41 protein-coding genes, 1 other RNA gene and 1 pseudogene are annotated in these 45542 nt (G+C 42.7%); 18 read left to right on the top strand and 25 right to left on the bottom strand.

Annotated elements, in window-relative coordinates:
* A partial coding sequence (locus MF4642_RS17380) for an IS3 family transposase (protein ID WP_413772799.1) occupies nucleotides 1–115 on the top strand: 115 nt, incomplete at its 5' end.
* A gap of 478 nt (nucleotides 116–593) precedes the next feature.
* Here the strand turns inward: MF4642_RS17380 and MF4642_RS12305 are convergent.
* The gene (locus MF4642_RS12305; protein ID WP_078426400.1) at nucleotides 594–1730 is read right to left on the bottom strand and encodes a tyrosine-type recombinase/integrase; all 1137 of its coding nucleotides are present in this window, start codon (nucleotides 1728–1730) and stop codon (nucleotides 594–596) included.
* A 182-nt stretch (nucleotides 1731–1912) separates the two neighbouring features.
* Nucleotides 1913–2271, bottom strand: a transfer-messenger RNA (tmRNA) gene (gene ssrA, locus MF4642_RS12300).
* A 130-nt stretch (nucleotides 2272–2401) separates the two neighbouring features.
* On the opposite strand from ssrA, the gene glpK reads away from it, so the two are divergent.
* Entirely contained in the window at nucleotides 2402–3886 is a 1485-nt protein-coding gene (glpK, locus tag MF4642_RS12295) for a glycerol kinase GlpK (RefSeq protein ID WP_078426398.1), read from the top strand.
* A 96-nt stretch (nucleotides 3887–3982) separates the two neighbouring features.
* Here glpK and MF4642_RS12290 read toward each other — a convergent pair whose 3' ends face one another.
* The 3 genes from MF4642_RS12290 to MF4642_RS12280 all read right to left on the bottom strand — a co-directional run bounded on the left by MF4642_RS12290 (nucleotide 3983) and on the right by MF4642_RS12280 (nucleotide 7415).
* On the bottom strand, nucleotides 3983–5512 hold the full coding sequence (locus MF4642_RS12290; protein WP_004984332.1) for a DHA2 family efflux MFS transporter permease subunit: 1530 nt from the start codon (nucleotides 5510–5512) through the stop codon (nucleotides 3983–3985).
* 6 nt (nucleotides 5513–5518) lie between these two features.
* Nucleotides 5519–6670: an efflux RND transporter periplasmic adaptor subunit gene (locus MF4642_RS12285; RefSeq protein ID WP_078426397.1), complete on the bottom strand. Its 1152-nt coding sequence runs from the start codon at nucleotides 6668–6670 to the stop codon at nucleotides 5519–5521.
* A gap of 247 nt (nucleotides 6671–6917) precedes the next feature.
* On the bottom strand, nucleotides 6918–7415 hold the full coding sequence (locus tag MF4642_RS12280) for a thioesterase family protein (protein WP_078426396.1): 498 nt from the start codon (nucleotides 7413–7415) through the stop codon (nucleotides 6918–6920).
* Between the two features lie 108 nt (nucleotides 7416–7523).
* Between MF4642_RS12280 and hemB the strand changes: the two genes are divergently transcribed.
* Nucleotides 7524–8537, top strand: a complete 1014-nt coding sequence (hemB, locus tag MF4642_RS12275; RefSeq protein WP_078426395.1) for a porphobilinogen synthase — start codon at nucleotides 7524–7526, stop codon at nucleotides 8535–8537.
* 27 nt (nucleotides 8538–8564) lie between these two features.
* A complete protein-coding gene (thiO, locus tag MF4642_RS12270; RefSeq protein WP_078426394.1) occupies nucleotides 8565–9674 on the top strand; it encodes a glycine oxidase ThiO in 1110 nt (369 codons plus the stop codon).
* A 7-nt stretch (nucleotides 9675–9681) separates the two neighbouring features.
* Here the strand turns inward: thiO and MF4642_RS12265 are convergent, their stop codons facing one another.
* From MF4642_RS12265 to MF4642_RS12255, 3 genes are all read right to left on the bottom strand, one after another.
* A complete protein-coding gene (locus MF4642_RS12265) occupies nucleotides 9682–10602 on the bottom strand; it encodes a TIGR01777 family oxidoreductase (RefSeq protein ID WP_078426393.1) in 921 nt (306 codons plus the stop codon).
* A 59-nt stretch (nucleotides 10603–10661) separates the two neighbouring features.
* Nucleotides 10662–11108 (bottom strand): ABZJ_00895 family protein, encoded by a 447-nt coding sequence (locus MF4642_RS12260; protein WP_078426392.1) that lies wholly within the window; start codon nucleotides 11106–11108, stop codon nucleotides 10662–10664.
* 334 nt (nucleotides 11109–11442) lie between these two features.
* Entirely contained in the window at nucleotides 11443–12420 is a 978-nt protein-coding gene (locus MF4642_RS12255; protein ID WP_078426391.1) for a GGDEF domain-containing protein, read from the bottom strand.
* Between the two features lie 397 nt (nucleotides 12421–12817).
* Here MF4642_RS12255 and MF4642_RS12250 point away from each other — a divergent pair, with 397 nt between their 5' ends.
* Nucleotides 12818–14071, top strand: coding sequence for an exonuclease SbcCD subunit D (locus MF4642_RS12250; protein WP_078426390.1), 1254 nt, complete (start codon nucleotides 12818–12820; stop codon nucleotides 14069–14071).
* A gap of 9 nt (nucleotides 14072–14080) precedes the next feature.
* Complete coding sequence (locus MF4642_RS12245; protein ID WP_078426389.1) at nucleotides 14081–17677, top strand: AAA family ATPase; 3597 nt, start codon at nucleotides 14081–14083, stop codon at nucleotides 17675–17677.
* Nucleotides 17678–17792: 115 nt separating this feature from the next.
* On the opposite strand, the gene MF4642_RS12240 is transcribed toward MF4642_RS12245, so the two are convergent.
* Both MF4642_RS12240 and MF4642_RS12235 read right to left on the bottom strand, forming a co-directional pair.
* On the bottom strand, nucleotides 17793–18527 hold the full coding sequence (locus tag MF4642_RS12240; protein ID WP_078426388.1) for a hypothetical protein: 735 nt from the start codon (nucleotides 18525–18527) through the stop codon (nucleotides 17793–17795).
* A 190-nt stretch (nucleotides 18528–18717) separates the two neighbouring features.
* Nucleotides 18718–19407: a YggS family pyridoxal phosphate-dependent enzyme gene (locus tag MF4642_RS12235; protein WP_078426387.1), complete on the bottom strand. Its 690-nt coding sequence runs from the start codon at nucleotides 19405–19407 to the stop codon at nucleotides 18718–18720.
* 122 nt (nucleotides 19408–19529) lie between these two features.
* On the opposite strand from MF4642_RS12235, the gene MF4642_RS12230 reads away from it, so the two are divergent.
* Both MF4642_RS12230 and MF4642_RS12225 read left to right on the top strand, forming a co-directional pair.
* A complete protein-coding gene (locus tag MF4642_RS12230) occupies nucleotides 19530–20567 on the top strand; it encodes a type IV pilus twitching motility protein PilT (RefSeq protein WP_004694862.1) in 1038 nt (345 codons plus the stop codon).
* Nucleotides 20568–20593: 26 nt separating this feature from the next.
* Entirely contained in the window at nucleotides 20594–21715 is a 1122-nt protein-coding gene (locus MF4642_RS12225) for a PilT/PilU family type 4a pilus ATPase (RefSeq protein WP_010326019.1), read from the top strand.
* 59 nt (nucleotides 21716–21774) lie between these two features.
* Here MF4642_RS12225 and fur read toward each other — a convergent pair whose 3' ends face one another.
* Nucleotides 21775–22212, bottom strand: a complete 438-nt coding sequence (gene fur, locus MF4642_RS12220; protein WP_004694866.1) for a ferric iron uptake transcriptional regulator — start codon at nucleotides 22210–22212, stop codon at nucleotides 21775–21777.
* A gap of 112 nt (nucleotides 22213–22324) precedes the next feature.
* Here fur and MF4642_RS12215 point away from each other — a divergent pair, with 112 nt between their 5' ends.
* Nucleotides 22325–22723 carry an outer membrane protein assembly factor BamE gene (locus MF4642_RS12215; RefSeq protein WP_004694868.1) on the top strand — a complete coding sequence of 133 codons (399 nt, stop codon included), beginning with the start codon at nucleotides 22325–22327 and terminating at the stop codon, nucleotides 22721–22723.
* 46 nt (nucleotides 22724–22769) lie between these two features.
* Here MF4642_RS12215 and MF4642_RS12210 read toward each other — a convergent pair whose 3' ends face one another.
* The 9 genes from MF4642_RS12210 to MF4642_RS12170 form a co-directional block, all read right to left on the bottom strand.
* Nucleotides 22770–23093, bottom strand: a complete 324-nt coding sequence (locus MF4642_RS12210) for an RnfH family protein (RefSeq protein ID WP_010326018.1) — start codon at nucleotides 23091–23093, stop codon at nucleotides 22770–22772.
* Nucleotides 23093–24175, bottom strand: coding sequence for a hypothetical protein (locus tag MF4642_RS12205; protein WP_078426399.1), 1083 nt, complete (start codon nucleotides 24173–24175; stop codon nucleotides 23093–23095). Before MF4642_RS12205 ends, MF4642_RS12210 begins: the two co-directional genes overlap by 1 nt.
* A 142-nt stretch (nucleotides 24176–24317) precedes the next feature.
* A complete protein-coding gene (locus tag MF4642_RS12200) occupies nucleotides 24318–24773 on the bottom strand; it encodes a bacteriohemerythrin (protein WP_005400160.1) in 456 nt (151 codons plus the stop codon).
* 274 nt (nucleotides 24774–25047) lie between these two features.
* Complete coding sequence (locus MF4642_RS12195) at nucleotides 25048–25896, bottom strand: class II glutamine amidotransferase (RefSeq protein WP_004984292.1); 849 nt, start codon at nucleotides 25894–25896, stop codon at nucleotides 25048–25050.
* Between the two features lie 168 nt (nucleotides 25897–26064).
* Nucleotides 26065–26967, bottom strand: a complete 903-nt coding sequence (argB, locus tag MF4642_RS12190) for an acetylglutamate kinase (protein ID WP_004984290.1) — start codon at nucleotides 26965–26967, stop codon at nucleotides 26065–26067.
* A 10-nt stretch (nucleotides 26968–26977) separates the two neighbouring features.
* Nucleotides 26978–28405: a phosphomannomutase/phosphoglucomutase gene (locus MF4642_RS12185; protein ID WP_078426386.1), complete on the bottom strand. Its 1428-nt coding sequence runs from the start codon at nucleotides 28403–28405 to the stop codon at nucleotides 26978–26980.
* A 196-nt stretch (nucleotides 28406–28601) separates the two neighbouring features.
* Nucleotides 28602–29054: a dUTP diphosphatase gene (gene dut / locus MF4642_RS12180; protein ID WP_004694889.1), complete on the bottom strand. Its 453-nt coding sequence runs from the start codon at nucleotides 29052–29054 to the stop codon at nucleotides 28602–28604.
* Between the two features lie 42 nt (nucleotides 29055–29096).
* Nucleotides 29097–31136 carry a UvrD-helicase domain-containing protein gene (locus MF4642_RS12175; protein WP_004694892.1) on the bottom strand — a complete coding sequence of 680 codons (2040 nt, stop codon included), beginning with the start codon at nucleotides 31134–31136 and terminating at the stop codon, nucleotides 29097–29099.
* A gap of 126 nt (nucleotides 31137–31262) precedes the next feature.
* Nucleotides 31263–31913, bottom strand: coding sequence for an OmpA family protein (locus MF4642_RS12170; RefSeq protein ID WP_078389445.1), 651 nt, complete (start codon nucleotides 31911–31913; stop codon nucleotides 31263–31265).
* Between the two features lie 256 nt (nucleotides 31914–32169).
* Here MF4642_RS12170 and MF4642_RS12165 point away from each other — a divergent pair, with 256 nt between their 5' ends.
* From MF4642_RS12165 to MF4642_RS12140, 6 genes are all read left to right on the top strand, one after another.
* The gene (locus tag MF4642_RS12165) at nucleotides 32170–33102 is read left to right on the top strand and encodes an acyltransferase (RefSeq protein WP_078426385.1); all 933 of its coding nucleotides are present in this window, start codon (nucleotides 32170–32172) and stop codon (nucleotides 33100–33102) included.
* 10 nt (nucleotides 33103–33112) lie between these two features.
* Nucleotides 33113–34162 (top strand): hypothetical protein, encoded by a 1050-nt coding sequence (locus MF4642_RS12160; protein ID WP_078426384.1) that lies wholly within the window; start codon nucleotides 33113–33115, stop codon nucleotides 34160–34162.
* Nucleotides 34163–34285: 123 nt separating this feature from the next.
* On the top strand, nucleotides 34286–35017 hold the full coding sequence (gene minC / locus MF4642_RS12155) for a septum site-determining protein MinC (RefSeq protein ID WP_078426383.1): 732 nt from the start codon (nucleotides 34286–34288) through the stop codon (nucleotides 35015–35017).
* A 69-nt stretch (nucleotides 35018–35086) separates the two neighbouring features.
* Complete coding sequence (minD, locus tag MF4642_RS12150) at nucleotides 35087–35899, top strand: septum site-determining protein MinD (protein ID WP_010326008.1); 813 nt, start codon at nucleotides 35087–35089, stop codon at nucleotides 35897–35899.
* 2 nt (nucleotides 35900–35901) lie between these two features.
* Nucleotides 35902–36174, top strand: coding sequence for a cell division topological specificity factor MinE (gene minE / locus MF4642_RS12145; protein WP_004694905.1), 273 nt, complete (start codon nucleotides 35902–35904; stop codon nucleotides 36172–36174).
* Nucleotides 36175–36295: 121 nt separating this feature from the next.
* Nucleotides 36296–36583 carry a PA4642 family protein gene (locus MF4642_RS12140; protein WP_078389442.1) on the top strand — a complete coding sequence of 96 codons (288 nt, stop codon included), beginning with the start codon at nucleotides 36296–36298 and terminating at the stop codon, nucleotides 36581–36583.
* A gap of 64 nt (nucleotides 36584–36647) precedes the next feature.
* On the opposite strand, the gene MF4642_RS12135 is transcribed toward MF4642_RS12140, so the two are convergent.
* Together MF4642_RS12135 and MF4642_RS12130 are read right to left on the bottom strand one after the other, a co-directional pair.
* A complete protein-coding gene (locus tag MF4642_RS12135) occupies nucleotides 36648–37553 on the bottom strand; it encodes an AEC family transporter (RefSeq protein WP_078426382.1) in 906 nt (301 codons plus the stop codon).
* A gap of 57 nt (nucleotides 37554–37610) precedes the next feature.
* The gene (locus tag MF4642_RS12130) at nucleotides 37611–40703 is read right to left on the bottom strand and encodes a DNA translocase FtsK (RefSeq protein WP_078426381.1); all 3093 of its coding nucleotides are present in this window, start codon (nucleotides 40701–40703) and stop codon (nucleotides 37611–37613) included.
* 295 nt (nucleotides 40704–40998) lie between these two features.
* Here MF4642_RS12130 and trxB point away from each other — a divergent pair, with 295 nt between their 5' ends.
* The 3 genes from trxB to MF4642_RS12115 all read left to right on the top strand — a co-directional run bounded on the left by trxB (nucleotide 40999) and on the right by MF4642_RS12115 (nucleotide 43607).
* Entirely contained in the window at nucleotides 40999–41952 is a 954-nt protein-coding gene (gene trxB / locus MF4642_RS12125; protein WP_004694912.1) for a thioredoxin-disulfide reductase, read from the top strand.
* Nucleotides 41953–42038: 86 nt separating this feature from the next.
* On the top strand, nucleotides 42039–42770 hold the full coding sequence (gene aat / locus MF4642_RS12120) for a leucyl/phenylalanyl-tRNA--protein transferase (RefSeq protein ID WP_078426380.1): 732 nt from the start codon (nucleotides 42039–42041) through the stop codon (nucleotides 42768–42770).
* Between the two features lie 21 nt (nucleotides 42771–42791).
* Nucleotides 42792–43607 (top strand): arginyltransferase, encoded by an 816-nt coding sequence (locus tag MF4642_RS12115; RefSeq protein ID WP_078426379.1) that lies wholly within the window; start codon nucleotides 42792–42794, stop codon nucleotides 43605–43607.
* Between the two features lie 27 nt (nucleotides 43608–43634).
* Here the strand turns inward: MF4642_RS12115 and rimI are convergent, their stop codons facing one another.
* The 3 genes and pseudogenes from rimI to MF4642_RS12100 form a co-directional block, all read right to left on the bottom strand.
* Nucleotides 43635–44093, bottom strand: coding sequence for a ribosomal protein S18-alanine N-acetyltransferase (rimI, locus tag MF4642_RS12110; RefSeq protein WP_078426378.1), 459 nt, complete (start codon nucleotides 44091–44093; stop codon nucleotides 43635–43637).
* 104 nt (nucleotides 44094–44197) lie between these two features.
* The gene (locus MF4642_RS12105) at nucleotides 44198–45079 is read right to left on the bottom strand and encodes a metal-dependent hydrolase (RefSeq protein WP_078426377.1); all 882 of its coding nucleotides are present in this window, start codon (nucleotides 45077–45079) and stop codon (nucleotides 44198–44200) included.
* Between the two features lie 293 nt (nucleotides 45080–45372).
* A pseudogene (locus MF4642_RS12100) lies at nucleotides 45373–45542 on the bottom strand (elongation factor Tu); the annotation flags it as partial.

The following is a 45542-nucleotide window of genomic DNA, read 5'->3' as shown; positions in this document are numbered from 1 at the left end:
CTGGGTATATTGGTTCAATAAAAAGCGTGTACACAGTGCACTGGGTTATGTATCGCCTTTTGAGTTTGAAGCAATGTACTATGATAAGATTAACCCGTTAGGTCAGGTGGCCTAACTTAAATAAAAAAGCCTCCGACAAACCCGGTACGGTTCACATACTTATATTTAAAAAGAGTTGATTGTTTTTTTAAATATATAAATTACATACCGACAAATAAAAACCATTACCAACTGTTAATAACAACATATCTTGATTATTTATGCTTCTATGATTATATCCTCCATGAAAATACAATCAATAAACTTAATAAGGCATGGAGTCAAAAAAAATTTAGAGACAGAGATAAAGTAAGAAAACCTCACCATCTACCTCTAACAAAGAAGGCCAAGGCAGAACTTGAAGAACTATCAGCTTTCAAAAAACTGTCAGAATCTGAGATGTTAGAGCAACTCATCCACCAAATGTTTCTTAAGGAAATGTGTGACGAGAAAGAGAATAGTAAATATTAAGTGTATATTTAATTTGGTAAAATTTTCAAAATATGTAGAGACTTTTATGTTCAAAGAGAGTCTCTACATGCATTTCATCCTTATTAAAAACACCACTTTCTTACTTGTTCCCCATACCACTCCATAATTTTTATACGTTCATCCCAATATTGTGCACGGTTATAGGCTGATCGAATTCTATTTTGAGGGACATGGGCAAGCTGACGCTCAATCGCGTCAGGATTAAACAAATTAGACTCATTTACGACTGTACTAAATAGCGATCTAAATCCATGTGTAGTCATTCGTCCTGCATAACCTGAACGCTTAATCACAGCTAAGATCGATTCACTACGCATAGGTTCTTTATTATTTAAACGATGTGGAAATAGCAGTTCCTGATTATGAGTAAGTCTTAAAGCTTTCAGTTCCTCAATCATCATGTCCGTCAATGGCACACGATGTGGCAATCGGTTCTTCATGCGGTCTTCAGGAATATCCCACTTACGCCCTTCCAAATCAAATTCATCCCAACGTGCTTGTAGTAACTCACTGACTCTAACACCAGTCAGCATAATTAAAATGATGGCATGATGTGTCTGAGCATCACTTGGATAAGCTCTAACTTTTCTTAGAAATTCAGGCATATCTGAAGCAGGTAATGATGCTAAATTTTTCACACGCTTATTTTTTAGTGCATAGACCAAATCACCTGCAGGATTATCGTAGCGATAGCCGTGTGCAATAGCGTACTTCATGACCATGCCACAGCGAGATAAGGTACGTTTGGCTACTTCAAGTGAGCCTCTTGCCTCAATCTTTTTTATGATCTGTAAAATTTCTGGTGCTTGAATCTGATTAATACGCTTATTTTCTAATGAAAGATACAATTCATCTAGAGATGCTCTGACATTGCTAATGTGCTTCGGGGACCACGTTTCTTTCTGATTCTCAAACCAATCTTCAGCTACTTCTTTAAAGAAAGGCTTTATGTCCTCATGAAGTACTGATTTTGAATGTTTATACTTAAGTTCATAAGCCATTTCTCTAGCTTTTTTCAAACTAAGTTCTGGGTATGGTCCTAGTGACTCAGATTGACGCTGCCCATGAACGGTATAGCGGACATTCCAATACTTCTGACCTTTAGTCGTAATAATCAGCGATAAACCATGTGAATCTGATAGACGATATTGCTTATCTTTCGGTTGAGCTTTTCTACATTCTGCATCTGTGAGTGACATATCTTTAACCAGAATTTGTTGTGTTAATTTCTGGGTAAATTTTGCCAATTTTTACCCACACAAAGCAAAAATAGGGTCAAATCGCTTAAGACAGCATCGGACAATACAGCCAATAAAAAAGCCCTTAAACATTGAGTTTAAAGGCTTTTTTATACTCCGACGGATTACTTCGGAAAGAATTTTGGTGGAGGTGGCGGGAGTTGAACCCGCGTCCGCCAGCACTACGCTCGAGAATACTACATGCTTAGATATCGTCTATTGTTTTAACTCTTTGTGACCCGACGAACAGGGTACAAATCGCGATCCTCTTAATTTAGTACAAAACCCCGAGGCTTGGTTTTATACGGACTTGTGTGCGTGCGCTTCAGTCGGACTCTCTAACCACAAGTATTCGGAGAGGCGGACAAGCTGCCCTTAGGCAGCTAGAGCGTATGATTCGTCGTTTGCGACTAAAAAATGCAAATTTGATTTACGAGAGAAAATGCGCTCTCGACATGCATCTATGAGTTTCATCACCAGCGTCGAAGCCAGAAACACCCCCAAAGTAGCGGCAATCATAGCATAGTTGCTAGAAAATACGATCTATTTTCTAAACAAACACACATATTGATGCGCTTAATTACATAATTGCGCTAATATTTTGCTTTTCAAGTCCAACAATAAAATAATTTATGAGCTACTTACTTGCACTCGACCAAGGAACCACTTCGAGTCGTGCCATTATTTTCAATGAACAAGGTCAAGTTCAGGCAACGGCGCAACGCGAAACACGTATACATACCCCCCAATCAGGCTGGGTAGAACAAGATGCCCAAGAGATTTGGAGCTCACAAATTGCTGTTGTACAGCAGGCTCTGGCTTCTGCTCGTATTTTAGCCAAAGACATCAAAGCAATTGGTCTTACTAACCAAAGAGAAACGACTGTCGTATGGGATAAACGTACAGGACAGCCGCTTGCACCAGCCATTATCTGGCAAGACCGTCGCGCATTTGAATGGTGTAATCAGCTCCTACAGCAAAACTTAAAAGATAAGATTCAATCCAAAACTGGACTCCGAATTGACCCTTACTTTAGTGCAGGAAAACTGGTCTGGTTACTTGAGCATGTCAATGGTCTACGCAGATTGGCTGAACAGGGGCATGTGGCCTTTGGCACGATTGATAGTTGGCTGATTTGGAATCTTACCCAAGGTGCTCAACATGTCATCGAAGTCAGCAATGCTTCTCGCACCATGCTCATGAACTTAAGTACCCAGCAGTGGGATGAAGAGCTATTAGATTTATTTAATATTCCGTCTGCATTACTGCCGAAAATCATCAACTCAGATACCTACGTCGCAGATACCGCGGCAGGCTTGCTCGGTGCCAATATTCCGATCACAGGCATATTAGGCGACCAGCAGTCTGCACTATTTGGACAGTCCTGTTTTGACATTGGGACTGCAAAAAACACCTATGGCACAGGTTGTTTTATGCTGTTCAATACAGGCGAGACCGTTCAATACAGTAAAAACAAACTGCTTTCGACACTGGGTTGGAAAACGCAACATCAAACCACTTATGCCCTAGAAGGCAGTGTATTTATGGCAGGTGCGATTGTTCAGTGGTTACGGGATAATTTAGGCATTATTCAAAAAAGTAGCGATGTTGAAAAATTAGCTTGTACAGTTCAAGATACCGATGGCGTCATGCTGGTTCCGGCATTTACTGGACTCGGTGCACCACATTGGGACAGTGAAGCGCGTGCCCTCTTATGTGGAATGTCACGTGGAACCAACAAAGCCCATATTGCTCGTGCAGCCTTAGAATCCATTGCCTTTCAGGTCTCTGATGTACTGACCGCCATGCAAGCCGATATTCAGCAGCCGCTGAAAGAGCTCCGCGTCGATGGTGGCGCCAGTCAAAATGATATGCTGATGCAGTTTCAAGCCGATATTTTGAATGTGCCTGTACTACGCCCTAAGATGCAGGAGTCGACTGCATGGGGTGCGGCGGCCATGGCAGGCTTAAGGTGTGGCGTATTTTCAAGTTTGGATGAAATTGCACAGTCTTGGCAGCTTGAACGTGCTTTTGAACCCAAAATGAACACAGATCAACGTGAATTTCACTTACAACAATGGCAATCCGCTTTAAGACGCGCAAAGTCAGAACTTTGATTATTTAATTCTATTGTTTTGAGATATCAAAAACATCATAAAACTACATAACATCCATAATAAAAAACCGCTTCAAGAAAGCGGTTTTTTATTACCCTAATGCGCATGTCCGCCACCGCCTGCCCCTATTTTAGGTTTAGGACAGAGCCAAATAATGGATGCTGCAAATAGAAACACCAAGGCCAAGATCAGGAAAATATAGTTTGCCGACAAGGTCAACGCTTCTTTATCCACCAAACTAGAAATATAGCCTAATGCACCTTCCGCGCTCATTCCCTGCTGCATCAGCACCGACTGAGTTTGATCTGTATGCAAACTGCCGACCATTTCACTACGTGCAACTTTAGTATGGTCGTCCCAAATAGTGACAGCAATAGATGCGCCTATCGCCCCTGCCATGGTTCTTAAGAAGTTCATTAAACCTGCGGCAGATGCCATTTCATGTGGTAATACCGATGACAGTGCCATGTTTGATAATGGGATAAAGAAAAATGGTACAGCAAAGCCCTGCAAGATTTGCGGAAGTGCTAATGCAAAAAAGTCAGCATCTGTGGTCCAGAACGAACGCATCAAAGTCACCCCGCCCAAGATGCTCAAACCAAAACTGGCCAGTGCACGTTGGTCATATTTGGTTGCCAATTTCGCCACAATGGGTGACATGGCTAAACTACCAAAACCCATGGTTGCGGTTAAATAACCAGCCCAAGTTGCGGTATAACCCAAATTGATCTGTAACCACTGCGGAATCAGTACAATACTGCCAAAAAATGCGCCAAAGCCAAAGGCCAGTGCCAAGACAGAAATCGTGAAACTACGGTATCTAAAGATTTGGATATTCACCACTGGATGCCGTTCGGTCAGCTCCCAAATGGTAAAAATCACCAAGCCAATCACAGCCGTTAAAGCCAGTACCACGATCGCAGGGCTATTAAACCAATCACGTTCATGCCCCAGATCGAGCATGAGCTGTAATGCCCCAATCCATAAAATCAGGAGGATCAATCCACCGCGATCAATTTTGAGTTTGGCCGTTGCGGTTTCCGCAGGTTTAAGCAGACGCATCGCTGCAAAAGCACATGCGATCCCAACAGGAATATTAATAAAGAAAATCCAATGCCAAGACATGTTGTCACTGATGGTTCCCCCTAAAATTGGACCAAGAATCGGGCCAACCACTGTCGTCATTGCCCACATGCCCATCGCTTGGGATTGCTTTTCTGGAGGGAAAATCCGCATCAGTAACATCTGACTGAGCGGCATGATCGGGCCACCAAATAAACCTTGACCAATTCGGCAGAAAACCAGCATTTCTAAGCTGGTCGATAAACCACACAGTACCGAAAATATGGTGAAGCCAATCAGACTTAAGGTAAAAACCCTCACGCCACCAAAACGACCTGCGAGCCAGCCTGTTAAAGGGACACAAATCGCTTCAGCCACGGCATAAGAGGTAATCACCCATGTCCCTTGCGAACTCGATACTGCAAGGCTTCCCGTAATATGAGGCACAGAAACATTGGCAATGGTCATGTCCAGCACGACCATAAAGTTGGCCAATGCAAGGACGAAGGCCGCCAACATCAGGCGACCACCCTTTAAGTCACCATAGGGAACATAGCTATTCATGTGCAACTACTTCGATTTCAAATCGATTTGAGCTTCCATCGACAAGCCAACACGTAAAGGATGTTCAGCCAACTCTTTCGGGTCGAGTTGAATACGCACAGGTAAACGCTGTACCACTTTAATCCAGTTACCGGTAGCATTTTGTGCAGGAATCAGCGCGAAGGCAGAACCTGTTCCACCGGAAAAGCCCAAGACCGTGCCATGGAACTCAACTGAGTCGCCATAGAGGTCTGAGGTTAAAACGGCCTTTTGACCGGGGCGTACATTTTCAAGCTGGCTTTCTTTAAAGTTCGCGTCGACATATAACTGTGAAATTGGCACCACCACCATGAGCACCGAACCCGGTGCGACACGCTGTCCAACTTGAATTTTTCGGCTCGTCACCACCCCATCAAATGGTGCTTTAATTTCAGTACGCTCTAAATCAAGTAAAGCTTGTTTTAGTTTTGCTTGAGCAACCAAAACATCGGGGGTCGAATTTTCATTGCTGCCTTGAATTAAGGCTTCATTTGCAGCCAAATTGCTTTGTGCAGCTTTCTGACTGGATTTAGCCTGCGCCAAACCCGCTTGCGCCAAGTTATAGCCTGCTTGCGCATTATTTAAAGCAGCTTGTGCCGTGCTTAATTCTTCTTTAGAAATCGCGCCTGTCGCACTCAACTGCTGACGACGATTCAAGTCATCTTGCGCTTTATCCAACTCTGCTTTGGCTTTAGCCACTTGTGCTTCAGCACTGTGAATAGCCTCATCACTTACAAAGACTTGCGAGTTTAAAGAACTGCTGTTGGCCGCGCTTTGTTTATACTGGCGCTGTGCTTTAAGTAGTTCGGCTTGAGCTTGGGCTACAGCAATTTCGGCATCACGATGATCGACCAAAACCAACACATCGCCTTGCTTTACAGTTTGCGTGTCACTGACCAACACTTTTTCAACTTGGCCTGTCACCATAGAGGTAATCGAGGCCGTTTCTGCGCCCACATAAGCATTATCCGTTGAAACCGAATGGTTAAAGAACAGTTTCCAAATCAAGAATAAGATGGCAGCAATGATCAGGATCACAGCCACGAAACCTAAGCTTTTCTTACGTTTAGCTTTCAGTGCTTGATCATTGATTTGATCGGCTGGATCAGTATCTGGCAGTGTATTTGAGGCATCTGTCATTGATTTTTCCTAAATCTAACAGACTTGGTCAGCCGGCATCATCCCTGCGAAAGGGACATCAGACAAGTATTGTCTGCATTGGTGTCGATGAGAAAGTCACAATAAAATTTGATGCATTCTAAGAGCAAATAATCACATTTTGAGAAAATAAATTGTAACTGCTCAGTCTATTTTAGTTTTTAGCATCCAACTTCCTATTAGATGCTATAAATTTCACTTGAATATTAAATACTTAATTAATTTAAAACTAATAGGCATAAGAAGCAATTGCCGTTGCAATCGATTTACCTTCATCATTGACCATGGTCATGCGCATGGTACAGCCTTTACGCCCTAATCTTAGGGTTTCAGCACGGGCAATAAAGTACTTTCCCCGTCCCGGCGCGAGATAATCGACCCGCATATCCACTGTAGCTAAACGGGATACTTTTTTAATGGTGTCCGCAATCGTGTCAGGTTCCGCTTTTTTATACAGTTCCCCCATCGCTACAATGCCACCAATACTGTCCAAAACCGTTGCAGCCACGCCCCCGTGTAAAATTTGGAACGCAACATTGCCAATTAAGTAATCTTGCATATCGATATAGGCTTCAATTTGCCCGTCAACGACTCGCATAGTCATGGTGTTGTGCTTAAAAAATGGCGACGCATTAAAAGCCTTAACCAACTGCTCAAAAACCACATCAATATCCACTTTTGCTCCTAAGTGTATGCTGCCCGTCCAGCTTCTTTCACCACTACTCATAACACTCTGCTTCACTCTCAAAACAATAAAAACCCGTCAATATGTGCCCAAAGCCATAAGATAGGTCTACAATACTGACCTAGTTTAATACCGATTATCGAGATTTGTATGACCTATACGTTCAATCGTCCCGCCTTCCCCGCTACTCGCATGCGCCGTATTCGTAAAAATGAACATCTGCGCTCTATGGTTCGCGAGACCCATTTAACGACAGATCATCTTATCTATCCAGTCTTTGTCCTGCCAGGACAGAACCAGATGCAAGACATCCCCAGTATGCCGAAGGTGCAGCGTCTATCTGCGGACTTACTCTTAAAAAAAGCAGAACGTTTACTTGAACTTGGCGTATCGAAACTGGCGCTATTTCCTGTAACTCCCCAAGAAGATAAAAGCTTAAGTGCCGAAGCAGCATGGCGTGAAGATGGTGTGGTTCAAAACACGCTACGTCTGCTGAAAAAAGAATTACCTGAAATGGTACTGATTACCGATGGTGCACTTGACCCGTATACCACACATGGGCAAGACGGCATTATTGATGACACGGGTTATGTACTCAATGACGAAACTGTTGAAGCACTCATCAAACAAGGATTAAGCCATGCTGAAGCTGGAGCAGATATTTTTGCGCCAAGTGACATGATGGATGGTCGTATCGGTGCGATTCGTCAAGCCTTTGAAGCCAATGGTCATATCTACACTTCAATCATGGCCTATTCAGCAAAATACGCGTCAAGCTTCTATGGCCCTTTCCGTGATGCAGTCGGTTCATCCAGCAATCTTAAAGGTGGCAACAAATATAACTATCAAATGGATGTCGGCAACCGCGCAGAAGCATTACATGAAATTGCCCTTGATATTCAAGAAGGGGCTGACATGGTGATTGTGAAACCGGGTATGCCATATTTGGACATTGTCCGCGAAGTCAAAGACAACTTCGGTGTGCCGACTTTCGTTTACCAAGTCAGTGGCGAATATGCCATGCTCGCAGCGGCCATCCAAAACGGCTGGTTATCGGACAGCGTGATTATTGAATCACTGATGAGCTGCCGCCGCGCGGGTGCAGATGGCATCTGGACCTATTTTGCAGAAGAAGCGGCACTGAAACTAAAAGACATGAAATAACAGCGCGTTTAAAAGGATTGAATTTCAATGCATATTGCCATCATTGGCGCAGGAATCAGTGGTTTACTGACAGCGCTTGAGCTGATTGAACATGGTTGTTCGGTTGAGATTTTTGACCAACAGCAAGCGGGACAAGCGGCTTCATGGGCAGGCGGAGGAATTCTTTCCCCGATGTACCCATGGCGCTATCCACAAAGTGTCAATGACCTCGCCAAATATGGCAAAAGCATGTATCAAGCATGGAATGAAAAAATTAGTCCAGTTTCGGGGATTGATTTTGAAATCCATGAAACAGGTATGCTGATTTTTGATGAAGCTGATTTTGAGCTTGGCCTAAATTATAAAGATCAACACCAAGAACCGATGCAGCATTGTGAGCTTTTGCAACGTGAGCAACTGGAACAGGTCAATCCGCGCATTTCCTCGCGCTTTCAACAAGCCATCCATTTTCCACAATTGGCCAATGTCCGTAATCCGCGACTGCTCAAGTCAATTGTGGAATACCTCAAACGGCAGCCACAAGTCACCTTTCATGAACAAGCGTGGGTACATACCTTTGACATGCTCAATCAGCAAGTTCAAGGGATAAAAACTGCCGATGGACAAAGCTACCATGCAGATCATGTGGTGATTGCAACAGGCGCATGGTCACAGCACTGGTCCGAACAACTCCAATGCAGCATTCCTGTGAATCCCGTACAAGGGCAAATGTTACTGTTTAAAACCCCTGAAAACTGGCTACCAACCATGTGTATGAATCAGGTTATGTATCTGATTCCACGTTTAGATGGTCATATCGTTTGTGGTTCAAGCATGGCGGATGTCGGTTTTGACCAACGCCCTTCTCTACAAACCCAGCAAAATATTTATAAAGCATGTTTGGATATGGTACCTGAGCTAGCCGATTTCCCAATTGTGAAGCATTGGGCAGGTCTACGCCCAAGTTCACCCACGGGTGTTCCTTATATCGGAGCATTCCCCGAAACAGCCAATCTCTGGGCAAATTTCGGTCACTATAGAAATGGTCTATGTATGGGGCCTGCATCTGCACGACTGCTACGCGAATTGATGTTAGGCCAAAACTTAACGGTTGACGCCAGTGCCTATAGCCCTGAGCGTTTAGTAAGCTTTGCTTGATCAAACGCTATTTGGGTAAATTTTGCGGTTGAATAATGTGGATCAAGGCTTCTTTTAAAGTGGGATATTTAAACTCAAACCCCTGTGCTTTCAATGCTTCGGGGCGAACAAATTGACCATTCAACACCAGTTGAGACTGCTCGCCTAAAAGTAACTTCAGCACAAAAGTTGGTAAAGAAAGTAATGGTCTACGTTTCAGAATTTGCGCTGCGGTTTGTGCAAATGCTGACTGAGTGACTTTTTCTGGACTGACGACATTAAAGACTTGCTCAGTCGTTTCATGCAACATTAAAAACTCAATCGCTCGCAGCACGTCTTGAATATGCACCCACACCACAGGTTGTCGCCCCGAACCAATACGTCCACATAAGTTCATTTTGATCGGAAACAACATTTGCGGCAAAATGCCGGCCCCACGTCCAAAGACCACACCTAAACGGATAATTTTGGTATTTTGCGATGTGTCTTGCCGTGCAGATTGTTCCCATTTTTGACACAACTCTGACATAAAAATAGACTGCGGCGCTGACTGCTCATTACAACACTCTGTCCATTGTTCAGTCGGATCGATACCATAATAGCCCACCGCTGAACCTGAAATAATACATTTCGGTTTAATCTTTCTTTTAGCGAGATATTGATAGAGCATCGTCGTCATTTCAACGCGACTGGCGATCAGCTTTTGTTTGCGGGCATCTGTCCAACGCCCCTGAGCAATACTTTCCCCAGCCAAATTCACCACATAATCAATGCGATCATGCTTGAGTTCTTCTAAAGCTCGAATCCAAGTTAAATGTGGGTGAATTTTAGGCAAATTTTTCTGTCGACTTAAGCCGATCACTTCATAATCTTTTTCTAATAAATAATCGAGCAAGTTTGAACCAATAAAACCACTTGCTCCTGTCACCAATACACGTTCTTTTTGCATAGCGTGATCTCAAATGATGCTTTTGCTCAAACTATAGCATTTAGAAGAAAGCTTTACGATTAATCGATTATTTTTGCTGCCATACGCTCTGCTTGTTTGCCATAAAACCAGTACGTCAGCAGATACAGGGGAATCGCGATCAATAAAATCAGAATCACCACCATACTGATAAATTGCGGTTGTTGGACGTAGAGCATAAAGTTTTGCCAAACTTCAGCATCTCCCTGCGCAAAGATAAATACCCCCAACATCAAAAAGGCAAAGTTATAGCTCCAAAAAATCAGACTAAAACCTAAAGTGAATTTCTTCCGCTCTGCTTGGGTTGGCGCACGGCGCTGCTGCTTAATAAATTTAAGTAAAACCCAAATCATGGCCACCAAATAAGGTACAGCCGTTAATACTGCTCCCATCCCTGTCGGAAGTAGAGCAGCGAGTACACCACAGACACAACTAAAGACAAAACATATGAAAAAAAACCAGAGAAAATATCGTGTTAGCGAAATCATAGCGCTACTTTAAACCCAACCAAAAAATCATTATAAAAAAAATTCAGTTTTTTTTCATTTTCATGTCAACCAATCGAAGTTGATGTGCGTTAAATAGGATACAAGGTCGCAGCAACCGTCAACATTGTACCGGCATCCACAATACGTACGGTGACCTTTCCTAGAGCAATAAGATTGGCTCCAAATTTAAATGTTGTCAGCAGCCGACATTTAAGCGTGAAGCAGTTTTCTTTGACCGACGATTTCATCATCACTCGAATCGTCGGTCTTTATTTTTTTGAGGACTGATTTTTCAGTGCTCCCCCACCTCAATAGATGAAGAAGCCCTTAAAAGTTAATATGAGTTTAAGTGCTGGACGTCTTCTGCATCCTGAATGACATAACCATTACGTCCCCGCTCTTTGGCCAAATAGAGATTCTGATCGACCTCTTTTAAAAAGGCCATTTTGTCATTTTTTTGCGTTGGGATAATGGTCTTCACCCCTAAACTGACCGATAAACGCTGATCCAATGGTGATGTACTATGGCAAATATCAGCGGTACGGATACTCTGTAAAATACGCTCCACCACTTCAATTGCAGACGCTTGTGTTGTATCAGGCAATATCAAAATAAACTCTTCCCCGCCAAAACGTGCGACCAAATCACGTGGTCTTGAGACACTTTTTTTCAGTATTTGTGCAATTTGTTTCAGACAAGCATCACCGAGAAGATGACCATTATGATCGTTGTATTGTTTAAAATAATCGATGTCTAATAACATGATGGTCAGTGGTTGCTGTTCACGCTGTGCATTGAGCCACTCACGTTGGTAGCTATCTTCAAAGAAGCGACGGTTGGCAATCTCCGTCAGACCGTCTTGATACGAATATTCTTCCAGTTGTTTTTTCAGTATTTCTAACTCTTGTTCCTGTTTTTTACGCTCCGAAATATCGAACATAAATCCAACCAAACTATCGACTTCCCCATTGGGTTTGCGCACTACATGGACCACATCGCGAATCCAAATATATTCTCCATTTATGGTCAGTGCGCGATAATCCGCCTCATGATCAACCCCAGAAATCGACTGCGCCACACAAAAATCAACCACCCATGCACGATCATTTTCATGCATTCGCATCGCCCAATCTTCGACTGTTCTCCACGAGTCTTGCTTCCAACCCAGCACTTTTTCAATTTGTGGGCCAATATAACTAAACTTTTTGGTACCCCAATCAATACTCCAAGGAATAGCAAGTGTTGATTCAATCAGCGTCTTATACACCAGATCATTAACAATACGAGGCGAACTGAAAATAGAATCAGACATAGTTATGTTCTCCTTATACCCTGTCCTACTCAATACATGACTTATTTTTTAGACATTCTGCATAAATCATTCTTATAAAGTCTCAAAATTGAATCCGTGAACGAGCTGCACATTTCCTTTATGGCTATGACACGATATACAATTTCATAGATTTACATAATACCCCATTAAAAGAACATTTTTTAATCAAAATTTATCTTTTTACTATAGTGTTAATCAAATAAACCCATCACTTTCTTTTTCACATAATCACTCACTAATTTTTCTGTGCAATTTAACTTAACAATAGGCACTCAACTGTCAGGTCAGAGATTGTCGTCGTAGCGACAATTATCCATCGAATAATTTTGATTTATGTTAGCTTATAGCTCTATTGCGCTTTGAGCTTGGGGTATCTATGGCTGTTCGTTTTTTTCATACATCTGATTGGCATTTGGGACAGTTTTTTTATAACCATTCCCGTCAGTATGAACATGAACAGTTTTTAGCATGGTTACTGGAACAAATCAGTGCAAGACAGCCGCATGCGCTTTTGATTGCAGGAGACATTTTCGATGTCATCAACCCTGCATCGTCCGCACAAAAGCAACTCTATCAGTTCTTAGCAGATGCGCATGCACGTGCACCGCATATGCAAACCCTGATGATTGCAGGCAACCACGACTCAGGCTACCGCATTGAACAAGTTGAACCGTTATTGGCCAAATACAATTCCAAAGCGGTGGGAGTGATTCATAAAAATAGTCAACAGCAGATCGATCTTGAGCACTTATTGGTGCCAATTTTAGATGAGCAACAAAATACTGTGGCATGGTGTCTGAGCCTGCCCTTTTTACGTCCTGCTGAAATTACAGGCTTTAATGAACACACCACCAATAGCCAAAACGCAATTGCCTATTTGCATCAACAACTGATTGCCGAGGCCAAAGCCCGCAAAACAGCAGAGCAAGCCCTGATTTTAATGTCTCATGCACATATGCAAGGCGGCGAAACCTCTGACTCTGAGCGTCCTATTGTAATTGGTAATGAAGAAGCACTCTCCACGACATTATTTGATGAAATCATTGACTATGTGGCACTCGGGCATTTGCATAAACCGCAAAAAGTCGGTGAAGAGCATATTCGCTATAGTGGCTCCCCAATTCCACTATCTTTTAGTGAAATTAACTATAAGCATCAAGTTGTTGAAGTGACACTTGATCCCACACAAAACGATTCATCCCGTTTTCAATTGAATGTTTTAGTAATACCACGAAGTATTCAACTGCATAAAATACGCGGTGAACTCAATGAGGTATTGGAGAAACTGCAAGCATTGCCTCAAGGCGCTATCCAAGACCTTGATCAACGTGAATATGTTGATATTGAATACCATACTGCTGTTCCACCGCAGCCCAATTTAAGACAACAATTCGAAGAGGCTCTACCCAAAGACCGTTATCGTTTAGTCCGTATTTCACGTCAATATTTAGCGACTGAGCAAGACCCCAATGCACCCACTAAAGTGAGTTTAGAGCCACCTACACCAGAAAAACTGTTTCAGCAAATTTGGGAAAAACAGGGTTATCACAATGATGCAGAAGTGTTAAACGATTTCATGAGCTTAATGCGTGAAGCAGAACAATCCCTTGCAGATGAACAAGAGGCTTAAAGGTTTAGTATGAATATTTTATCGATTCGAATTAAGAACCTTGCTTCACTTTCTGGGGAACATCTGATTGATTTTGAAAGTGATCCCTTAGCCAGTGCAGGTCTGATTGCCATTGTAGGGAAAACAGGCGCAGGTAAATCCACCATTTTAGATGCCATGTGTTTGGCCCTATTTAACCGTATTCCACGGTTAAAAGACAGTGATGGGAAACTTCAAGATGTCGATGGCTCAGAGCTGCTCACCAACTCCCCATTGACCGTTCTGCGTCGTGGCACTGCACATGGTTATGCCGAGCTTTGCTTTATTGCACAAGACCAAAAGCGCTATATCGCGCGTTGGGAATTAAAACGTTCGCGTGAAAAAGCCGATGGCAAACTACAAAGTGTGCAACGTTCTTTAAAATGTGTCACCGATGGTGTTGTGGTTGCGGATAAAGCCAAAGCCGTCGATGATAATATCAAACGCATCACACAGCTCAGTTTTGAACAATTTACTCGTGCCGTTTTATTGGCCCAATCTGAGGTCACCGTTTTTTTAAAAGCACGGGACAATGAACGCGGCGAATTGCTGGAATATCTAACCAATTCCGCTATTTTTGGGAAAATTGGTCAACTGGCTTATGAGAAAACCAAATCCGTCGCCACGCAGCGCAAAGAACTCGAAAATGTACTGGGTCATATTGAACTATTAAGTGATGAACAAGTCACTGCATTATCGACAGAGTTTCAACAGTGTGACAGGAATTATAAACAGCTTGAAGCTCAAAAGTCGCAACTAGAAAAACAACAACAATGGTTTGAGCGCAAACATAAACTCGACAGTGAAATCATTAGCAAACAACAACTCTTCGATACACAAAGCAAGTTACAACAAGATTTAACTCCTGAGCGCGAACATTTGGCTCGTTTGGAGATCTTTTCAGAAATTCGTGCTGTGGTATTCCAACAACAACAGTTACAGCAAACTGTGCAGCAACTGACGCCCCGTATTCAACAACAGCAACAACTGTTCGATCATTTACAACTTAAATTTGAAAGTGAAAAAGTCCAATTTACGCAAGCTGAAATGGCAGTGAATAAACTACAACAGTTTGAAAGTACCCATCATGCTGCATTAAATGAGGTGCGTAGATGTATTCAAGAACGTGATTTCATTGGGGCTGAGTTTAAGAAAGTTCAGGAAAAATTGCAGGCTTTAGAGCAGTCTAAGCTGCCCCTAAACCAGCAACAACAAAAGCTTGAACAGCTGATTCAACATATTGATCGACAGCAAACCGAGTGTAAGCAGCAACTGGAAAGCTCACAACAGTTTGTAAACTTAGACAAAGGTCTCAGCGCCCATACTCAACAGCTAGAACAGTTCATTCATCAATATCAAAAAATTGAACATCAACTCGGGCCTCGTGCTCAAGCGGAACATCGGCTAGCATCAGAAAAACAACAATTACAGCAGTCGATTCAACAGTTCGGGACGATCGAACAACTTGAAGTCAAAATTGCGCAGACACAACAACAACGTGAGTTGAAAATTAATCAGCTCAGTCAATTCGAGCTGATTCAGCAGAAAATTCAGCAGTTTTTTGACCTACAAGCTGAATCTACAGAACAGCAAGTACTGCTCGACAATGCCAATACACAGCTTCAAGCCGTGCAGCACAATAGCCGACAAGCAGAACAAGCCTTTCAATCTGCCAAAAGTGAACGCATCCAGCTACAACAGGTGTTGCAACAGCAACGACTTTTACATGCTAAAAATATCGAAGATTTACGCTCGGCACTCCAAGACGGCGAACCCTGTTTAGTCTGTGGCAGTACCTCACATCCTTATAAAGTGGAAGATACTGCGCTCTCCAAGGCCCTGTTTGAGCTTCAACAACAGCAGGAGCAACAGGCAACACTGAAAGAACAAAATTGCTTTGATGGCTGGCAATACGCCCAGCAGCAGCTGACTAAACTGAATACTGCAATAGAACAACGGCAAACTTTAATTCAGCAACTTTCTGAAAAAATTAGTACTTTGCAACACGTGTTAATCGAGCACAGTCAAACGGCAAATATGGCGCTCGACTTCACCCTAACGGCATCAGAATTGAAGAGTCTATTCATGCAAATGGCTCAGCAATATCAGTTGGATTTGCAACAACTCAAACAACAGTCTGAACAATTCCAACACAATATTAAAATCCAGCAACAATGCATCCAAAATATTCAACAGATTGAATATTTACTACAAACAGCGAACGGTTTACACAACCAAGTTCAGCATATCGTGCAGTGTTTATCTGAGGCTGAAGAAACAGCTTGGCAACAGCAGACCACCCAAACCGCTCAGCAAATCTTGATACGCCTAAATACCCGTTCACAACAACTGGAACAGCTGGAACAATGGCGTCAGCAATACGAACAAACCACGCAACAGTTCAAGACCAATCAACTGAATATCGAAAATACCAGTAGGCACATCACTGAAACCAACGAGCAGCTCAATGAAATCAAACGAAAAGGACAGCAAAATACAGAAATAGCCAATCAATTGATCCAACAAATGACTGGCTTAACTGACATCAAAGCCAATGAGTGGCTCATCCAGCACGATCAACATCGCCAGCAGACGCAAAGCCATTATCAACAGCTGAAACAGCATTTTGAGCAATTGCGCCATCAATTCGAACAGAAAAAAAATCAGCTAGAACAGCTTAAAGCACAGTTGCAGCAGAATCAGACCAGTGCCAATCAAGTAGAAAATACCCTTCAACACTGGCTCAATGCGCACCCTGATTTCCATAAGCCTGATTTAGATGCACTGGCTCAAATTAGCTCGGCTCAGGAACAACACATCCGTCAGAAATTACAGCATGCAGAACGCCTAGTAAATGAAGCACATGCTGCATTGAAAACCATGCAAGAGCAGTTGAGTGAACATCTGGGCCATCAACCTGAAATTGACCCAGCACAGTTACAACAGCAAATGCAGGAGCATCAAACAGCACTGCAAACACAACTTGAAATACGCGATCAGCTCAAACTCAAACTTGAGTTGCATCAGCAAAATATCGCGAAACAAAAGCAATTTTCAGATCAGATTCAAGCCATACAACAGGAAGAACACCGTTGGGGGAAAATTTCAGGTCTGATGGGAGATGCCACTGGCAAAAAATTCCGTGATTATGCGCAGCAATATAATCTCGATATTTTACTGGAGCATGCCAACCAACAGCTCAACCAACTCTCACAGCGTTATACCTTAAAGCGTTTAGAGCATTCGCTGAGTCTGGCTATTATTGATCATGATATGGATGGAGAGATCCGCTCCGTTGCATCACTTTCTGGGGGCGAGTCTTTCCTGACTGCCCTTGCCCTATCTCTTGCCATTGCCAATATGGCCTCAGGCTCAATGAAAATCGAATCTCTATTTATTGATGAAGGCTTTGGGACTTTGGATGCATCGTCCCTGCACATGGTCATGAATGCTCTCGATCAACTGCAAAATCAAGGACGTAAGGTGGTGCTGATTTCACACATCCAAGAAATGCATGAGCGTATTCCTGTGCAAATCCAAGTCAAAGCTTTGGGCGCAGGTGCCAGTACCATTGAGGTGGTGGGATAATTTCAGATTTTTGAAAGTCAAAGTTTGATTTGTTTTAAGACACCACCTCTCGGTTAGAAATAAAGGGAGCATCCTACTTGATGTAAATGCTCCCTGTGAGATCCAAACGAATGCTTTAATCCGCTGGGAATGCTTTTGGTGGAGGTGCATATTTAGATGCATCTGCGGCTTTGTCTGTAGTCGCCACAGACTGTAGCGGGTAGATCACGGTACCTATCACACCTGTATTTTGGATGGAACCATGATCTGAGTTTGCAGCATAGGCATCTTCAGGTCGACTAAAGGTAAAAGATGCCACCGCAGAGTCACTCTTACGGAAGCCTTCAATAATCAACTCCCCCTGTGGACGAAGCACATAACCTGAATTAGTACGTGATGCTGCACGTCCATCAATAACATCTAAACCATCCACACTGGCAACCACTTCAAACGTGCTATTGCTATGGTTCTGGTATTTGAGTTGATAACTTTGTCCATCTTTGCCAGATAAATAATACTGCTGACCATCTCGAAATAAAGGCAGTGGACGCTGAGCATCATCTACAATCGAAAAACTGATTTTTCCAGCGGCCAATGACAGACTGTTCACGGCTTTCCCCACGTATTTTTTGCTGGCATAGCGAACTTGTGATTCAGCTATTGGGCTGCTGGATAACCGCTTTAAATTGACTTCCGTGACGTTTGAGCTAATCTCATCGCCCCACTTGGTGCCTAATTTTTCACTTTTAGCGACGTGAGCATTCTGAACCGTAGATTCCGCACTCATCTCACTCATTTTGGTATTTGTGCTACTACAAGCTGCTACAAATAAACTCAAAAGCAGGGAGATAAATAAATAGAGTTTTTTCATTTTGGCTTCATCCTAAATGCAATTTTTATCGTTGTCAGGAAATCATTTTTCATCGTTAATCAGTCCAATTTGTAGACGATTCAATTCATGAGTTTAAATTAAGCCTATTTTTTCAGCAGCCTATTAGTTTTATATAATTGTAAGTTAAGCGCTTCTCACTGCCTTTAAGCTCAAGAAGCTCTATTTTGACCTAATGCTGTGAATAATCTCTCGCTCCGAACAAGGCAGTTCCAACGCGAACCATAGTCGACCCAGCTGCAATCGCATCGACCATATCGCCAGACATGCCCATGCTTAAGGTATCCCAATCTTCAGGGTGAACATGCAACTCTTTCACTTGGTCAAATAACACTTTCGCGGCCTTAAAGGCTTGGGTATTGTTCGGCGCCGGAATCACCATCAACCCACGCAGTTTGATGTTAGGCAACTGACTGATACTTTTTACCAACTCAGCAACTTCATCAGGTTGGCAGCCATCTTTGCTGTCTTGAGCATCGATATTGATCTGTAGACAAAGATTTAATGGTGGTTGTGTTGTCAGACGCTGCGCGGATAAACGCTCTGCAATAATTAAACGATCAACCCCATGCACCCATGCAAATTTTTCAGCCAAATGTTTGGTTTTATTGCGTTGTACATGCCCAATAAAATGCCATTCAATCTCTAAATCCTGTAGCGCTTCTATCTTTTGCAAAGCCTCTTGTAGATAGTTCTCACCAAAGGCGCGTTGACCACAAGCGTACATGTCTCGTAACACTTCACTCGGATGTGTTTTAGAAACCGCCAAAAGTTCTACAGACTCCACGTCACGACCTGAAATTTCGCAGGCCTGTTGAATTTGGGATAACACGTGTTGACGTGAATTTTGCAAGATATTCATTGACGAGGGTCTCATTTCGGTCATCTTTTTTGCTTTGCCTTTCAACAAACTGTTGGTTAAGTTGATTGAAAGCCTTATTATTCTATCAAAATAATTAGCATTTAAATGAACTCGGGGAAATAATGGATATCACAGAATTACTAGCCTTTTCGGCTAAGAACGGGGCATCAGATTTACACTTATCTGCAGGTATGCCACCGATGATTCGTGTCGATGGTGAAGTTCGTCGTATCAATTTACCAGCTTTAGAACACAAAGAAGTGCATAAACTGGTCTATGACATCATGAATGACAAACAACGTCGTGATTTCGAAGAAAAATTAGAAACGGACTTTTCTTTTGAAGTTCCAAGTATTGCTCGTTTTCGTGTGAACGCATTCAACCAAAACCGCGGTGCAGGTGCAGTATTCCGTACCATTCCGTCTAAAGTCCTGACTATGGAAGACTTAGGTTTAGGACAAACCTTTAAAGAGTTGTGTGAATTGCCACGTGGTTTGGTTTTAGTGACGGGACCTACTGGTTCTGGTAAATCTACCACTTTGGCGGCAATGATCGATTATATTAACGATAACCGCTATGACCATATCTTAACGGTTGAAGACCCAATCGAATTTGTACACCAGTCAAAAAAATGTTTAATCAACCAACGTGAAGTGCACCGTGATACACATGGTTTTAACGAAGCACTGCGTTCAGCACTACGTGAAGACCCCGATATTATCCTCGTGGGTGAGATGCGTGACCTTGAAACTATTCGTTTGGCGCTCACAGCAGCAGAAACGGGTCACTTGGTCTTCGGTACACTACATACCACCTCTGCGGCAAAAACTATTGACCGTGTGATTGACGTATTCCCTGCTGAAGAAAAAGACATGGTTCGTGCCATGTTATCTGAATCGCTACAAGCCGTGATTTCTCAAACCTTACTCAAGAAAAATGGCGGTGGCCGTGTTGCCGCGCATGAAATCATGATTGGTATTCCTGCCATTCGTAACTTAATTCGTGAAAACAAAGTGGCTCAGATGTATTCTGCTATTCAGACTGGTGCAAACTACGGTATGACCACATTGGATCAAAGTCTGAAAAACTTGGTCACCAAAGGAGTGATCAGTCCGCAGACCGCGCGTACAGCTGCCAAGCAACCTGAAACCTTCTTATAAGAAAACAATGGATTTGGGGTATAGATATGGACTTTAACGACTTACTCAATTATATGATTCAACAAAAAGCGTCGGATTTATTTATCACCGCTGATGTTGAACCTTCCATGAAAATTAACGGTCAAATTGTGCCTGTGGCTAAGGGTAAGCTGACGGGTGATGTCGCGGGGCAACTGCTCAACTCGATTATGAGTGAAAAACAGCGTAAAGAATTTGCAGATACACGTGAGTGCAACTTCGCGATTATGAATCGGGATAAAACTGCACGTTTTCGTGTCAGTGCATTTCAACAGCGTGATATGCCAGGTATGGTTTTGCGTCGGATTGAGACGCAAATCCCAACCATGGACGAGTTAAAACTTCCGCCTGTGCTTAAAGAGTTGGCCATGACCAAACGTGGCATCATCATCTTTGTGGGTGCAACAGGTACGGGTAAATCGACCTCTTTGGCTTCGATCATTGGTTACCGTAACCAAAACTCAAAAGGTCATATCATTACCATTGAAGACCCGATTGAATTTATTCATGAGCATGCAGGCTGTATCATTACCCAGCGTGAAGTGGGCATTGATACAGACTCTTTTGAAATCGCGCTGAAAAACACCTTACGTCAGGCACCCGATGTGATCCTGATTGGTGAGATTCGTTCCCGTGAAACCATGGATTATGCGATTGCCTTTGCTGAAACAGGTCACTTGGTATTTGCAACGCTGCACGCCAACAACGCCAACCAAGCCATTGACCGTATTATTCACTTCTTTGAAGCAGACCGTCATAGCCAATTGTTTATGGACTTGTCTTTAAACCTTAAAGCGATGGTTGCTCAGCAGTTGATTCCAACACCAGACGGTAATTCTCGTCGCGCTGCAATTGAGATTTTGATTAACTCACCGTTAATTTCCGATTTGATCCGTAAAGGTGAAATCCACGAAATTAAAGACCTGATGAAACGTTCTCGTGAACTCGGTATGCAAACCTTTGACCAAGCCTTATTCGATTTGTACAAAGCTAAGCAGATTACCTATAAAGATGCGCTGAAACACGCCGACTCTCCGAACGACTTACGCTTACAAATCAAGTTGTCTGAAGAAGGCGGTGATCGTCTATTGCATGCCAGTGCAAACATCACGTTTGACGGCCAAGCTTAAGAATTTCTTTAAACAATAAAAAAGGGCTTCTCATGAAGCCCTTTTTTAGATCTAAGTTATTACTTTTTACGAAGTGCTTCTTGGCACTCTGCAGCATCACAATAACCGTATAGATTGAGTGAGTGACCTGTTAAAGTAAAGCCATGCTTTTCAGCAACTTCATGCTGCTCATGCTCAATCACTTCGTTGCTAAATTCAACCACTTTGTTGCAGTTTTGACAAACGATATGATCATGGTGATCGTCTTGCATGATTTCGAAAACAGAATGGTTATTTTCAAAGTGATGGCGCTGAATAATGCCCGCTGCTTCAAACTGCGTTAACACGCGGTAAACAGTTGCTAAACCGACATCTTCACCTTGTTCAAGTAAAGTCTTATAAATATCTTCCGCACTTAAATGGTGTTGCTTTGAATTTTCTAATAGTTCTAATATTTTAATTCGTGGAAGTGTAACTTTAAGTCCAGCTTTGCGTAGATCTTGATTTGAAATTGGCATGTAAAAAGGTCTCTCAACAAATTTAAAGTTAGAATATGCAACAAAGTGTAGATGCAGTATGATCTATCCGTGGCTCAATTGCATCATAATTAATTTGGGATAGTGTAGCAAAATGCAAAAAATCATGTTGGCGTTATTCGTCACTTCACTGCTCGCAGGCTGTTCGACCTTGGGCGTTTATAAAGTTGATATTCCTCAAGGTACGCCATTAACTCAAGCACAAGCGTCAAAAATACAAGTTGGCATGAGCCATCAACAAGTTCGCTTTTTGCTTGGCAGCCCGACAGTTTCAGATCCAATGAATCCGCTACGTTGGGACTACATCTACAATTATACCCCAGGAACGTATGCTAAAAAAGCCAAGATTCCTGCTGCACAAGGTCAACACCTGAAAGTCTATTTCGACCCAAACGGTATTGTGCAAAAAATTGAAGGCTTAGAAACCATTCCTGCATCTCAGCCGGGCTTACCAGCATCGAAAGAAGCGATTCTAAACGCGCCCCCACTATAAAGCCTTATTCTAAAAAAGAAACCCCTCAACTGAGGGGTTTTTCATATCATTTCGATTGTTTTAAGCGATTGCCTTTTGCAAAGCGACCCACAGGATTATTTTGTGCACGTATCCTTCGAATATCTTTAGGATTAATGCTCAAAGGGCGATAAATTTCAACACGATCCCCTGCCTGTAAAACCTGTTGAAGGTCTTTCAATCGGACACCAAAGATGCCCAATTGTAAAGGCTCAGGCAATTCAACCTGCGAGCCTATACCACTCAGTTGAATCGCATCTTGTGCCGTCATTCCCTCAGAAAACGGCACACTAATATGAAACTGCTGGTCTGCTGTTGCATAAGCAACCCAGACTTGTTGAAGCATGCGCATTAAATCAGTTTTCCAAGTACGGCTACAATTGCCAATACGATAGAAACAGGTAATACCACACGCACGGCAATGCGCCAAATATTATAAAAAGCTTCATTACTAAAGTTCATCGACTTACGTAAATGGCTAATTTTCATAATCCAACCAGCAAAAATGGCATAAATCAAACAAATCACTAAGCCCCACAGCATCAGTAAGATGTTAAAAATCGGGCCAGTGGCTGGAATCAACCACACCAACGTTGCAGCCAGCAGCACGAGCCACTGAATCACAATATTTAATTGGCGCTGTGCCAACTGCTCACGTGCCATCTGTAACAGCACGGCTGCCGCTGCAACCGCAGTTAAAGCAATCGCATACGCAGGTAATGCCGCTTGGACTGCAAAAAATGCAAAAGCAACCACCGCCAAAATTTGTGCAATCCAAATCGGTAAAACAGTCTTGCTTGCAGCATCTTGCTGTTGAACTTGTGCCAAACTGTTCTGCCAGTACAGGCCGAGTCCTAAACCGCTTGCCACCAAAGCCAATACCGTTGCACTGCCCCATTCTGAAAATTCAACCGGCGTCACTTGCCACTCAGCGGTTCCTGTACCAGAGAGGTTTGCAAGCACTAAGGAGATCAGCACACCGACCGCCGTTAACGCTAAGGTCAGCAGACGTGGGGCAAAAGACAACGCAATGGCAACCACAGCCAAAGCAATAAAGATCACAGACGATGTCATATCGGCCAGTGCATATTGATTTAATAGTTGTGCAGCATTAGACAACATGCCGCCCGCTAAAAAAGGAATAAAGACGACAGCAAGCCATCCCACAAGACGCCACGTCTGTGAAGCATCGGCATCACGCGTTAAACTCGACAAAGCATTCAATGCCGTGGTTTTTGAACGCTTGGCTAAGGCAATTTCTAAGTAACATAGAGGTAAAGCCAAGATCACCATGGTCACTAACCAAAGTAACCAAAAGTCGAGCTGACGTTCAACCTGAATTCCCACCAAGGGTGCAAGTGTGGCAATGATAATAAATGATAAACAAAATGCCATCAGCGGCGATAACCATCGTGACAGAGCATTGTCTTGCATGATGCGTTCCTTCAATAAGTCTTGCGCTATTTTGCCTTGCTCGCTTATGAAAATCAAAAACAAAAAGCAAACCATCAAAACTGATGATTTGCTGCGCTAAATATAATTAAAATTTATTGTTTTTATCCCTCGTTTGACTCACTTATGAAAAGAAACGAGCAAACCAGTTTTTCCCTTTTTTCTTTTCTTTTTCTTTGATAATGCCCATCATATTTTCTTTTACGGCACCGACATAATCTGCATCATCGTGCTGGATATGGTTAATCAGCCATTTAGACAACACTTCATGCAGTTCAGCTTCGATTGAATGACCCAACTCAAAACGGTCACGATAAGATTCAATTTTTTTAATAAATAAATCATGTACGCGTTTGTGTGGTACACGATATTTATAACCCGCCTCTTCTTGGAGAGACTCTTCAAAAGTGAAGTGAGACTGTGTGTAATCAATAATATTTTCTAAAATCTGTTTCACGCGTTCACGGTCAGTATTGACATCAATCGCATCAATTTCATTGATATAATCGAGAATACGACGGTGTTGATCGTCAATCACATCGATACCAGTATTATATTCTGGAACCCACTTCATTATCATTCCGACCACCCAATAAAAATTAATAGATTAATTACATGAATTAATCATATCGATTAGAATTAAAAATAAAAGTGAATCAAATTGGTTGGTTTTATATTATTTTCATTAAATTAAACTTAAGTATTTATTTTAAATAAGTAAATAAATTTAAACCCGACCAAAAGAATCAGTTATTATTTAATCAATTTTATTATTTTATAAGTAAGTACCAAAATAAAAGCATGTTTTATTTTATTATCAACATGCTTTTATATTCCAATCATTTTGAAATAAATTAATATTGATCTGCTTTAGTAACGCGTTTTAAAGACGGATCTTTAGCTTCTCGGATTAAACGTTCCACATGGGTCATTTGGTGGCGGATTGCTTTGCCATATTGAAATAAAATCATTTCACCGGGTGAAAATGCCGTCCACGCTTCATTTTGAGTCAACGGTTCGGTAGTAATCACGGCCACGCGATCGTCTGCAGTAGTGACTTGGCTAAAATCAACTTCAACATCAATATCGATCAGCTGCGCAGGTTTAAATGGGTACTCACGCACCAACCAATGCAGTTTGGTAATGGCATAACTAAACAGGGCCTGCCCATTTGATAAACAGAAATTGAACGTGCCATGCTCCGCAATCCGTGGAGAAACATCAGTTAATAAATCAAAAACTTGATCTAGACTTGGCTCGGTATAGCCAAATTTATTCACCAGTTGGTCCAGTAAATAGCAAAATGCACGTTCACTGTCGGTATTGCCCACTGGGGTAAAGCGTCCTGAAAGTACAGGATCAAAGTCATGCAAATCGCCATTATGCGCAAAAATCCACTGTCGTCCCCATAACTCACGGCTAAATGGATGTGAGTTTTCTAAGTTAATTTTTCCCTGTGTCGCTTTGCGGATATGTGCAATCACATTGCGTGATTTGATTGGATAATTACGAATTAATTCAGCAATCGGGGACTCAACTGCAGATTGATTGTCAACGAATAAACGGCAGGCTTTATCCTCAAAAAAAGCAATCCCGAAACCGTCACAGTGGTCTGAAGTAATCCCCGCGCGCTGTGAAAAGCCTCGAAATGAAAAGGTAATATCAGTCGGTGTTGCACAGTTCATTCCGAGCAGTTGGCACATAATCTTGATCTTATTTAAACATATTTATTTATGATGGTTTTATTGTGCATGAGTCCTGACTGGCTTGCAATTCACAATGCTTCATAACCCGAACACATTCACGCATAAAACCATTTTTATAAAATGCATAGGCCTAAAAAAAGCCTCCGAGGAGGCTTTTCAAAATATTTAGTGCTTATTACTGCGATTGGTAATTAATGTACCCACACCATGATCGGTGAAAATCTCCAACAGCGTTGCATGTGGCACACGACCATCCACAATATGCGCGCTTACCACACCACCTTTCACCGCATCTAGAGCACAACCCACTTTCGGAATCATCCCGCCGTAAATCACGCCCGTTTCAATGAGACGGTCAACTTCTTGGGTGGTTAAACCAGTGAGCAGGTTTTTATTTTCATCTAAAACACCTGAAATATTGGTCAACAAAATCAGCTTTTCAGCACCTAAAGCTTCAGCCACTTTTCCAGCCACCAAATCCGCGTTGATGTTATAGGTGTTGCCCTCTTCATCCACACCTAAGGGTGCAATCACAGGAATAAAATCACCACTGGTAAACATTTCCAATACATCAGTTTTAACACTGGTCACTTCACCCACTAGGCCAAGATCAATTTTTTGTACTGTGCCATCTTCCGCAGTTTTTTCCATCAGTAACTTTTGTGCACGCAGTAAGTTACCATCTTTACCCGTTAAACCAATGGCACGACCGCCATGTTGGTTAATCAAGTTCACGATGGATTTATTCACACTACCACCCAACACCATTTCAACCACTTCCATGGTCGCTGGATCGGTCACACGCATGCCATCAATACGGTCAGACTCACGCCCCAATTGCTTTAAAAACGAATCCACTTGTGGACCGCCGCCATGCACCACGATTGGATTTAAACCGACGGTTTTTAACAAAACGATGTCACGTGCAAACGAGCTCTCAAGCTCAGGATCGGTCATTGCATTGCCACCATATTTCACTACTAGCGTTTTTCCAGCAAAACGTTGAATATACGGCAAAGCTTCAGTCAGGACTTGTGCTTTGTCGAGGCCAGTATGTTGATGTGGCATGTGCCTCTCCTTAATGGGCGTCTAATAGGTCTTGTGCAATCTGCGGATAATCTGCCGTCAGCATGTACACAAAGTTATGGCGAATTTGATGAAGCCGCTGATCACTGTCCGCGTCGAAACGCACGGTAAAATACTCGCCCGTATTCGATGCTCGAATAATGCCAAATCCATCCTCAAAATCAAGTCTTACGCCATCAATTTTACTCATTTCCGCTTGAAAGTGCTGACTTTGTTTTTCCACATTCGCTAAAACCAGCGCGGGTGAAATCTGATGGGTGCTAATATAAATATCCTCTGTACTGGCACGTTCTGGGTAGTCTGCCAGTGCTTCCGACAAAGTGCATCGCTTCAAGCTTAAGTATTCCAACACACGTAGTGCGGCATATAAACCATCGTCATAACCAAAGCCACGACCATCATTAAACACATAATGCCCTGCATATTCACCGCCAAAAACCGCATGCCCTTCAGATTGCGCCAAATATTTACGTAGAAAAGAACTGCCTGTGCGAATCATTTTTGGAATACCCTGATGGGCCAGTACTGTATTTCGAACCATGGTGGAACATTTCACATCAAAAACCACTTCATGCTCAGGATGATCGGCCAAACACATGTGCGCAAACAAGGACAATAAACGGTCTGCTGAAATGATTACGCCCTTTTCATCAATCAATACAACACGATCACCGTCACCATCAAAAGCAATACCGATATCAGCATGCTGCTGTTGCACGGCGTTTCGCAGCAGATTTAGATGTTTGGCTTGAGAGGGATCGGGGGCATGTTCAGGAAATTCACCATTGGCCTCACAGCGTAAAGCATAGACCTCACAGCCGAGTTTCTTTAAGACCAAGACGGCACAACGTCCCGCTGAACCGTATAAACCATCCACCACGACTTTATAGGATCGAGGTTGAGGCATGAGCTGTATATCATTGAGCAATGCCGCCTGATAAGCCAGACAATATTCAGGCACGATCTGATGTGGCGACGTTTGCCAGTTCATCTCTGCATGGCTGTCAAAATATTCATTTGCATCGCGTGCCACCTGCTGGATTGCCTCAGGTAAAGGGGGCTCACCCTGCATAATCCATTTGATCCCATTATCCGACTTCGGATTGTGGCTGGCTGTCACCATAATGCCATTGCCATCAAACTGGCGTGCCGTGTAATACAACACAGGACTAGCACAACATCCGATGATTTGCGCATCTAAGCCCTGTTTAAGACATTCTTTGTAAATAATTTCTGCAAAAGCAGGACTGCTTTGTCTAGCATCATAACCAATGGCTAAACGTGTCTGCCCAGTCTTTAAATATTGAGTTGCGAGCGCTTGTGCAATGGCACGAATCAGCTCAGCACTCATGACATCCAATTTGCCACGAATGTCATAGGCACGAAAAATATGTGCAGGAAATTTTGGCTGAAAATCCATAGGTCTAACTTCTAATTTATTCAGATCAACAGCTCTTTCAGCTGTCCTTGTTGTTATGCTTAACGCTGCATTTAATTTTACTAAGGATTCAAAAAATAGTTGTAACTTTTTATGAACTAAAAATGATCATTCAGTATTAAAACAACAAAGCCTCTTTCATGGAGAGGCTTTGTTGTTTTACTTTATCACTGACAGATTAGTTTTGACCAGTATGTCCGAAACCACCTGCACCACGTTCTGTCGCTTCAAATTCATTCACAATATCGAACTGTGCTTGAATCACAGGTACAAGTACATACTGTGCAAGACGTTCACCTGGTTCTAAACTGAAAGCTGTTTGGCTACGGTTCCAAACCGACACCATCAATTCACCTTGATAGTCCGAATCAATTAATCCCACCAAGTTACCCAAAACAATGCCGTGCTTATGACCTAGGCCTGAACGCGGTAAAATTAAACCTGCAAAGTGTGGGTCTTCAATATAAATAGATAGACCTGTTTTGACCAAAACAGTTTGTCCCGGTTCAATGACGGTCGCAGCATCGACACATGCACGAAGGTCTAAGCCTGCTGAACCCGTTGTCGCATAGGTTGGCATTGGCCATTCATTGCCTAAACGTGAATCCAACACTTTAACCTGAACTTTCATTCTCTTTTTCCTAGTACAATAAATTTCTAAAACAAAAAATATTTAGCGCTTAATCAACGCACGTAAATTGTCTAAATAATGCTGCGCTTGTAATTTCGGATCGACATTGCCCGCCAGTTTCTTTTTACGCCCTAACCATTCCAACTCATCTTGCGGTAATTCATCCAAGAAGCGACTTGGTGTCATTTGCTTCATTTGGCCGCCCGCCTTACGTTGTTCTGCAAGCGTGATGGTTAAACCCTGACGCGCACGGGTGATGCCCACGTACATCAAGCGACGCTCTTCCTCAACCGTATCTGCGGCAATCGAGTTTTTATGCGGCAGTAACTCTTCCTCAAGACCAATCAGATAAACATATGGAAACTCTAGACCTTTAGATGCATGCAGCGTGAGCAGGTTTACTTTGTCAGTGTCTTCTTCTTCTTGCTGCTGCTCTAACATATCCAGCAACACCATTTTACGAATTACACTTTCAATGTTTTTCTCATCAACATCTTCAGCACGGTTAATCAAACTTTGAATACTGCTATACAGCACTTCAATATTATCTAGCTTGGTTTTTTCCTGTGCAGGCGTCGCCGCAGACTCTTTGACATAGTCGATATAGCCTGCTTCAACCATCATCTTACGGATAATGGGCACAGGTTCATCATCCTCAAGCAACTCACGGGTAAAGGTGGTAATGAAGTCTGCAAACTCCGCCAACTGTGTGGTGGCTTTTTTAGGAATCACCATGGTGAGACGCTGATCACCCGCTGCAGAGAGCAACGACAAATGATTTTCTTGTGCAAACAGACCCAGCTTTTCTAAAGTCACAGGCCCAATGGCACGTTTAGGTGTATTGATAATCCGTAAAAATGCACTGTCATCTTCAGGGTTAATAATGACGCGCAAATAGCTCATCACGTCTTTGATTTCAGCTCGTCCGAAGAACGACTGACCGCCTGATAATTTGTACGGAATCTGCATTTGACGCAGTTGTGTTTCCAGTGCACGTGCTTGGAAATTACCCCGATACAAAATGGCGTAATCTTTCCAATTTTTACCATTCATCAGTTTATGCGTAATTAAGTCTTTCACCACGCGTTCTGACTCATCGTCATCATTGCGGCACGTAATCACTCGAATTACTTCACCATGGCCTTTATCTGACCACAGTTTTTTATCAAAAATATGTGGATTGTTACCAATCACAGTATTGGCCGCTTTCAAAATACGACTGGTCGAACGATAGTTCTGTTCGAGTTTAATCACTTTTAAATTGTGAAAATCCTCATTCAGCAAAGCCATATTTTCAGGCTTGGCACCACGCCATGCGTAGATCGATTGATCATCATCACCCACCGCTGTGAACTGACCCATCACTCCCACCAGCAATTTCACCAAAATATACTGTGCGGTGTTGGTGTCTTGATACTCATCGACCAATAAATAGCGAATGCGATTTTGCCAGCGCTCACGTACTTCTGCATTTTCTTGTAAAAGACGCGTCGGCATCACGATCAGGTCATCAAAATCGACCGCATTATAGGCACGTAAATTACGCTCATACAGTTGATACAAGTGCGCAAACTGAACATCTTCTGCGGTTTCACAGGTGGTGTGTGCTTGCTCAGGTGGAATCAGATCGTTTTTCCAATCTGAAATCATCTTCATGGCTTTGGCAATCAGCTCTTTACTTTCCGCACCGGATAAATTGTCACGGTGCATCAAGTCCATCAAAATACGCTTACAGTCGTCTGCATCTAAAATAGAAAAATTATTTTTTAATGGCGTGTGTTTCAGCTCTAAACGCAACATGTTTAGGCCAAAGGTGTGGAAGGTCGAGACTGAAAGCCCTTTTGCCTCTTCACGTGACAGCAGCTTGGTGACACGTTCTTTCATTTCACGTGCTGCTTTGTTGGTAAACGTCATCGCGGTAATACGATAAGCAGGAATGCCGCAGTGTTTCACCAAGTAGGCAATCTTACGGGTAATCACCGAAGTTTTACCTGAACCAGCCCCTGCAAGTACTAACAAGGGTCCTTGAGTGTATTTCATGGCTTCAAGTTGCTTGTCGTTTAATTGACTTGCCAGTGACATAGTCTTTCCTCTATTTCATTCCGAGCTCGATTATAGTCATCTCCGCTACAGATGCATAATGCAAATTCATATTTTAACAGTCATAAAAAAACCACCCGAAGGTGGTTTTTCAGTCTTCAATAAAAATTATTGAATTGCGTAGATGCTGATTTCTACACGACGGTTTTGCTCACGGCCTTCAGCAGTCGCGTTAGACGCGATTGGGTTTGCTGAACCTTGACCTTGTGCATTAATACGTGTTGTAGAAACACCTTGAGATGCCAAGTAGCTTGCTACAGATTGCGCACGCGCTTGAGACAGAGGAATGTTGATTGAATCATTACCTGTACTGTCTGTATAACCTGTTACAAGAATACCGCTCTTGTTATCTTCAGTTAAGGTTTGCGCAACTTTGTTTAAAGTTGAATAGAAGTTCGGCTTGATGTTTGATTTGTTGGTATCAAAAGTAATGTTACCCGGCATGATTAAACCTACAGAGCCATCTGGATTACGGTTAACTTCTACACCAGTCCCCGCCATTTGTTGGCGAAGTTTCTTCTCTTTGTTGTCAAGGTAAACACCAGTTGCGCCACCAAGTACAGCACCAATCGCTGCAGCACGGTTATTCTGACGACTCGTGTTTGCGTTTCCTTTAGAAACACCATAACCTGCAGCAGCACCAATTAAGGTCCCTAGAGCAGCTTTATCGTATTCTACACCGCCAATGTTATTACCAGTGCTTTGACAACCTGTAAGAACCATTGCCCCAACGACTGCGGAAATTGCTAGTGCACGCATCGCATGCCTCCTTCTTTGTGTGTTTTGTTTATAGAACGAATATTGTCGTAAAACGATGATCTAGACCATTGATTTTTTGTTAATAATAAAGCCTTTATTTACAATATGTAATAAAAAATTTCCTTTTCAAGGCTTTCTTCGTCACAATTTCTACACAGTTAATGCTTGGTGCTTTTCTATTTGATCATCCCGTACTATATTGAGCTTTAGAAATAGAACGAGTTGCGAAACGCATTATATTTTAGGGTTTATTTTTATGTCATCACCAAACCAAAAACAACCTTTATTAAAAAAAATCACACGTGGTTTAACTGTTGGTTCAGTCATTACAGGCAGTACTTTTTTTCATGGCCCTCCAGTGCTTGCGCTTGGCCTGACCAAACTGTTTAAAAAATCTAAAAAGGTGGATGAGACGAATATTCAAATCACTAACAGTTGGCTGGCTGTGAACAATTATTTAATCGATCATGTCTTGCCCAGCACGAAATGGGATATTTCTGTCGATGATGGTCTTGAGCTAAGTATGCAAGGTCGTTATCTCATGACCTGTAACCACCAAAGTTGGGTCGACACCACGGTTAACCAATATTTTGGTTTAACCCGTATGCCCCTTACCCGCTTCTTTACCAAGTGGGAACTTATTTTTATTCCATTTGTCGGCCAAGCTTTTAAAATTCTCGGCTTCCCGATGATGAAGCGGCATAGTAAAGAACAAATTGCGAAAAATCCTGCGTTGAAAACACGCGATATGGAAGAGGCACGTAAGTCTTGTGAACAACTGCTCAGCCAACCGTTCACCTTGTTAAACTATTTGGAAGGCACGCGTTTTACGCAAGAGAAGCATGCACAGCAGCAATCGCCTTACCAAAATTTGCTTAAACCGAAAGCGGGTGGCTTGGCCTTAGCCTTAAGTATTTTAGGTAATGACATTGATGCCTTAGTAGATATGACTATTGTCTATCCCGACGGCGCACCTGGCTATAGCGAATTTTGGCTCGGGGAAGTCCCACGGATTGCGGTTAATTTGCGTAAAATTGATATTCCTACATGGGTGCTTGCTGGAAACTATGAAGACGATGCTCACTTTCGTGAACAATTCCAACAGTGGGTCGATCAACTTTGGACTGAAAAAGACCAATTGATTGAAAAAATGAAAGCCAAATACTCAACCTCCAATTTAACCCAGTAAGGGTCTATGCATGATGCAGAATAACCAAGTCAAAAAGTCTAAATATCATCAGGTTGATCCACAAAGTTTGTATTTCAAACTGTTTTTGATCTATGACATTTTTATGGTGTTTCTCATCATTTTTAACTTGTTTTGTTTGTGTGCTAATTTTTTTATCATGAGCAATATTGGTGGATGGTTTTTTCATGCCATTCACCTAGAAAGTGTCTTAAGCTTCTATCGTGAGCATTTACATCCGTGGGTCATCACCACAGAAGCTTGGTTTATTCTGTTCTTGATTACTGAACTATTGGTGCGTTGGGGCATTGCGATCGTTTATCGACACCATCGTCGCTGGTTTTTCTTTCCCTTCATTCATTGGTACGAAATTTTAGCGATTATTCCTCATTTACGTTTTTTAAGATTATTTCGTGCAGGGGTGATTGCTTTTCGCCTGCATGAATTGGGCTATAACGTGATTCCTGAGTCGGTACAAGCCAAAGCCAAATTTTACTACCGCGTGGTGATGGAAGAGCTCTCTGACCGCGTCGTGATTACTGTATTGGATGGAGTGAAGCACGAATTAAATACCAGTTCGACCCATAAAAAAATTATCCATGACCTCGTCGATCATCATCGTGCTTTATTTGCACAGGCATTGGCTGAAATTTTACAAGAATCTCTCGCCACTGAACTGAAACAGCGACAGTATTTCATTGCCCAAAATGTCGGTCTGATTGTGAATCGTGCGATTGAAGATACCCCTGAACTCACCCAATTACTACGTTTAATACCAATTGTGGGGGGAAGAATTGAACAACAAATTCAAAGTATCGGACAAAGACTCGGTGAAAACATCACACAAGGTTTACTGGAACCAATGGTAACTGGAAATTCTGCACAGCCCAATGCTACCTATCGCTTGATAGCTGAAAAAGTCAGTGATTTAAAAATCGACAATCAGTCTTTGGAACAGTTGGTTGAGTCTGTTGTTTATGAAAGTTTGGATGCCATTCGCAAGCAAGTTAAGGTGAAACAGTGGTTAGAAGAGCTTGAAAAAGATGATCAAGCCAAAGAATAAGCATTAAGGTAAAAATATTACAAACGCAGCTAGTGCAATCCTCCATTTTGTTCTAGGATTTGCTCTATTTACAACATCACTTCTTTAGTAAAAAATAAATCTGAGAAGTCTTAAGGAAAAATTATGGCTGATATCCGGATAACTGGCAGAATGGTCAATGCGATTCGCATTACCCTTGACACCAATGATCATGATGCAATCCGACAGCAATTAAGTAAAACATTACAAAATGCATCGACTGCTGGAGCGTTAGTTGTTCTGGAAAGTAGCGTGGAGCAAGAGCTAATTTCCTTGATTCAATTATTGCTGGATCTGGATGTACAGCCGATGGCAGTACAAGAAGGAATTTTGGCTGAACAAGCCCGCGCCATTCAGTTCCCTGTGATTCCAGCGCAAGGACATGGTATTAGCTCGCAACTTCAAGAAGTCAAAGCAACCAAAGAGCAAGTGGTTGAAGCCCCTGCTCCTGCTGCGACAGCTTCTATCAATGCACCCGTTGCGGCAGCACCTGTCATTCGCCATGCAACTTCATACCATGACGAAATTTTACGTACTGGTCAGTGCTTGGTGCAAAATCAAGGCGATATCATTATTACCGCAGGCATTAACAGTGGCTCGGAAGTGATTGCTTCAGGAAATATACATATTTATGGTAGTGCTCGTGGTAGAGTCATTGCCGGCGCGGGCGGAAACAGCGCTGCACGCATCTTCTGTCATGCTTTAGAAGCTGAATTGGTTTCAATTGCGGGGACCTATTGTGTTGCAGATGATATTCCAGCGCAGCATTTAAAACGCCCAACACATATTTACTTAAATGATCAACAAGAGCTTGTATTTGAAGCGCTTGAATTTTAATGTATAAATAAACACCAAAAGCCCCAAATGATAAATAAGGGGATTTAAACCATAACAGGAGTGGATTCGGTGGCGAAAATTGTTGTCGTAACATCAGGCAAAGGTGGCGTAGGCAAAACTACGACAAGTGCATCTTTTGCAACAGGTTTAGCCCTACGTGGTCACAAAACTGTTGTGATCGATTTTGACGTAGGTTTACGTAACCTTGATTTGATCATGGGTTGTGAACGCCGCGTTGTGTATGATTTTGTCAATGTATTAAATAACGAAGCTCGATTACAACAAGCGCTTATCCGCGATAAAGATATCGAGAATTTATATATTTTACCTGCGTCGCAAACCCGTGATAAAGATGCCTTAACTGATGAAGGCGTAGCACGTGTCATGGATGAGTTGTCACAAGAGTTTGACTACATTATTTGTGACTCACCTGCAGGTATCGAACGCGGTGCAATTTTAGCAATGTACCATGCCGATGAAGCGATTATTGTGACCAACCCTGAAATTTCATCTGTACGTGACTCTGACCGTATTATTGGTATGCTCGACAGCAAAACCAAAAAAGTTGAAATGAATGAAGGTCGTATTCGTAAACACTTGTGTATCACACGCTTCAACCCTGAACGTGCCGATAAACAAGAAATGTTAACCATTGACGACATTTCTAAAGATATTTTACGTGTGCCAACTTTGGGAGTGATTCCTGAGTGTAAGAGTGTTTTACAAGCATCTAACGAAGGTAAACCAGTGATTCTCTTTACTGAAGAAGCAGCAGGCCAAGCCTATGATGACCTTGTGGCACGTTTCTTAGGTGAAGAACGTCCTTACCGTCATATTACGGTGAAGCCTAAAGGCTGGTTAGCACGACTATTTGGAGCGTAGACATGGCAGGATTTTGGAGTAAGCTTTTTAGTAATGATGAAAAACCGTCTAGTGCTCAAACCGCAAAAGATCGTTTGAAAGTCATCGTAGCGTCTGAAAGCGGTTTAGGTAAACGTCTTAGCCAAGACAAAATCGACCAAATGAAGAAAGAAATCATGCAAGTGGTGAATCGCTATGTTCGCGGTGTAGATGAACAGCACATTCAAATGGCTGTCCGTTCTGAAGCGAATATTGAAATGCTTGAAATGAATATCAATTTGCCTGAAGAACGTTAATCTGATTTTTGATTAGTCAAGCAAATTGAATCAAGGCAGAATATGCGCAGATACAAGAAAGTATTTTCTTTGTCTCCCATATTTTGCCTTTTTTAATGATTAAACCAGCAAGGAGATTGCTATGGCATTATCTCAGCCAGCAACGTTCAATGAAGAATGGTCAGATGAGCGTGTATTTGCCTACTTAACTCAGCTTCCTCCTGAAGGTGTGAATGGCGATTTTCATGTGTTGTACCATGCCTTTAAACACATGCGCCCAAGTGATTATGAGCGTCTGCTCACCCAATTTAAAACGGATGGTCGCGACATTAATGCAACCAATCCAGAAGGTCAGCGTATCCATGAAGTAATTGCCGCATATCAACGTCAAGCAGCTCCCTTCTTAGAGGTTTTGGCTAAATTCGCCTAAGCCTAGATCTGCTTAATGCACATGACCTACAAATGCCAGCTCATTCCTAGAAGACTGGCATTTTTTATGACTGTAAAAACCACATCCAAAGTGGAAAAGTCAAACCGAAACACAAAGTTTGCAAACTAATGATTGCTGCCATGAGTTGACTGTCCCCTTGAAAATATTTGGTCAGGACATAGGCTGCTGAGGCCGTTGGGAGCGAGAAGAATACCACTACAATCATGGTTTCAAATGTTGCTAAACCAAATAATAGACAGCCTACATAGGCTAAAATAGGTACCAAGATTAAACGCCCAAAAGTGTTTAAAATTAGCGCTCGGCCAGCATATTTTAACGCATTAAACTGGAGTGCTGCGCCCACACACAAGAGCCCAAGCGGGAGGCTCATCCCTGCTACTAGCTTTAAAGATTGGTTAATGCTCTCGGACAAATGCATACCTGAAAAATTAAAAATGAGCCCGACCAGACAAGCCAGAATCAGTGGATTTTTCGCAACCGACCACGCAATATTTTTATAAGACAGTCCCTGCCCTTGAGAAAAACCAAGTACGGAAAGTACATTCACTAAAGGAATAACAAAGGCAATAATCATGGCAAAGACTTGCATCCCTGCAGCGCCAAAAATCAAAGCCATACTGGTCAAACCAATATAAGTATTGAAACGAATATGACTCTGTAAATAGACGCCAAATTGCGCCACAGGCGTACCATACACCGCTTTTAATACCCACAGCACCACACTCATCAGCAAGGTCACACTAAAGACCACAGCAAGCGCTGGCAAGACTTGCCCGACATTAAAATGAACGGTGGCTAGACTACTGAACAGCAAAACAGGAAACAAAATCCAATAATTCAGTCTTTCAGCGCCTTGCCAAAATTCCACCGTTAAAAAGCGATACCGCTTTAATACATACCCCATGGCAATGAGTACTACCAATGGAATTAATGCATCAATAATTTGCATGACTGGATGCCTAAACTGAATGATTAAGAAAAAGCCTGCAATCCGCAGGCTTTCTTTTTAAACTAAAATTTCTCGCTTACCGTTCGCACCTTGCGCACTCACAATCCCATTTTCTTCCATTTGGTCGACAATCCGCGCGGCACGGTTATAGCCCAAACTAAACTTACGTTGTAGCGAGGACACCGAAACCTTGCGTGTTTCCAATACAAAGGATACGCACTGGTCATAAAGTGCATCACGGTTTGGATCGCCATCGCCATCTTCAAAGCCGCGAGAACTAGGTTCTTCATCAAATGGCGTTAAGATTTCATCGACATAGTTTGGCGAGCCCCGTTCACGCCAAGCATCGCAGATGCGGTTGACTTCGTCATCGGCAATAAAGGCACCATGTACACGTTCAGGTTCAATTTTACCGGGGCCTAAGAACAACATATCACCATGACCGAGTAAGTCTTCAGCCCCACCAGCATCCAAAATCGTGCGTGAGTCAATTTTTGAGTTCACACGTAAAGCCACACGTGTTGGAATGTTGGCTTTAATCAGACCAGTAATCACATCGACCGATGGACGCTGCGTGGCAAGTAGCAAGTGAATGCCCGCGGCACGTGACTTTTGTGCCAAACGCGTAATCATTTCTTCAGCTTTCTTGCCGACCTGCATAATCATGTCAGCAAACTCATCCGCCACAATTACAATCGAGGGTAATGGTGTCAAACGTGGTGCGCGCTCACCAGCAACCGAATCACTGGCTTTCCAGGTCGGATCAATCAGCTCTTCGCCATTGGCAATCGCTTCTTCCACTTTACGGTTATAGTCCGCTAGCTTACGGATCTTTAAGAAAGACATCAGCTTATAACGACGTTCCATTTCATTCACACACCAGTTCAAAGCACTGACCGCATCTTTCATGTCCGTGACCACTGGGGTAAGCAAATGCGGAATATCGTTATAGTTCGCGAGTTCCAACTGTTTCGGGTCAATCAAAATTAAACGCAACTCATTCGGCGTATATTTCAACAACATCGATAAAATCATCGAGTTCACTGCCACCGATTTACCTGAACCTGTGGTGCCTGCAACCAACATATGCGGCGCCTTACCTAAGTCAGCAATCACTGGATTACCCGAAATATCTTTACCCATTGCCATCGAAAGAATGCTATTCGGATCGGTAAAAGCAGGAATGGTCAACAACTCGATTAAACGCACCATTTCACGTGTGCTGTTCGGCACTTCAATCCCGATATACGGTTTACCCGGAATAACCTCAACCACACGTACAGAAGCCATCGACATTGAACGCGCAAGGTCACGGGAAATATTGGTGACTTTAGAGGCTTTCACCCCTGGTGCTAAATCTAACTCAAAACGAGTTACTACAGGCCCTGGCTGCGCTTCGACCACTTTAGCTTTGACATTGAACTCTTGTAGTTTAATTTCAAGTAATTCAGATAAACGCGCCAACTGTTCAGCAGTGAAATTGACTTTTTTATTCAGATCAACTTCATCCAGTAAATCCAGTCCTGGCAGTGGTGATAAATCACGACGACGCTCTGCTACTTGCATGGACAAAGACATTGGACGGCCTGATGCATCCGTCAGTGGCGCATCAAAATCGAAGTCGTCTTCTTCTTGCGGTTTTCCAGCGGTGTCCTGCCATGCTTCAATAAACGCTTCTTTGGACAAAACTTCTTTGGCTACAGTCGCTGTAGCACTTGTGCTTGCGGTATTATGATGCTGGATAGGTGCTTGTACAAAAGCAGATGACTGCGCATAACTACTGCTGGTGCGTACATCTGAAGCAGCAACTTTCTGCTCCGACCAATCTTCAGCAAGGAATTCGTCTAAATCATCCAACTCATCAAGCTGTGCTTTTGCAATTCCACTCGGCGCTGGTTGAAAGGCAACTGGACTCACAGCAGCACTTAAGGTTGCAACCTCGGCTACCGCAATTGGATCTTCAACCACATGTAAATGAGACACCGGTTCAGGCGTATTGAAGGGGCTGTGAACATCCGTTGCTGTTTTGCCATTGGGTACGGCAGCAAGCAGCTCGTCAAAGATTTCATCATCATCCCAATCAACATTTTTCTTCTGTGCAGGAGCATCGTCTTGGAAATAATTAGGATCAGCAATTGGCGCTGTATGATCTTGCACCACTGCTTGAAAATGTTGTTCTTGACTAAATGGGCGATCTTCTTCGGCAGCACGAAGTAAAGCATCAATATCATTTTTATGGCGTTGATCTTCACCTGAGTTTAATGCACGCCACACTTCCCCTGTCGCCACCACGCGTTGACTGTCTTGTTCTAATTGGTGCGCTTTTTCTATAGTCCGCTCAAGCTCTACTTCATCATCCACATCCACCTGTTTTTCTTGAACACGTTGCTCTTTGGCCACCATGTCATTAAACAAATGCTCTGCTGAATAGTCGCGCTGAGGTGCTTTAACTGATGCCTCTTGCACGGCTGGTGCCTCGACCAATTCGGTCTCTTCAACACTCTTTTTCGGTGCCGTTGCAATCACTTCTTTTTTCACGCTTGGCGTCGTGCGATCAAAGGCAGACTCGCTTTCAGGCACATTACGGTAAAATAAATCTTGTAAATACGCAGGAGTTGCTTTGAGGGTCGCGAAAGTACGGTTCCATTTGATACCGAAAGCCAAGGTCAATAAGACCACGGTAAACACGACCAAAAATAAGGTTGCACCGTAAATGGTTAAAATCTGCGACAAACTTTGTCCCAGTTCATAACCAATAATGCCGCCAGAGGCATTGTCTAAAGTGTCCGCTGGAACTTTCCAAAACAAGAACAGTAAGCTGGCGGTTGCAAGCAAAATAAAGAATTGTGCAGCATAACGAAATGGGCGGTTTAAAAAACTATGCGGCCACCATACTTGAATGGCTTCAATGAACAAAAACACAGGAATAAGTAGACTTGCCCAGCCTAAAAAACCGAACAATAAGTCAGCAATCCACGCCCCAGCAACGCCACTGGCATTCGAGACTTGCAAGGTATCACTTGATATATGCATCCAGCCCGGATCAAATGGGGTATAGGTCACGGTAGCAAGGAACAAATAAATGCCAAACGAGACTAAAAATAATGTCATTAATAAGCGCTGTGCATAAGCACCCGACACCTCAGTCATATACTGTCCTGTAACAAATTCTTCATTAATGTTTTTGTTCGAAACCTAAAGCAAAAGTTTCACAATAAACGTCATATTATGCACCTCTTCTTTATAAAAAGATGCACTATTCTTAAATGCTTTATGTATAGCGAGCAGATGATTTTTCCACTTTTTCCTGCTCTACACCGCATATTTCTTCTATATAGCTCAAATCGATTTGATTGATCAATAATATCGACATTGAACTCACACAACTGTTATAGAGTTTCACGTATAATTCCACAAATTTCTAAATAAAAAAAGGATTCTACGTATGAGCGCTCGTCACTCACGTTTGATTATTCTCGGTTCAGGCCCTGCGGGTTACAGTGCTGCGGTATATGCTGCGCGTGCCAACTTAAAGCCGACATTGATTGCGGGTATCCAACTCGGTGGTCAACTAACGACAACGACTGAAGTTGATAACTGGCCGGGTGACCCTGAAGGCTTAACAGGTCCTGCACTGATGGAACGTATGCAAGCGCATGCTGAACGCTTTGGTACTGAAATCATCTACGATCATATCAATGAAGTCGACCTTTCTGTACGTCCATTTGTACTCAAAGGTGACATGGATGAGTTCACTTGTGATGCACTGATTATTGCCACAGGTGCGACCGCTCAGTACTTAGGTCTTGAGTCTGAAGCTGCTTTTATGGGCCAAGGCGTAAGCGCATGTGCAACCTGTGATGGTTTCTTCTACAAAAACCAAAAAGTCATGGTTGTGGGTGGCGGTAATACTGCCGTTGAAGAAGCACTATATTTGTCTAACATTGCATCGCATGTGACTTTGGTTCACCGTCGTGATTCATTGCGTTCTGAAAAGATTCTTCAAGATCATTTATTTGAGAAAGAAAAAGAAGGCAAAATCAGCATCATTTGGAATCACCAAGTGGATGAAGTTTTAGGTGACAACACGGGTGTAACCGCCGTTCGCTTAAAATCAACTCAAGACGAATCTACACAAGATATTGATGTTCAAGGTTTGTTTGTTGCCATTGGCCATAAACCAAACAGTGCAATGTTTGATGGTCAATTGAACTTACGTGATGGCTATATCCAAGTCCAAAGCGGTACATCTGGTAACGCGACTGCCGCTTCTGTCGCAGGTGTATTCGCAGCAGGTGATATTGCTGATAGCGTTTATCGTCAAGCGATCACTTCAGCAGGTTCTGGCTGTATGGCTGCGCTAGATGCAGAAAAGTATTTGGATGCTTTAGGCGAATAATCTAAGCCTTGAAAAAGACCGCCTTCCATAGGCGGTTTTTTTATGTATGATCTTAAAGTCATTTTTTATCATGTATACACACCACTATGCAGCAGTTACCACCTTCTGAGTATATCTTTCCCGATCCACTTGAAGTTGACCCCGAAGGTGAAGGCTTAATTTGTATCGGTGCAGACCTCTCCCCTTCTACCCTGTTTGAAGCCTACACCCATGGTTTGTTTCCATGGTTCTCAACAGGCGAGCCCATTTGCTGGTGGTGCCCCGAGCCACGTTGCATCATCCGTCCGCAGGATTATCAGCCCAGTAAAACCCTCATTCGGAGTATGAAAAAGCAGGATTATCGCATCACTATCAATCAGGCTTTTAAACGAGTGATCCGTGCCTGCTCACTACCACGTAGCTACGCTGATGACACGTGGATCAGCGAAGACATTATTGATGGCTACTGCGCAATGTTTGATGCAGGTTATGGCTATAGTGTTGAAGTATGGGATCAAACACGCTTGGTTGGCGGACTATACGGCATCAGCATTGGACACGGCTGTTTTGGGGAGTCTATGTTCAGTACCGAAACGGATGTCTCAAAAATGGCATTTTATACGCTGATGTTGATTGGACGTGAAAATAAGCTGCCTTGGATCGACTGCCAATTGGTCAATGATCATCTTTTAAGTCTTGGTGCTTGTACACTTTCTCGGCAAACCTACTTAAAATCGTTACAAGATGTTGTAAATCAACCTGCTATCGATTGGAAAATGTATCAGGAGGGTGTATTTTCAAGTAAAACAATAGCGCAAAATGCGCGACTGACTGAATAAAGAATAATAGAGGGATTTATCATGAATTCGTATCACCCGAAGTCCCTACTGAATGATTTACAGTATTACATCACGCCACCGCATGACTGCAGCTATCTAGAAAAAAAGTCAGCCCGGATGGTATTTCTCGATCCAGCGCATCGTATTGATGTCGTCACGCTGTCCGAACTTTCTCGCGTAGGTTTTCGCCGGAGTGGTGATTTTGTCTACCGCCCAGAGTGTCATCTGTGTCGACAGTGTCTGTCTAGCCGCGTATCTGTGCGCGAATTTAAAATGAACAGCAGTCAAAAAAAAGCATGGAAACGCAATCAAGATCTCACTTTAAAAATTACCCGCACTGCGGATGCCACCAAAAAACATTATGACTTATATGAGCGTTATATCTTTAAACGCCATGCAGATGGAGACATGTTCCCACCCAGCCGCGATCAGTTTGATAAATTCCTCGTGCATAGCTGTACCGAGAGCTTTTTCTTAGAACTGTGGAAAGAAGACCAGCTCATCTGTGTTTCGACCTGCGACCCTTTAGATGATGGCTTATCTGCGGTTTATACCTTTTTTGATCCCGATGAAAACAAACGCTCACTGGGGACTTTCGCCATTTTAAAACAAATCGAGCTCGCCAAAGCACGCGCTTTGCAGTTTGTGTATTTGGGCTATTGGGTGCCGCACTCAGAAAAAATGAACTACAAATCGCAGTATTTACCGCTAGAATTGCTGATTGATGGTCAGTGGCGCAGACTCAATCATAGCCTGAGCAGCGAGGAAGTGCAGCAACTGGGAAACTCCTTAATGACCACCCTACCTTCGGGGTGGAATAACGCCATTATTAAATAATGGCGCCATACAAGCACGACTGCTCTCTTATTTAAATAACTCGGAAAAGTCATCACTACACGATTTCACCATGATAATGGCATGCTCACGACCACCTTCCGTTTTAGGATAATAGTTTTTACGCAAATCAATTTGATGAAAACCGGACTTTTCATACAAAGCAATGGCCGCCTGATTGCTCTCACGGACTTCTAAAAACACTTGTATGGGATTGTTTTTGAGTTGCGCCAGTGATGCATCTAATAGCTGATAACCCAGCCCTTTGCCCTGCTGGCTTGGATGAATGGCCATCAACAATAAATTGGCCTCATCAAGAACAGGCTGGAGGATACAAAAGCCTACAACCTGCCCCGCCTGTTCAATCACGGTACTGTGATAAGACTGCATGGACTCTTGGAACTGTTTTAGGCTCCAAGGATGGGTTTGAACTAAATTTTCAATCTGCGCAACTTGGCTTAAGTCCGCAGCTTGCATTAAACGAATCATCTTCGTTTATCTTTCTAAAATGTGGAGGTCACAGTATAAAAAATTTGTGCTAAAAACCGAACAAAAAAAAGAGCGATTTACATCGCTCAAAGAGCCAAAACTACTTAAAACCCTAATTTTAGCTTCCACGTCTCAAGTAAAGTGTCGGTGTCGTGATGATTAGGATGAAAACCCAGTTTAAAGTACATGATCATTTCACGTACCATCCCCGTAATAATTCCTTTCGATGGACTATACGCATAGGTATAAATATCCTTCAACGCCGCCCTGTTCAGTTGTTTATCTTGCTTTAATAACCGAAACACAAAATACGACTGCACGCAGAATAAAATGGCCATGGCTGCAACCAGCGATCCTGTTCTCAGTAAATAGGATTTGACTCCCTTTCCAAAAACACCTTCAAACACATCATAAGCCACAGCTTTGTGCTCATTTTCTTCAATGGCATGCCATAACCACATGGTTTTCATCGTTTCATCGCTCATCAGCTCTTGAATGTGGTTATTGACCAACAACTGAGAGGCAATAGTTGCAGTAAAATGTTCCAACGCGGTGGTTGCTGTTAAATCCACCATCTCTTGAGTAATACCCACAGGCTTGCCGAGAAAAGCAAACACTTTACGCGTGGTTTGAATTGCACGATCCGTATAGCGATCAAGTGTTGCAACATCGTGCCCATACTTTTGTGCCGAAGCATTAAAACCTTCATGTTCTTGCGTATGCATCGCTTCTTGACCAATAAAGGCTGAAATCTCTTTTTGTAGTTCGGCATTATCTTTGATTGAGGGATGCTGTCTAACGACACGAACACTGTCGATAAAAAACATTTCACCTGCTGGAAAGAGTGCCGAAAGCGCAGTCATAAAATGGGTCAGTCCAGCTGAACCATTCATCCAATATTCAGGTACGCTTTCAAACTCAAAGTTCATCCGACGTACAGGGAAACTCGCGCCCGCACGGTTGGTGATTTTTACCTTTGCATTCATCTTTCTGCTCCTATGAATATCCTGAAGACATCCATTACTTATAGTTGTTTTCGTCTTTTTATCTTACGTGATTGGGCTCCGCCCATAAGTGCAGTTAGGGTCAGCAAAATATCAGTTTAGGACAGTTTTAAGCGTAGATTGTTAGACAATTTAGTGTTCTTAAACTTCTACGCTATTTTTAGGATGAACACTAAAACATGATGTATCTTGCCTAAAATAATCACTTTCGCAGTAAAATGAATAAATAAAAAAAGCGCCCCAAAGGAGCGCTTTTTTTTCACACAATCAGATGATTATGCAGTTACTTTAGCAACTACACCAGCACCAACTGTACGACCACCTTCACGGATCGCAAAACGTAGACCTGGGTCCATTGCGATTGGGTGGATTAATTCTACTGACATTTCTACGTTGTCACCAGGCATAACCATTTCAACGCCATCTTGTAATTTGATCGCGCCAG

The sequence above is a fragment of the Acinetobacter sp. MF4642 genome (genome assembly GCF_002018925.1).
GTDB classification, from domain to species: Bacteria; Pseudomonadota; Gammaproteobacteria; order Pseudomonadales; family Moraxellaceae; genus Acinetobacter; species Acinetobacter johnsonii.
The sequence above is the reverse complement of the archived record's forward strand: the minus strand, read 5'-3'. Positions and strand labels throughout refer to the sequence as shown.

Coding starts and splice junctions, on each gene's coding strand:
- MF4642_RS12305 (WP_078426400.1), bottom strand. CDS start 1,730: ATGTCACTCACAGATGCAGAATGTAGAAAAGCTCAACCGAAAGATAAG.
- glpK (WP_078426398.1), top strand. CDS start 2,402: ATGAGCTACTTACTTGCACTCGACCAAGGAACCACTTCGAGTCGTGCC.
- MF4642_RS12290 (WP_004984332.1), bottom strand. CDS start 5,512: ATGAATAGCTATGTTCCCTATGGTGACTTAAAGGGTGGTCGCCTGATG.
- MF4642_RS12285 (WP_078426397.1), bottom strand. CDS start 6,670: ATGACAGATGCCTCAAATACACTGCCAGATACTGATCCAGCCGATCAA.
- MF4642_RS12280 (WP_078426396.1), bottom strand. CDS start 7,415: ATGAGTAGTGGTGAAAGAAGCTGGACGGGCAGCATACACTTAGGAGCA.
- hemB (WP_078426395.1), top strand. CDS start 7,524: ATGACCTATACGTTCAATCGTCCCGCCTTCCCCGCTACTCGCATGCGC.
- thiO (WP_078426394.1), top strand. CDS start 8,565: ATGCATATTGCCATCATTGGCGCAGGAATCAGTGGTTTACTGACAGCG.
- MF4642_RS12265 (WP_078426393.1), bottom strand. CDS start 10,602: ATGCAAAAAGAACGTGTATTGGTGACAGGAGCAAGTGGTTTTATTGGT.
- MF4642_RS12260 (WP_078426392.1), bottom strand. CDS start 11,108: ATGATTTCGCTAACACGATATTTTCTCTGGTTTTTTTTCATATGTTTT.
- MF4642_RS12255 (WP_078426391.1), bottom strand. CDS start 12,420: ATGTCTGATTCTATTTTCAGTTCGCCTCGTATTGTTAATGATCTGGTG.
- MF4642_RS12250 (WP_078426390.1), top strand. CDS start 12,818: ATGGCTGTTCGTTTTTTTCATACATCTGATTGGCATTTGGGACAGTTT.
- MF4642_RS12245 (WP_078426389.1), top strand. CDS start 14,081: ATGAATATTTTATCGATTCGAATTAAGAACCTTGCTTCACTTTCTGGG.
- MF4642_RS12240 (WP_078426388.1), bottom strand. CDS start 18,527: ATGAAAAAACTCTATTTATTTATCTCCCTGCTTTTGAGTTTATTTGTA.
- MF4642_RS12235 (WP_078426387.1), bottom strand. CDS start 19,407: ATGAATATCTTGCAAAATTCACGTCAACACGTGTTATCCCAAATTCAA.
- MF4642_RS12230 (WP_004694862.1), top strand. CDS start 19,530: ATGGATATCACAGAATTACTAGCCTTTTCGGCTAAGAACGGGGCATCA.
- MF4642_RS12225 (WP_010326019.1), top strand. CDS start 20,594: ATGGACTTTAACGACTTACTCAATTATATGATTCAACAAAAAGCGTCG.
- fur (WP_004694866.1), bottom strand. CDS start 22,212: ATGCCAATTTCAAATCAAGATCTACGCAAAGCTGGACTTAAAGTTACA.
- MF4642_RS12215 (WP_004694868.1), top strand. CDS start 22,325: ATGCAAAAAATCATGTTGGCGTTATTCGTCACTTCACTGCTCGCAGGC.
- MF4642_RS12210 (WP_010326018.1), bottom strand. CDS start 23,093: ATGCGCATGCTTCAACAAGTCTGGGTTGCTTATGCAACAGCAGACCAG.
- MF4642_RS12205 (WP_078426399.1), bottom strand. CDS start 24,175: ATGCAAGACAATGCTCTGTCACGATGGTTATCGCCGCTGATGGCATTT.
- MF4642_RS12200 (WP_005400160.1), bottom strand. CDS start 24,773: ATGATAATGAAGTGGGTTCCAGAATATAATACTGGTATCGATGTGATT.
- MF4642_RS12195 (WP_004984292.1), bottom strand. CDS start 25,896: ATGTGCCAACTGCTCGGAATGAACTGTGCAACACCGACTGATATTACC.
- argB (WP_004984290.1), bottom strand. CDS start 26,967: ATGCCACATCAACATACTGGCCTCGACAAAGCACAAGTCCTGACTGAA.
- MF4642_RS12185 (WP_078426386.1), bottom strand. CDS start 28,405: ATGGATTTTCAGCCAAAATTTCCTGCACATATTTTTCGTGCCTATGAC.
- dut (WP_004694889.1), bottom strand. CDS start 29,054: ATGAAAGTTCAGGTTAAAGTGTTGGATTCACGTTTAGGCAATGAATGG.
- MF4642_RS12175 (WP_004694892.1), bottom strand. CDS start 31,136: ATGTCACTGGCAAGTCAATTAAACGACAAGCAACTTGAAGCCATGAAA.
- MF4642_RS12170 (WP_078389445.1), bottom strand. CDS start 31,913: ATGCGTGCACTAGCAATTTCCGCAGTCGTTGGGGCAATGGTTCTTACA.
- MF4642_RS12165 (WP_078426385.1), top strand. CDS start 32,170: ATGTCATCACCAAACCAAAAACAACCTTTATTAAAAAAAATCACACGT.
- MF4642_RS12160 (WP_078426384.1), top strand. CDS start 33,113: ATGATGCAGAATAACCAAGTCAAAAAGTCTAAATATCATCAGGTTGAT.
- minC (WP_078426383.1), top strand. CDS start 34,286: ATGGCTGATATCCGGATAACTGGCAGAATGGTCAATGCGATTCGCATT.
- minE (WP_004694905.1), top strand. CDS start 35,902: ATGGCAGGATTTTGGAGTAAGCTTTTTAGTAATGATGAAAAACCGTCT.
- MF4642_RS12140 (WP_078389442.1), top strand. CDS start 36,296: ATGGCATTATCTCAGCCAGCAACGTTCAATGAAGAATGGTCAGATGAG.
- MF4642_RS12135 (WP_078426382.1), bottom strand. CDS start 37,553: ATGCAAATTATTGATGCATTAATTCCATTGGTAGTACTCATTGCCATG.
- MF4642_RS12130 (WP_078426381.1), bottom strand. CDS start 40,703: ATGACTGAGGTGTCGGGTGCTTATGCACAGCGCTTATTAATGACATTA.
- trxB (WP_004694912.1), top strand. CDS start 40,999: ATGAGCGCTCGTCACTCACGTTTGATTATTCTCGGTTCAGGCCCTGCG.
- aat (WP_078426380.1), top strand. CDS start 42,039: ATGCAGCAGTTACCACCTTCTGAGTATATCTTTCCCGATCCACTTGAA.
- MF4642_RS12115 (WP_078426379.1), top strand. CDS start 42,792: ATGAATTCGTATCACCCGAAGTCCCTACTGAATGATTTACAGTATTAC.
- rimI (WP_078426378.1), bottom strand. CDS start 44,093: ATGATTCGTTTAATGCAAGCTGCGGACTTAAGCCAAGTTGCGCAGATT.
- MF4642_RS12105 (WP_078426377.1), bottom strand. CDS start 45,079: ATGAATGCAAAGGTAAAAATCACCAACCGTGCGGGCGCGAGTTTCCCT.